Source organism: Caulobacter sp. LARHSG274, from assembly GCF_052871235.1.
On sequence record NZ_JBIXJO010000015.1, the window covers coordinates 1 to 56,445 of the forward strand.

The window sequence follows — 56,445 nt, forward strand, 5'->3', positions numbered from 1 at the left end:
GCCATGCAACCCGTCTACTCAAACAATGGCGGCACGCCCGTCAGCGTCCTCTCACGCCGAAAATCTCAAGACCCGAGTCAAATCAGCAACATCCCGACCGCTCCACAGCCCCAACCGGACAGCCGTGCCCTTGTGGCGGGACCCCCTCTCGCAGCCGCACGGGCGGAGGGGTGGCGCGCCAGCGCGCCAGGGCGTCTCACCGTCAGCTGAACCAGGGGTTCCCGCCACAAGGGCGGGAATGACGGAGGAGAAGGAGTGCGGCAGGGCGAATCGACCGTGCTTCAACCCCAAGCCTACACCCTGAACGTCCACCCCATCCACACCTCCCCGCCCCTCATCCCCAGCCAAACCGCGCCACGCCCTCGCCCTGCGCGGTGACGCTCCCTATATCTCCGGTCACAGAACAACCCCGTCCGGACGCTCGCCCTTGGCCCGTCAGCTTCGATTGTCGCTGCACACCCCGCCCTGCTGGGACCGGGAGGCCTTTGCGCCGTCGCCGACCAACGTCCAGGCGCTGGCGGCGCTGGACGCCTGGCCGGCCTGGCCCGAGGGGCGGCTGGCCCTGGTCGGGCCGGCGGGGACCGGCAAGACCCACCTGGCCCGCGACTGGGCCCGGCGGCATGGGGCGGTGGAGATCAAGGCCACCCGCCGCGGCGGTCCGCCGCTGGACCTGGCCAGCCTGCGCGGCCTGCCGCTGCTGGTCGAGGACGCCGACCGCCGGGCCGAGGGCGACCTGGTCGACGACGAGGCGCTGTTCCACCTGATCAACATGGCCGGGGTCGACGGCGGCAGCCTGCTGCTGACCGGGCGACTGGCTCCCGTGGCCTGGGAGGCGGCGGTGCCCGACCTGCGCTCGCGGCTCAACGCCCTGAGCGTGGCCCGCATCGAGGAACCCGACGACATCGTGCTGGAGGCGGTGCTGCGGCGCGGCTTCGAGGCCGCCGGCATCCGCCCGTCCGCCGACCTCTATCCCTACCTGCTGGCCCGCATGCCCCGCTCGGCCCCGGCCGCCCTGGCGGCGGTGGCGGCCCTCGACGAGGCGGCGATCGAGCAGGGCCGCGAGGTCACCCGCGCCCTGGCCGTGGCGGTGCTGGATTTCGGGGAGGATGGGGAGGAGGAGGAATAACTCCCTTCCCCCTTGATGGGGGAAGGGTCGGGGATGGGGGTGACGCGGCGTCGGCCGCCTCCACCGTTCCTTGGGGCTTCATCCGCCGTATCACCCCCATCCGACCCCTTCGGGGCCACCTTCCCCCATCAAGGGGGAAGGAAGTACAAGAGCCTATGTCTTGCTCCTGTCACCACCGTCCGTCACCATAGGGCCCGTCCACGGAGCACCTCATGACCGACGCCGCCACCCTGCCCCTGCCCGCCGCGCCGTCGCCGGCCGCGCCGGACCCGGCGGGCCTGCGGCTGGACCATGAGCTGCTGGGCGCGCCCGAGCGGTTCTTCAACCGGGAAACCTCGTGGCTGGCCTTCAACCAGCGGGTGCTGGAGGAGAGCGCCAATCCCCGCCATCCGCTGCTGGAGCGGCTGCGGTTCCTGTCGATCAGCGCCAACAACCTCGACGAATTCTACATGGTCCGGGTGGCCGGCCTGAAGGGCCAGGTGCGCGAGGGCGTGCGGGTGGTCAGCCAGGACGGCCTGACCCCGGGCGAGCAGCTGGCCAAGATCAACGCCTCGGCCGCCGAGCTGATGGCCGAGCAGCAGCGGATCTGGCGCGAGGTGCGGGTGGAGCTGTGGGGCGAGGGGCTGAAGCTGCTCGACGCCAAGGACATCGTCGGCCCCGACCGCGAGCGGGCCGAGGAGCTGTTCCTGACCCGGATGTTCCCGGTGCTGACGCCGCTGGCCATCGACCCGGCCCACCCGTTCCCGTTCATTCCGAACCTGGGCTTCTGCCTGGCCCTGAAGCTGCGCCGCATCGCCGACGACAAGCACCTCTACGCCCTGGTGCCGGTGCCCAGCCAGGTGCAGCGGTTCTGGGAGCTCAGCCAGGCCCCGGCCCGCGCCAACCGCAAGCGCGAGCGGCGGATCGTGGCGCTGGAAAGCTTCATCATCCTGTTCCTGGGCCACCTGTTCCCCGGCTACGAGGTCGAGGGCCGCGGGCTGTTCCGCCTGATCCGCGACAGCGACCTGGAGATCGAGGAAGAGGCCGAAGACCTGGTGCGCGAGTTCGAGGCCCGGCTGAAGAAGCGTCGGCTGGGCCGCGTCGTGCGGGTCAAGATCCAGACCACCATGCCCGACGACCTGCGCGAGTTCATCATCGAGGGCCTGCGCGCCGCCCCCGAGGACGTGATCATGGTCGACGGCAAGCTGGGCCTGGCCCAGATGGCCGAGCTGATTCCGCCCGACCGCCCGGACCTGAAGTTCAAGCCGTTCAACGCCCGCTTCCCCGAGCGCATCCGCGACCATGGCGGCGACTGCTTCGCGGCGATCCGCGAGAAGGACATCCTGGTCCACCACCCGTTCGAGAGCTTCGACGTGGTGGTGCAGTTCATCCGCCAGGCGGCCCGCGACCCCAATGTGCTGGCCATCAAGCAGACGCTGTACCGGACCAGCAAGGACAGCCCGATCGTCGCGGCCCTGATCGAGGCGGCCGACAACGGCAAGAACGTCACCGCCCTGGTCGAGATCAAGGCGAGATTTGACGAAGAAAATAACTTGAAGTGGGCTCGAGACCTGGAGCGGGCCGGGGTCCACGTGGTGTTCGGCTTCGTCGACTGGAAGACCCACGCCAAGCTGTCGGTGGTGGTGCGGCGCGAGGGCGAGGCCCTGCGGACCTATTGCCACTTCGGCACCGGCAACTATCACCCGCAGACGGCGCGGGTTTACACCGACCTGAGCCTGTTCACCTGCGACGGGGCCCTGGGCCGCGACGGCGGCAAGCTGTTCAACTTCATCACCGGCTACGCCCAGCCGCACGGGCTGGAGAAGCTGTCGTTCAGCCCCGAGACGCTGAAACCCGACCTCCTGACCATGATCGCCCTGGAGGCGGCCAACGCCCGGGCCGGGCGGCCGGCCGGGATCTGGGCCAAGATGAACGCCGTGGTCGACCCGCAGATCATCGACGCCCTCTACGCCGCCAGCCAGGACGGGGTGCAGATCGACCTGGTGGTGCGCGGCATCTGTTGCCTGCGACCGGGCATCCCCGGCCTGTCGGAGAACGTCCGCGTCAAGAGCATCGTCGGCCGCTTCCTCGAGCACGCCCGCATCGTCGCCTTCGCCAACGGCGCCAACATGCCCAGCAGCCAGAGCCGGGTGTTCATCAGCTCGGCCGACTGGATGCCGCGCAACCTCGACCGCCGGGTCGAGAGCCTGGTGCCGGTCGAGAACCCCACCGTCCACGAGCAGATCCTCAACCAGATCATGGTCGCCAACCTCAATGACGAGGCCCAGAGCTGGACGCTGGACGCCGACGGCCACTACGCCCGCGACCCGGCCTGGGACCGCAAGGGCGCCTTCTCGGCCCACGAATATTTCATGACCAATCCCAGCCTGTCGGGCCGCGGCCACAAGGTGAAGGACCTGCCCCAGGCGTTCGACCATGTGGGACCGCGGCGGGCCTGATCGGCCTTTCCACGGTTTCCAGGCTTCCCCTCCCCGCCCAATAGGCTAAACCAGCCCCATGCCTTTTGCGGCGCCGCGCGACGCGGCCGTCATCGATATCGGCTCCAACTCGGTGCGCCTGGTGGTGTACCGGCTGGAAGGCCGCGCCATCTGGACCGTCTTCAACGAGAAGGTGCTGGCGGGGCTGGGCCGTGACTTGGGCGACGGCGGACGCCTGAACCCGGAGGGCGTCGCCCAGACCCTGGCGGCGCTCAAGCGCTTCCGCGCCGTGCTGGAGGCGGTCAAGCCGGCCGAGACCTTCGTCGCCGCCACCGCGGCCGTCCGCGAGGCCCGGGACGGGCCGGCCTTCGTCGAGCAGATCCGGGCCGAGACCGGCCTGGTCACCCGGGTGCTGTCGGGCGAGGAGGAGGCCCGCTACGCCGCGGTCGGCGTGCTGGCCGGCACCCCCGACGCCACCGGCGTGGTCGGCGACCTGGGCGGGGCCAGCCTGGAGCTGATCCGGCTGGAGGCGACCGGGGCGGGCCTGGGCGTCACCCTGCCGCTGGGCCCGTTCAGCCTGGGCCTGTCGGACGGCTTCGACCTGGAGAAGGTGCGCCGCCTGGCCGCCCAGCGCCTGGCCCCGGTCGCGGAGGCCTTCAAGACCGACACCTTCCATGCGGTCGGCGGCGCCTGGCGCAACCTGGCCCTGCTGCACATGCGCCTGAGCGACTATCCGCTGCACGTCGTCCACCAGTACAGCATCAGCCGCGGCGAGGCCCTGGACGCCGCCCGCCTGGTGGCCCACCAGTCGCGCAGCTCGCTGGACCGCATCCAGGGCATGAGCCGCAAGCGCTCGGAGACCCTGCCCTACGCCGCCGTGGTGCTGGAGGCGCTGATCGAGAGCCTCGACCTCAAGCGCATCGAGATCTCGGCCTATGGCGTGCGCGAGGGCCTGCTGTTCGAGGCCATGCCGCCGCGGGTGCGGCGGCTGGACCCGCTGATCGAGGGCTGCTCGTCCCTGGGGGCCCGGCAGGGGGTGGCCGACGAGCTGGGCGAGGCGCTGGACGCCTGGCTGGCCCCGGCCCTGTCGGCCCTGCCGCCCTGCTTCAGCCCCGAGCGCGACCCGGTGCTGATCTCGGCCGCCTGCCGCCTGGCCGACCTCGGCGCGCGGCTGCACCCCGACCACCGCGCCGACCTGGTGTTCGAGCAGGTGCTGCGCGCCCCGATCGCCGGCCAGACCCATGCCGAGCGGGCCTTCCTGGCCGCCGCCGCCTTCGCCCGCCACGCCACCGCCTTCGACCCGCCGGAGATGGACGTGCTGGAGCGGCTGCTGTCGCCCGGCCGGCTGAAGCGGGCCCGGGTGCTGGGCGCCGCCATCCGCCTGGGCTGCGACCTGTCGGGCCGCAGCGCCCCCCTGCTGGCCCGCTCGCGCCTGGCCATCGACAAGGGTGACCTGCTGCTGGCCGCCGAGCCCGGCTACGCCGACCTGCTGCTGGGCGAGCAGACCGGCAAGCGCGCGGCGACCCTGGCCCAGCTGCTGGGCCTGAAGCTGAAGGTCACGGCGCTGTAGGTTCGACCGCGACAGTGCGCCGCGCGCGGCCTTCGCCCGGCGCGCACGGTTTGTTATCCACAGGCCCCGCAAGCTCCCCCGATCAACAAGGGGGAGCGACCATGCAGAAGCAACGGATCGTCGAATATATCGAAGACGCCCACGAAATCTCCGCGCCCGCGGCCCAGCCGGCCCTGAGGCTGGCGACCGGCGACGAGGTGGACGTGGTCAGCCCCGCCCGCCGGCTGCAGGACGACCTGGCCAACGCCTTCAGCGCCGAGGCCGCCTGGTCGGTGAAGCGCACGGTGATCGCCGGCGCGGCCTTCCATGTCGTGGTGCTGGGCTCGCTGGGCCTGGCCGCCGGCAGCCTGATCCTGCACCTTACCCGTTAGTACTTGTAATCCTTGCCGCCCGGATAGCCGCCGCCGCCATAGGCCGCGTCGAGGGCGGCGTAGTCGGTGGGGCCAGCCGGCGTGCGGGGGATGGCGGCGGCGAACTCCACCCAGCGCGGCTTCTTGTAGGAGGCGATCCGCGCCCGGCAGTGCTCGATCAGGTCGGCGTCGGTGACCTCGGCCCCCGGCTTGCGGACGATGATCGCCTTGACGCTCTGGATCCAGCGCGGGTCGGGCACGCCGATCACCGCCGCGTCGGCCACGGCCGGATGGCTGCGCAGGCAGCCCTCGACCTCGGCGGGATAGATGTTCTCGACCCCGGACTTGATCATCTGCACCTTGGGCCCGACGAAATTGATCGAGCCGTCGGGCTCGCGCTTGCCCAGGTCGTTGGTCAGCCACCAGCCGAAGCGCGTGCGGCGGGCGTTGATCTCCGGGCGGTTCCAGTAGCCCAGGCCGACGGTCGGGCCGCGCACCCCCAGCTCGCCGACCTCGCCGTCGGGAACCTCCTGGCCGTCCTCGTCGAAGATGCGGACGGCGGCGATCGGGCTGGTGCGGCCGAAGATGCTCGCGGCCTTGCGGTCGTAATGGGCCCAGGTCACCAGGCCGCCGACCTCGGTCTGGCCGTAGCCCATCATCGAATAGTCCTCGGTCGGCAGGGCGGCCGAGCGGAAATGGGCCAGGTCGTAGCGGCCATCGGCGTTGAAGGCGTGCAGCTCGTCGATGGTCTTGGGCACCAGGAAGGCCAGGCTGCATTTCTCGGCGTGCAGGGCCTCGGCGATCACCGCCACCTCGGTCCGGCGGATCATCACATTGGCCCCGCCGGCATGGAACACGCCCAGGGTCACCATCAGCGTGCCGATGTGGAAATGCGGCCCGGAATTGAGGAAGATCGTCCCCGAGGTCAGGCTCTGGACCAGCATGATGTTGACGTTCTGGGCCATCACCCCGGCCTGGCTGAGGATCGCCCCGTTGGGACGCCCCCCGAAGGCGGCGGTGTAGATGATCACGCAGCCGGCGTGGACGTCGATCGGCCGCGAACGGCGCTCGCCGTCGGCGGCCTGCAGCCGGCCCTCGTAGCCGTCGGGCCCGGCCTCGTCGAAATGGATCCAGGTCCCCTGCTTCCACTGGGCGAGGCCGCGGGCGGCCTTGACCGCCTCGCCGATCTCGCCCTCGTGCCACAGAAGCACCTTGGGCTGCAGGTCGTCGATGACGAAGGCGATCTCCTCGGGCGACTGGCGCCAGTTGAGCGGGCAGAACATCGCCCCCAGCATGGCGCAGGCGAGGATGCCCTCCAGCACCGCCAGCGAGTTCTGGCCCAGCCACAGCACCCGCTCGCCGGGGCCGACGCCCAGCGATTCCCACAGGTTGGCCAGGCGGTTCACGCGGTCGTCGAGGTCGGCATAGGTGTAGCGGCGGCCCTCCTGCACCAGGGCGGTGCGGGCGGGATAGGAACGCCGGTGCTCCTGCAGCACGTCCAGCAAGGTCAGGGTATGCAGGGGATCGGACATGGGGGCTCTACATCAGGCGCTGGGTTTGCGGGGCTTGAACACGGGGGCGATCCGCCCGTCGTGCAGCGGACGGAAGTCCACCTCGACTGGCAGGCCGCAGGCCAGGGCCTCCGGCGGGCAGTCGACGAGGTGGGCGAACATCGAAAAGCCCTCGGGCAGTTCGACGGCGGCCAGAACATAGGGCGTGGCCATGCCTGGAACCGGGGCTCGGTGGATGGTCGTGTAGCTGTAGACCTCGCCCTGGCCGCCGACCTCGACCCAGCTCCAGTCGATGGAGAAGCAATGGGTGCAGGCCACCTCGGGCGCGAAGAAGAACCGCTGGCAGGCGTTGCAGCGCGGGGCGATCAGCCGGCCCTTGGCGGCGGCCTCCCAATAGGGCCGCGACAGGCTGGTGACGGGAAAGTCGAACGCGGCTTCGGCCATGGCTCAGCTCCCGGTCAGGATCAGGGTTTCGATATGCTGGGCGCCGGAGCCCGCATTGGTGACCAGGGCCACCTCCGCGTCGGCGACCTGGCGGTCGCCCAGCCCGCCGCGGATCTGGCGCACGCCCTCGATCACCTTGCCGGTCAGCTGGCTGGTGCCGGTCCAGCTGCCGGCCAGCATGCCGCCGTCCAGGTTGGTCGGGCAGTCGCCGGCCAGGGTCAGCCGGTCGCCGGCGACGAAATCGCCGCCCTCCCCCTCGCCGCAGAGGCCCAGCATCTCGAACTGGCGCAGCACCTCGAACGAGCACGGGTCGTACATGCAGAACACGTCGACATCGGCCACGCTCAGCCCGGCCTGGCCGAAGGCCCGCTTGACCGCGACCTCGCCCAGGGTGCGCACGTCGCGATAGAGGGGCGGATTGATGTAGTTGCCCTGGGCGAACTCCATGGCCCCGCCGGCCACCCGCACGCCCTTGACGTTGAGGTCGCGGGCCCGCTCGGCCGTGGTCATGATCAGGGCCGCGCCCCCCTCGTTCATCAGGCAGCAGTCGAGCCGGTGCAGCGGGTCGGCGATCATCGGCGAGGCCAGGATGTCGTCGACCGTCACCGGCTCGCCGCCGAACAGGGTGGCTTCGGGATTGGTCCGGCCATGGTTGCGGATCACCGCCGCGACATGGGCGATCTGCTCGGAGGTGGTGCCGAACTGGTGCATGTGACGGCGGGCGACCAGGGCGAAATAGGCCATGGTCGAGGCGCCGTAGGCGTCGATCCATTCCAGCCCCATGCCGGAGCCGACCGCCGCGCCGGTGGTGTTGAACGGCCCGGCCCGGGCGCTGCCGATCACCACGGTGTCGCACAGCCCGGCCGAGATCGCCGCCCCGGCCTTGAGCACGCCGCGCACGCCGGTGGTGTCCATGTAGTGGCTGTCGACCCACTTCAGCGGCGCGCCGAAATAGGGAGCCCAGCTGGCGGAGTCGCCGGGCGCGCCGCCGGGGCCGGGCCATTCCAGGGCCACGCCGTCGATGTCGCGCCGGTCGATGCCGGCGTCGGCGATCGCGCCCTTCACGGCCTCTATCAGCAGTTCCTGCGAGGCCCGGCCCGGCAGGGTCCGCGCCTGCCGGGTCAGATAGACCCCCACCACCACCGGATCGCGCGCCGAAGCCATTTGTCAGTCCTGACCGAACGGGCGCCGGGCGGACGCCATCGGCGGGGATTGTCTGTCTGCGGCTGGCCGGGTCAATGCGCCGACGCCGATCGGGGCCACAGGATCAAGCATGCGATGAGGCATGGATCGCCCGCAGCGCCACCTTGTTCACCTTGCCGCTGGGCAGGGTCGGGAAGGCGTCGAGAAACAGCACCTGCTTGGGCTTCTTGTAGCTGGCGATCAATCCGGCCGTATGGGCGATCAGCGCCGCGGCGTCGACCTGGGCCCCCGGATGCAGGATGACCGCCGCCACCACCGCCTCGCCCCACTTCTCGTCGGGTGCCCCGATCACCGCCACCTGGGCCACGGCCGGATGCTCGGCGATCGCCCGCTCCACCTCCTGCGAATAGATGTTCTCGCCGCCGGAGATGATCATGTCCTTCTTGCGATCGACCAGGAAGATCCGCTCGCAGGCGTCGAACCGGCCCAGGTCGCCGGTCTTCAGCCAGTCGTCGTGGAAGGCCTCCAGCGTCGCGGCGGTGTTGTTCCAGTAGCCGCTCATCACCGCCTCGCCGCGGATCCACAGCTCGCCGACCTCGCCGACCGCACAGTCGCGGCCGTCGTCGCCGACGATCCGCACCTCGGTCAGCGGATAGGCGTTGCCGATCGAGCCGAGCAGCTCGACCAGGGGGCCGTCGACGGCGTGCAGGTGCTTGGGCAGGGCCGCGCCGGTGCCCTCGGTCTGGCCCCAGGCGTTGACGAACACCGGCCCGAAGCGGTCCAGGGCCCGGCGCAGCACCGGCACCGGCATCGGCGCGGCGGCGTAGAGGATGGTCTCGACGCTGGAGACGTCATGGGCGTCGAAGCCGGGATGGTCGACCAGGGCCTGGACCATCAGCGGCACCAGGTGCAGGTGGCTGATCTTCTCGTGTTCGATGGCGTTCAGCACCGCCTCGGGGTCGAAGGTGCGGTGCAGGTGGATCTCGCCGCCGCGCCACATCTGGGCCAGCATGCTGGACTGGGCGCCGGCGTGGAACATCGGCATCACCTCCAGCATCCGGCCGCGCGGCCGCACGTCCATGGCCAGGCAGACGCACTCGCCCATCGCCAGTTCGGCCCGGTGCGAGCGCATCACGCCCTTGGGCCGGCCGGTGGTGCCGGAGGTGTAGATGATATGGGCGATGTCGTCGGGCCGGGCCTGCAACGGCGCGCCCTCGGGATCGCCGGTCTGGAGGAAATCCTCGTAGGCGACGGCCCAGTCGGGGGCGTCGCCGATGCAGACGAAGGTCTCGATCGACGGCAGGGCGGCCTTCAGGCCGGCGACCACCTCGGCGTACTGGCTTTCGAACACCAGGGCCCGCGGCGCGGTGTCGCCCAGCACCCAGGCGATCTCCGGCGGGGCCAGGCGGAAGTTGACGGTGCTGAGGATGTAGCCCGACAGCCAGGCGGCGCTGAAGGCCTCGGCATATTCGGTGCAGTTCATCGCCAGCACCGCCACCCGGTCCTGGCGGCCGCAGCCGGCGCGGTGCAGGGCCGAGGCCAGGCGCCGGGCCCGCTCCAGGTGCTGGCGGTGGGTGAACCGCCGCTCGCCCTGGACCAGGGCGACGTCGTCGGGCGAGAACCGCGCGGCGCGGGTGATCAGGTCACTCAGCGTCCTCATGCCACGGCCTTTCGCGACCAGGCGGCGAAGCGTTCGAGATGCAGGTCGGTCGGGCCGAACAGGCCGCGGGCGAGGACGGCGCGCTTGTAGAAATGACCGACCACATATTCCTCCGTCACGCCGATGCCGCCGTGCATCTGGATGGCCTCGCCGGTCACCTTGACCGCCGCCTCGGCGATCTGGACCTTGGCGGCGGAGACGCCGGCCCGCCGCGCCTCGGGGTCCGGCTCGGACAGGGCGGCAATGCCGCGCAGCAGCATCGACCGGGCCAGCTCGGTCTCGACCAGCATGTCGGCCATCCGGTGCTGCAGGGCCTGGAAGGTGTTGAGGGTGACGCCGAACTGCTTGCGGGTCGACAGGTAGTCGCGGGTCAGCCACAGGGCCGCGTCCATGGCCCCGACGCACTCGGCCATCAGGCCGATGACGCCGTGGTCGACCGCCAGCTCGATCCCGGCCAGCGCCCCGCCCTCCGGCCCGATCCGCGCCGCATCGCTCAGCGCCAGATCGGTCAGCACCAGGTCGGCGACCCGGCGGCCATCGACCGCGTGATAGGCGATGACCTCCAGCCCGTCCGCGTCGGCGGGAACCTCGAACAGGGTTACGCCGCGGGCGGTGCGGGCCGAGACCAGCAGGACGTCGGCGCTGGGACCGCCGAGCACGAAGGCCTTGCGTCCGTTCAGCCGCCAGCCGTCGGCGTCGGGTTCGGCGCGGGTGGTCACGGCCGAGTCGTCGCCGCGCAGGCCGGTCTCGTTGTGGGCCAGGGCGACCAGCGTCTCGCCGGCGACCAGGGCCGCCAGCAGCGTCTCCTTGCGCGCCGGCTCGGCCAGGGCGACCAGGGCCCGGGCGGCGATGATCGCGCAGGACAGGTAGGGCTCGACCACCAGAACCCGACCGAATTCCTCCTGCAGCAGCGCCGTCTCGACCGGCCCGCCGCCATAGCCGAAGTCGTCCTCGGCCAGGCCCGCGCCCAGCCAGCCGAGCTCGGCGAAGGTCTTCCACAGGTCGCGCGAAAAGCCGTCGGCGCCGCGCAGCTGATGGCGGCGGCGCTCGAAGCCGTAGTCGCGCTCGCACAGCCGTCGCGCGCTCTCCTTCAGGGCGGCCTGTTCCTCGGTCAGCGAGAAGTCCATCGTCCTATGCCCTCACAGACCCAGCACCGACTTGGCGATGATGGTGCGCTGGATCTCGTTGGCCCCGCCATAGATCGTGGTTGCGCGCCGGAACATCGCCCGCGACAGCCAGCCGGCGGCATAGTCCGGGGCCGGCGGCACGGGGGCCAGCACGTCCATGTTGTCCTGGCCCTCGACGTCCGGGAACACCGCCAGGCCGTGGTCGCCCAGCGCCTCGACGGCCAGGTCGGCGATCCGCTGGCGCAGCTCCGACCCGCGCAGCTTCAAGACCGAGGCGGTGGCGTTCAGGGCCGGATCGCCCTCGCGCATCTGCAGCACCCGCAGTACGGCGGTCTCCAGGGCCCGCAAGTCGATCTCGAACCGGGCCAGGCGGGCGGCGAACAGCGGATCCTCGATCAGCGGCCGCCCTCCCCGCCGCTCGACCGCGGCGATCTCCTTGACCATCGCCAGGTCGAAGGCCGTATGCGGCGTCTCCGCGCTCATCGTGCGCTCGTTGGTGAGCAGGAACTTGGCGTAGCCCCAGCCCCGGTTCTCGTCGCCGACCCGGTTCTCGACCGGCACGCGGACATTGTCGAAGAACACCTCGTTGACGCTGAGGCCCTCGTTGATCGTGTAGATCGGCCGCACGGAGACGCCCGGGCTGGTCATGTCGATCAGCAGGAACGAGATGCCGGCCTGGGGCCTCGCCTCGGCGTCGGTGCGGACCAGGGCGAACATCATGTCGGCCTTGTGGGCCTCGGAGGTCCAGGTCTTCTGGCCGTTGACGACATAATGGTCGCCGTCGCGCACGGCGCTGGTCTTCAGCGACGCTAGGTCCGAGCCCGAGTTCGGCTCCGAAAAGCCCTGGCACCAGAAGGTGTCGGCGTTGAGGATGGCCGGCAGGTAGCGGGCCTTCTGGACCTCGTCGCCGAAGGTGTAGATCACCGGTCCGACCAGTTCGAGCGCCGCCTGGTCGGGCACCGGCGCGCCAGCCGCCCGCAGCTCGACCTGGAACAGGTGCCGCCGCAGCGGCGACCAGTCCGTGCCGCCATATTGCTGAGGCCAATGCACCGCGGCCAGGCCGCGGGCGTTGAGAATGCGCATCCAGGTCTGGACGTCGTCATGGGTCGCGTGGAAGCCGCGGCGGCCGCGGCGGGCGATGTCCGCCGGCAGGGCCTGGCGGATGAAGGCGCGCATCTCCGCCTGGAACGCCGCGTCGGCCGGATCGAGATCGAAGTTCATGGCCCGACCTTACTCCAGCCGCGCGCGATGCCAGCCGTCGCCGCTGCGCCGATCGCATCCGCGATCCGATGGCCCTCGCGCCGGCTCACAGTTCGCCGACCCGCGGCGCGGCGTGCATCTCGCCGGGGAACATGTAGACCTCCTGCGCCACCGAGGCGATCAACTGGCCGGCCCGGTCATAGATCCGGCCCTGGGCCAGGCCGCGGCCCGAACCGGCCCAGGCGCTGCTCATCTCGTAGAGCAGCCAGTCCTGCGGATCGGCGGCCTGATGGAACCACATGGCGTGGTCCAGGCTGGTCAGGCGCTGGCGCACCGCGTCGGGATGCGGAACCTTGGCGACCCCGCCCAGCCAGAAGTCCGACAGATAGGCCAGGCCGCAGGCCCGCAGGTCGGCGCTGGCCAGGGCCGGCGGCCGGGCCCGCATCCACAGCTGGCGCTCGGCCTCGCGATTGCCGGCCCCCGACGGCACCAGCCGCCGCTCCACCAGCGGCAGCAGGGTCAGCGGCGGCGGCGCGTTGGGATCGCGCCCGGCGCACACCGCCCGTTCGAACGGGTCTTCCGCCGAGACCGCGTCCGGACCCTGGACGGCGGGGGCCGGCCGGGCGTGGGCGACGCCCTCGGTCCCCCCATGGAACGAGGCCTCCATGTGGAAGATCGGCACGCCCTTCTGCCGGGCCGTGACCCGCCGCGTGGTGAAGTTGCGGCCGTCGCGGGTGCGCTCGACCTGGTAGACGACCGGCTCGGTCTCGGCCCCGGGACGGATGAAATAGCCGTGCAGCGAATGGGCTGGCCGGTCCTCCACCGTCAGCAGGCCGGCCCGCAGGGCCTGGGCCAGGACCTGGCCGCCGAACAGGGCGCCGCTGAGGTTCGGCTCGGTCCGCCGCGAGCGGAAATAGTCCGAGCCGATGTCCTCCAGGTCGAGGAGGTCCAGCAGGGTCAGCCCTTGCGCCATCAGCCCGTCGCGCCGGTCTTGGCCTGGATCATGCGCCAGTAGTCGGTCGCGTCGACCGGCACGGTCAGGGTCGAGGGGTCGCGGATGGCGTCCCACTGAGCGGCGACGCCCTCGGGCGAGAAGTCGTCCAGCACCACGCCCTGGTTGACGGCGACGACGGCGCGGCTGATCCAGCCGCAGCCGGCGTTGAAGATCTCGCCCGAGGCCGGGCAGCTCTGGTGGGCCAGGGCCAGGACCAGCGGGGAGACCCGCCCGGTCGACATCGGATCCTCCTGCGGCGTCTTCGGCTCGGTCGCCTCGCCGGACATGCCGGCCGTGGCGGTCAGGCGGGTCGCCGCCGTCGGGGCCAGGGCGTTGACCTTGATCCCGGCCTTGGCGCCCTCGATGGCCATGACCCGCATCATGCCGACGATGCCCAGCTTGGCCGCGCAATAGTTGGCCTGGCCGAAGGCCCCGAACAGGCCCGACGGCGAGGCAGTCATCACGATGTTGCCGCCGCCGTTCTCGCGCATCCAGTTGAAGGCCGGCTGCACGGTGAACATCGTGCCGCGCAGGTGGACGTCGAGGATGATGTCCAGCTCCTCCTGGCTGAGCTTGGAGAAGCTGCGGTCGCGCAGGATGCCGGCGTTGGCGATCACCGCATCGACCCGGCCGTAGGCGTCCAGGGCCGTCCTGATGATGTTGGCGCCGCCGGCCTGGGTGGCGACGCTGTCGAAATTGGCCGTCGCCTCGCCGCCGGCGGCGCGGATCTCCTCGACCACCCGCGACGCGGCCGACTGGTCGTCGCCGCGGCCGTCGGTGGAGCCGCCCAAGTCGTTGACCACGACCTTGGCGCCGCGCTCGGCCAGCTGGAGCGCATAGGTGCGGCCCAGGCCGTTGCCGGCGCCCGTGACGACGACGACCTTGTCGTCGAAGCGGATGGTGTCAGCCATGAAAGGTTTCCTCGTTTGCGCCCGGGATCGGACGCGTCAGGTGTGCTTGAACTTGGGGCGGCGCTTCTCGATGGCCGAGGCGCGCTTTTCGGCCGCGTCGTCGGTGGACTGGCTGGCCAGCACCGCGCGGTTCTCCAGCTCGATCGCCGCCTCCAGGCTGCCGGCGCCCTGGTTGAACCACAGCGACTGCTTGGTCAGCCAGATGCCGACCGGGCTGTTGACGGCGACGGCGTCGGCCAGGGCCAGGGCCTCGTCCATCAGGGCGGCGTCCTCGACCGCGCGCAGCACCAGGCCGATGCGCTCGGCCTCGTCGGACTGCACGGCCCGGGCGGTCAGCAGCAGCTCGGCCGCCCGCTGGGCCCCGACGGCGCGCGGCAGCAGGTAGCTCATGCCGAGCTCCGCGCCGGTCCCGGCGTTGTGGATCACATTGACGAACTTGGCCGACTTGGCGGCGATCGTCAGGTCCGAGGCCAGGGCCAGCGAATAGCCGATGCCCGCCGCCGTGCCGTTGACCGCGCAGATGATCGGCTGCGGCATGGACCGCATCAGGATCGGGATCTGGCCCAGCACCCGCATCGTGTACTTGCCGGCCTGGATGCGCCCCAGGCCGGGCCGGACCCAGGCCGGCTTGCCGCCGACCCGCACGTCGTGCCCGGCGCAGAACGCCCGCCCCGCCCCCGTCAGGATGATCACCCGCACGTCGGGATCGTCGCGCAGGCCCTCGAAGGCCGCGATCAGCGCCTCGTACATCTCGAAGGTGAAGGCGTTCAGCGCCTCAGGCCGGTTCAGGGTGATGCGGGCGACACCCTCGGCGGGCGTGTCGACCAGAACCGCCGCGGAGGTTTGGGTGTCGGTCATCGGCGGCCCCTCAGCGCGGAAGGCCGAGCGCGCGCTCGGCGATCATGGTCTTCAGGATCTCGTTGGCCCCGCCCGAGATCGTCCAGGCGTAGCTGAGCAGGAAGTCGTGCATGACATTGCCGGTCTGGTGGCCGCCGCCCAGCACGATCGGCCGCCGCAGCTGCCCCGCCAGCCCGCCCAGCTTCAGGCGGAACTCGGTGTAGCGCCGCAGCAGCTCGGAGAAATGCACCTTGATGTAGGTCGGCATCGTGGTCGAGCCCATGTGCGGATCGGTCTCGATCTCCTGCATCAGGGCGCGGATCATCAGCCGCAGGGCGACCATGTCGCTATAGGCACGGGTGAAGGCGCGGCGGGCCTCGTCGTCCTTCAGCCAGGCCGCGTCGGTCCGCTTGGCCTCGGCCAGGTCGGCGTCCAGCGTCCGGGCCATGCGCTCGGACAGCTCGAAGATGATCAGGCCGCGTTCGGCCGACAGGGTCGACTGGGCGATGGCCCAGCCGGCGTTCTCCTCGCCGATCAGGTCGGCGACCGGGATCTCGACATTGTCGAGGAAGATCTCGCAGAACTCGGCCTGGCCGGTGGCCTGGCGGATCGGCCGCACGGTGACGCCCGGCGCCTTCATGTTCAGGATGAAATAGGAGATGCCGGCCTGCTTCTTCGGCGCGGTCGGGTCGGTGCGGGCCAGCAGCAGGCAGTAGTCGGCGAAGGCGCCGTAGGACGACCAGACCTTCTGACCGTTGATCACATAGACGTCGCCCTTGCGCTCGGCCCGGGTGCGCAGCGACGCCAGGTCCGATCCCGAACCCGGCTCGGAAAAGCCCTGGCACCAGACCTCGCCGCGCTCCTTGACGCCGGTCAGGTAGCGGTCCCGCTGCGCCTTCGACCCGTTGCCGAACAGCGTGGCCGGCAGGTGGTAGAGCGAGATCACGAACATGTCGGGATTGGGCGCCTGGGCCCGGGCGATCTCCTCGAAGATGATGACCTGGTGGCGGATGCCGATGTCGGCCCCGCCCCAGTCGCGCGGCCAGTGCGGGGTGGCCAGGCCGACCTTGCCCATCTCGGCGAACCACCAGCGCTGGAAGGCGACATAGTCGGCCTCGCTCGCCCCGGTCATCCGCGCGTGCCAGTCGGCCGGCACCACCGCCTCCAGCCAGGCCCGCACCTCGGCGCGGAAGGCGTCGAGGTCGTCCTTGCAGGCCAGGGGATCGAAGCGGCGGGTCGTCGGGCTGGTCGCGGTCTGGACGGACATGGTCATGCTTCCTCAGGCCGCCGCCAGCAGCAGGTCGGTGACCCGGTCGAGATAGGCCGCCGGCCCGCCGAACAGCTGCTCGTTCAGCTTGGCGCGCTTCAGATAGAGATGGCAGGGATGCTCCCAGGTGTAGCCGATGCCGCCGTGCAGCTGCACCGCGTCCTGGGCCACCCGGGCGTAGACCTCGCTGGCCAGGGCCTTGGCCGCCAGGGCGTAGCGCCCCGCCGCCGGATCGCCGATCGCCATCTTCGCCACGGCCTCGGCGACCAGCGCGCCCGAGGCGACCAGGGCGATCTTGTGGTCGGCGCAGCGGTGCTTGAGGGCCTGGAACGAGCCGATCGGCTTGCCGAACTGCTCGCGGGTCTTCAGGTAGTCGAGGGTGATCTCGAACACGGCGTTGGCTCCGCCCCGGGCGTCGCTGGCCAGGGCTATGGCCGCGTGGTGCAGCAGGGCCTGGGCGATCTGGCCAGCGTCGCCAGGCAGCACCCGGCCGGCCGGCAGGGCCAGGCCCTCGAAACGGACCACGCCCAGGTGCCGGGTGCGATCGACCGTGGCGGCCTTCTCGACCCTCACGCCGTCGACGGCGGGTTCGACCAGCACCCAGCGCAGGGCCTCGCCTTCCCGGGCCAGCAGCAGCAGGACGTCGGCCGCCGCGCCGTCCAGCAGGTCCACGGCCTCGCCGTCCAGCACCACGCCGCCGTGGGGGCCGGCCGACAACGTCAGGGTCGGCGTCAGGGCGCCGGGCGTCAGCATCGACACGGCCCCGGCCAGCTCACCGGCCGCCAGGCGCGGCGTCCAGGCCGCCTGCTGGGCCGCATCACCGCCCAGGGCCAGGGCTTCGACGACCAACATGGTCCCCAGCACCGGCAGCGGCGCGACCGATCGACCCAGCTCCTCATAGAGCACCGCCAACTCGGCCGGTCCCAGGCCGAGGCCGCCGTGGTCCTCGGCCGCCGACAGGGCCAGCCAGCCCAGCTCGGCCGCCTGCGACCACAGCGGCTGGTCGCGCACGCTCTCGGCGTTGGTGAAGGCGGCCACCTTCTCGTGCGAGGCCTGCTCCGCCAGCACCGCGCGGACGCCATCACGCAGCGCCTCCAGGTCCATGCCGTCCGAATTTCCGTCGCTCATCGCGGGCCTCTCAGAACAGCACGTCGGTGGTGAAGTCGGGCGGACGCTTTTCTTCCATGGCCTTCAGCGCCTCCTTGGCTTCGGCGCCGGAGAAGTTGACCATCTCGAAAGCCGCCGACAGGTCGAAGATAGCCTCGTTCTGGCGCAGCCAGTGGTTCAGCACGTACTTGGTCATCCGGACCGCGGTGGGGGCCGCCGCCGCCAGTTCCAGCGCGACCTCGATCGAGGTGGCCTCCAGCGCCTCGGCGTCCACCGCCAGGGCGACCAGATTGTTGCGCTCGGCCTCCTCGCCGGTCATCGGGCGATTGGTCAGCAGGTAATACTTGGCCTTGGCCATGCCGCACAGCAGCGGCCAGACGATCGCCGCGTGGTCGCCTGCTGCGACGCCGATGCGGACGTGGCCGTCCAACAGCTTGGCCGTCTTGGCCGCGATCGGCACGTCGGCCAGCAGGGCCAGGGCCAGGCCCGCCCCGACGGCTGCGCCATTGATGGCCGAGACGATCGGCTTGCGGGAGGCGATGATGTTGCGGACCAGCCGGGTGGCGTTGTTGAAGTCCTGCGAGAACTGCTGGTTGGGGTCCAGGGCCCCGGCCACCGGCATGTCGTCCAGCGCCCCGCCGGCGCAGAAGGCGCGACCCTCGCCGGTGATGATCGTCACCCGGGTGTCGGGGTCGGCGTCGATCACGGCCCAGACTGCTTCCAGCTGGCGGTGCATGGTCGGCGTCACCGCATTGGCCTTGCCCGGATTGCTCAGGGTCAGCCGCAGCACCTGCGGCGCGGGGCGGTCGAACTTCAGGCGGTCGAAGGCGGCGTAGCGGTCGGTCATTGGTCGCTCTCGAACAGGCCGGCGGCGCCCGTGCCGCCGCCGATGCGCAGGGGAACGACGACACGCCAGGCGCCTCGCCGCCCCGCCTGGATAGGCCGATGTCCGGCCGGACGCGAGGACGGCGTCGCAGCGCCGGCCGGCGGGTCGAAGAGATGGGCGTGGAAGCTTTGCACGGGGGTCAATTTGCGCGCCGCGCCGGGTGTCGCAAGAACGGCGGGGCCGCTATCACAACCGCGATATGGCGGTGGCCAGTGGCCCTGGGCGGGTCGTCACCCCGTCCGGCGCGATGCTATGCCTTGGCCTCAAAGCAGGAGACCACCGACATGGCCATCGATCTGAGCATCGACAACGGCGTCGCGACCGTGACCATCAACCGGCCCGAGCGCAAGAACGCCATCCTCCTGGCCATGCGCACCGAGATCGAGACCGCCTTCCTCAAATGCCAGGACGACGACGCCGTGCGGGTCATCATCCTGACCGGGGCCGGCTCGGACTTCAGCGCCGGGGCCGATGTCGGTGAGATGGGCGGCGGCGGCGTGGCCGGCTCGCTCTATCGCATGCGCCACCTGCACCGGATGGCGCGGGCGGTGGCCAACACCAACAAGCCGGTGATCGCCGCGGTCGAGGGGGTGTGCATCGGCATGTCCTGGGCCCTGGCCCTCGCGGCCGACATCACCGTGGCGGCCGAGAACGCCCGCTTCCAGTTCGCCTTCCGCCACATCGGCCTGGCCCCGGACGGCGGCGCGGCCTTCCTGCTGACCCGCTATGTGCCGATCCAGCGGGCCAAGGAGATCATGTATTCCGGCCGCTTCGTCAGCGGGACCGAGGCCCAGCAGCTGGGCCTGGCCCTGCACGCCACGCCGCCCGGCGAAGCCCTGGCCAAGGCCCGCGAAGTCGCCGCCGGCTTCGTCAACGCCCCGACCATCGCCCTGGCCATGGCCAAGCGCCAGTTCGACGCCGCCCCGGCCCAGACCTACGACCAGGCCCTGGATTTCGAGGCCAACATCCAGCCGCTGATGGTGCAGACCGAGGACTTCCGCGAAGGCACCAACTCCTTCAAGGAAAAGCGCAAAGCCCAGTTCGTCGGCAACTGAGCGATGGACGTCACCCATCCCGACGCCGAGTTCCGCGCCTTCCTCGCGCAGGGCCGGTTCATGATCCAGCGCTCCAAGGGCGACGGCGTCCATGTCTTCTATCCCCGCGTCCTCGCCCCCGGCACCGGCGCGCGGGACCTGGAGTGGGTCCAGGCCAGCGGGCGCGGCGTGGTCTATTCGACCACCGTGGTGCGCAAGAAGCCGCCCGAGCCCAGCTACAACGTCGCCCTGATCGACCTGGCCGAAGGGCCGCGGATGATGAGCCGCGTCGAGGGACTGGATCCCGCCGCCCTCGCCATCGGCATGGCCGTCCAGGCCCGCATCGTCGACCAGGACGGCGAGCCGGTCGTGGTCTTCGACGTCGTGGGGCGGCCGGCATGAGCGACTTTCCGCGCGGCCGCACGGCCATCGTCGGCGCCGCCACCTTCGGCCAGGGCAAGGCTCCCGGCTACGAGGCCTCCGACCTCGCCGCCATCGCCAGCGCCATGGCCCTGGAGGACGCGGGCCTGTCGCTGGCCGATGTCGACGGCCTGTTCTTCTGCCATCCCACCGACACCATGGGCGGGCTGTCCTTCGCCCAGTACCTGGGGATCCGCCCCAAGGTTACCGACAACAACCGCACCGGCGGCTCGGCCTTCCAGACCTATGTCGAGCACGCCGCCTATCTGCTCGACGCCGGGGCCATCGACTGCGCCCTGATCGCCTATGGCTCCAATCAGGCGACGGCGACCGGCAAGCTGGTCTCGACCGTGCAGCCAATGCGCTACGAGGCCCCCTATCGCCCCCTCAACCCGGTCAGTTCCTACGCCCTGGCCGCCGCCCGCTACCTGCACCAGTACGGCGCCCGGCGGGAGCAGCTGGGCGAAGTGGCCCTGGCGGCCCGCAAGTGGGCGGCGCTGAACCCCGAGGCCTTCAAGCGCGACCCGCTGACGATGGACGACTACCTGGCCTCGCGGATGGTCTCTGATCCGCTGTCGGTGCTCGACTGCTGCCTGGTGACCGACGGGGCCGCGGCGGTGGTGATGACCCGCGCCGACCGGGCCCGCGACCTTAGGCGCCCGCCGGTGCCGGTGATGGGCGCCGCCGCCGAGACCCACCACCGCGAGATCGGCTGGCTGGAGGACCTGACCGTCACCGCCGCCGCCCGTTCCGGCGCGCGGGCCTATCAGCGCGCCGGCCTGACGCCGGCCGACATCGATCTGGTCCAGGTCTATGACGCCTTCACCATCAACACGATCCTGTTCCTCGAAGACCTCGGCTTCTGCCCGAAGGGCGAAGGCGCGCGGTTCGTCGAGGACGGCCGCATCGCGCCGGGCGGGGCCTTGCCGGTCAACACCAATGGCGGCGGCCTGTCCTGCTGCCATCCGGGCATGTATGGCCTGTTCCCGATCGTCGAGGCGGTGCGCCAGCTGCGCGGCGAGGCCGGCGAGCGCCAGGTCGCCGACGCCCGCTTCGCCATCGCCCACGGCAATGGCGGCGTGCTGTCCAGCCAGGCGACGGTGATCCTCGGCGCCGACGGGGCGTAACTCAACGAAAAAAGGCCGCGCCCGAGGGCGCGGCCAATGATCGCGAGTCCGGGGGAGGATCAGGCGAAACGACGTTCCGGCTGGGCGATCTCGACCTCCAGCGGGCGGCCCAGGGCCGGGTTGTTCAGGCGGGCCACCGCGCCGCGCACCATCTGCAGCAGCCAGTCGCGATTGACTTCGAAGAAGGCGGTGGGGCCGTGGATGCTCAGCGCCAGGGCATAGGTCTCGCGCAGCGGCGAGACCAGCATCGACAGGCTGGTCTGGTCGCCGTCGACATGCAGGGCGTAGCCCTGGATGCGGACGCTGCGCAGCTCCTCGGCGAACGCCACGGCGCAGACCCGTTCGGCCCCCTCGGGCGCCTCGGCGTTGACCCGGTGGACCAGCTTGCGCACCAGCTCGGGATCGAAGGTCGCCAGCAGCGCCTTGCCGGCGGCCGAGGCGGCCAGGCCCGTGCTGGCGTCGATATCGATCGGCGGGCTGGCCCCGTGCACCACGTGGATGTGCTGGATCGCCATGCCGACCTTGTGGGCCAGGGTCACGGTGACGCCGGCCTCTTCGGCTAGGTGGTCGAGGATAGCCAGCAGCCGTCCCTTGCGGAACAGCTCAGGCTGGACCGACGAGCCGATCACCGCCACCCGCGCCGTCGGGCGATAGGTGCGCTGGTCGCGGTCGCGGTTGAGATAGCCCAGCGAAACCAGGCAATTGAGAAGCTCGGAGGTGCTCGACTGGGGATAGCCCATGGACCGGGCGATATCCATGACCGTGGCCGTCGGCCGCGTGTCGGAAAAATACTCAAGGACCTCCAGCGCGCGCTGGGCCGACTTGATCTTCTTCGGATCCAATGGCTTGGCCATCGTGGGCCTCCCTCGTTTTTATGACGTCATGTTGTCATTACAAGAGGAGTCGTGCAACAGGATTTTTTGATTTTTTGAACGATGTTCCGTTTTAGATAATTCTGACTAGAGCGCCCTCAGCCGTTGCGGCCGTCGGCGTTGAACTCGATGACATAGCTGTAGCGGCCGGGATGGTAGCGGACGAACACCGCCTCGATCGCCTGGCCGCTGGCCAGGTAATAGGCCCGGGTGACCAGCAGCACCGGATCGGCGGGCTTCAGGCCCAGATGCGCCGCGGCGACCTCGCCGGCCATGCCCGATTCGATCTTCTGCTGGGCGCGGCTGACGCGGACGTTCAGGCGGCGCTCCACGGCCCGGATGATCGGCATGCCGACGGTGATGAAGTCCTGTGGCTCCAACTGGCGGCCGACCTCGGGCGGAAAATAGATCTCCAGATAGGCGGTCGGCTCGCCGTCGACCCGGCTGATCAGCTCCAGCCGCGTCATCGCCGCATCGTCGGCCAGCTTGAGGATCGCGGCGGCCTCGGGGTTGCGGGCGTCGTGCTCGAGCGACAGGCGGTCGGGCTGCATCGCCCCGGCGCCGGCCAGGAACTCGTCCAGCGATCCCTTCAGGGCGATGGAGCGCGCGCCGACCTTGCGCTCGGCGACGAACGAGCCGACGCCGCGCCGTCGAACGATCAGCCCTTGCGCCATCAGCGCATCCAGGGCCCGCCGCACGGTGATGCGGCTGACGCCGTACTCGTCGCACATCCGCTCCTCGGACGGCAGGGCGTCGCCAGGCTCGAACTCGCCGCCGTGCAGGCGCGAGCGCAGGTCCTGTTCCATCTGGTGGTAGAGCGGAAGGGGGCCGGCCTGGAGCTGCATGGCGTATCCGAGCTTCGCGCGAACGCGATGACCTGGACCAGACTAGGCGCGCCCCGCTTCACCGGCAAAACGAAGACGCCGGCCGGCCGCGATGATCGCGTACCCGATCAAGTGCTTGAACCAGGCGGGCTCGGGCCGGCCGCCTCGCACGATTCACGCCGCGGCGGGCGTGCAGCCTCGACAGGGCCAGCGGCGCCTTGCGGCGTCAGCAATCTGGCGATCGTCCCGATCAGATCGCCGGCGTCGATCGGCTTGGTCAGGAAGGCGTCGGCGCCGGCCGCCAGCCCGGCCGTCTCGTGTTCCGGCAGGACGTTTGCGGTCAACATCACGATCGGCGTCGCGGCGGCCCCGGCGCTGCGTTCGGCCTTGCGAATGTGGGCGATGGCCTCCAGTCCGCCCATATTGGGCATCTGCATGTCCATCAGCACCAAGTCATACCCGCCGGGCTGGAAACAGGCCACGGCCTCACGCCCGTCGACGGCCATGGTCAGTTCCACGTCCAGGCCTTCCAGCATCAGGGCCACCACCCGCCGGTTGATGTCGTGATCCTCGGCCAACATAATCTTCAGCGTTCGCCCGGCGTCCAGACCGGGGCCGACCAGATCCGGCGACGAGGCGTCGTCGCTCGCCGCCGCCACGGCCAGGACCAGGCGCACGGTAAAGCGCGCGCCCTTCCCCGGCTTGGAGACGGCCTCGATGTCGCCGTTCATCAGTCGGGCCAGGGCCAGGGAAATCGACAGGCCAAGGCCGGTGCCGCCGAATCGCCGGGTGATCGAGCCGTCGGCCTGCGCAAACCGTCCGAACAGTCGCCGACCGGTCTCGGCGTCGAAGCCGATGCCGGTGTCGGTGACCGTCAGGTTGAGCGCCTGCTCCCCGTCGACCTCCGGACCGGCTTCGAGGTCCAGCGCCACCCGGCCGTTTTCCGTGAACTTGATGGCGTTCGAAATCAGGTTGCCGAGGATCTGCTTCAAGCGCAGAGGGTCGCCGATGTGCCGGTCGGCCACGGCCGGCGCGATCCGAAGATCCAGGGCCAGGCCCTTTTCCTCGGCCTTGGGCCGGAACAGTTCGATGATTGCGCTGCAGGTCGCCCGCAGATCGAAGCTTTCGGCCTGGATGACCAGTTCCCCCGCCTCGACCCGCGCCATGTCGAGAACGTCGTTGAGCAGGCCCTGCAGCGAATCGGCGCTGGTCTCGACCAGCCGGACCATCTCCCGCTGCCGCGGGGCCAGATCGGTGCGGGCCAGGGCGCTGACGACGCCCAGGACGCCGTTCATCGGGGTCCGGATCTCGTGGCTCATATTGGCCAGGAACTCCGACTTGGAGCGACTGGCCGCCTCGGCCTTTTCCTTGGCCTTGCGCACGGCCGCATAGGCGCGCTCCAGGCGCTGGGCGCTGCGGTTGCGCGCGCCGAGCGCGGCGGTGGCCGGCACGGCCGCGGCGAAGGCCGAGGCGATGAACAGCTGGATCATGAACTCCTGGCGATAGGGGTCCGCGGGGGCCATGAAGGCGATGGGTCCATGGCCGTTGGCCGTGAGCGCCATGGCCAGCACCCCGGTCGTCAGCACCGACGCATAGACCCAGCCCGGCCCGGCCCGAAACGCCAGCAGCACCAGGGTGGGCATGACCAGCGTCAGGGCGATGAACCGGTCGGCGGTGAAGGCGGCGATCGTCAGGGCGACCGTGAACGCGAGCAGCAAGAGGCGTTCCAGGCGCGCGCCGGCCGCCGCATGCGACAGCCGCCTCTGCTTGAAGGGCAGCAGCGCCGCCGGCGTCGCGATCAGCAGGCCAAGGCCGTCCTCCAGCGCCCATTGCAGCCAGGCATGGGAAAAGTCGCCGAACGATCCGTCGACCAACCCGACCAAGACCTGGCCGACCAGGGCCTCCAGTCCCGCGCTGACCCCGGCGATCAGGGTGAAGATGAACAGGCGCCGGGCGCGCGACAGATCGAGCGCGGCCCCGCAGAAGCTCCGTGTCAGCGCCGCCGCGCCGAAGGCCAGCGCCTGGTTGAGGCTGCTGAACAGCACGGCGTGCGGCAGGTCGATCCGACCGATCCAGTTGTGGGTGAGGTCGACGCCGTAGCAGGCGAGGCAGAAGGCAAGGCCGAGCCGCGGCGGCAGCACCAGGATCGCGGCCACCAGAATGCCGTTCGACGGGAAAAAGGCGACGGCGTCGCTGATGTCGCGGCAGAACAGCCAGACGCAGAGCTCAACGGCCACATAGGCCAGGAACAGCGCTGCGGCGGCGGGCAGGCCCTGCTGCGCATCGGCCGATCGGTAGAGGCGAAGGCGGACAGCCATGCAAAGGCCTCCTTGGGCCCGAAGGCGCGACGCTGGTGCGCGGAAATCCGCTCCACCGCGCCGGGCGTTCAGCCCCTCGCCAGAGTCAGGCGGCGGCGGAGCGATCCGACGTCGCTCGCGCATCGGCCAGCCGACGACTCAAACAATCTGCGCATGGTGATCCCCCTCCTCCAGCCAAGCGATGCGGCCAGGAAAACCGTAGTAAAATCAAGGAATGGTAAAATCCGAAGACGCGGTTTGTCGCATCTGCCGCGAGCTTCTCCAGTCAGCGCCTGCCATTTGGGGCAAATTTTCGCGGCCATCTGTGTTGTAGCGAAAGGCCGGCACGGGAAACTGACCGGAAATGCGCGAGGATGACGTGCTGAATCTGTATTCTATGACTTCTCCCTCAGCGACACCTTGCCGCATGACCGCCGGATGCGCTTGAGCAAGGTCATGGGCGATTTACCCGGGCGATTTCTCCGGATTGCAAGCACAGGACGAGCCCCCTTCAGAGGTCTCGACGTTGCAAAGATAAAGAACCTCCCCGTCGAACTTAAGCGAATGCCGCAAGGCCGTAGTCGAGATCGCCGATCAATCCTTGCGCAGGCGGATGACGCCATCCCCGAACGGCGCGTCGCGGTTGGTCAGGGCGGTCTTCAGGCCGTGCTCGGCCATGTCGGCCTTGAACTGGGTGCGGCGCGGCCCCCTGGACAGGTGGGCCCGGGCGTCGTTCTCGGCCGCCAGCCGCTGGATGGTCCGCGCGCCCATGGCCTCCAGGGCCAGGTTGACGATGCGCTTGTGGGCCGAGAGCAGTTCGTTGTCGACGAACGACAGCCGCCGGGCCAGTTCGTCGACCGCCGCGTCCAGCTGGTCGGCCGGCGCCGATTCCAGCGCCAGGCCGATGGTCACCGCGTCGCGGCCGCGGACGCTGTCGCCGGTCATCAGGATGCGTTTGGCCCACTGCGGGCCGCAGTGATAGATCCACATGTGGTTGGGCGGCGAGCCGTTGGCGCGGGCGGCCGGAAAACCGATCTTGGCCTCGTCGGCGACGATCACGAAGTCGCACATCAGCGCCAGGTCGGTGCCGCCGGCCAGGCAGTTGCCCTGCACCCGGGCGATGACCGGCTTGTGCAGGTCGAAGATCACCGTGGTCAGGGCCTGCTGGCGCTCCATGAACCAGGCGTCGTCGTCATAGCTGCCCGACGAGCTGCGATAGGCCGGCGCCTCGGCCGCGGCCGCCTCGCCCTCGGCCTTGCGGCCGGCATAGACCCCGCCCAGGTCGTAGCCGGCGCAGAAGTCCTTGCCCGCCCCCTGCAGGATGACGACGTTGACGTCGAGGCGGTCGTCGGCCTCCAGCAGGGCGTCGTGCAGCTCCTGCAGGGTCTGGGGCGACAGGGCGTTGCGCTTGTCGGGCTTGTTGAGGGTGATGCGCGCGACCCGCTCGGACACCTCGAACAGGATCTCTTCCGGCCGGTCCAGCCACTTGCCGCTGTAGGTCATGCGTCAGCTCCAAAGACACGGGTCCTGGCGACCATGTCACACGCGGCCGGCGACGGGCAGTCGGCTTGCGGTCGCCGCGGCCAAGCCTCATCGTCGCCATGGACCCTGGCCTGACAAGGCGGGGGGGGCGGCTCATCGTGTGGATGATATGTCGGCCCCGGCGACGCCATGGCGCTTGTCGCGGCGGGCGTTTGCGGATGCTTTTGGGCCAAATCCGCAGATGCAAGCCGCCCCTGTCGCCGGGCGCCGAGGCCCCTGATCCATGACCCAGACCCCCACCGACACGCTCGCGGCCCGCCCGGCCCTGCCCTGGATCCGCCTGGACGGACCCGAACCCTTCGTCGAGGGCCGCCTCTGCAAGGTTTGCGGCGCCCGCACGGCCGAGGCCCACCTGGCCTGCCCGGCCTGCGGGGCGCGGGACTCGATCGAGACCTATCGCGCGCCGACCACCGGCCGGCTGCACGCCTATTCGATCGTCCGCCGCTCCTATCCCGGCGTGCCCGTGCCGTTCATCTCGGCGATCGTCGACCTCGACGACGGCCTGACCCTGAAGGGCAACCTGATCCAGGTCGCGCCCGAGCCCGAGGCGATCACGATCGGCATGCCGGTCAGGATGGTGTTCGGCGACGCCCTGGGCCGCACCGACAAGGACGGCGCGTCCTATGTCGCCTTCTTCTTCGAACCTTCGGCCTGAGGTCCGCCATGAGCGAGAACATCTACATCCTCGGCATCGACATGCTGAAGTTCGGCAAGTATCCGGACCGCACCTTCGCCCAGCTCGGCGGCGAGGCGGCGCTGCTGGCGCTGGACGACGCTGGGCTCGGCGTCCACGACGTCCAGGCCATGTACTGCGGCTCGGTGTTCGGCGCCTATGACATGACCGGCCAGCGGGTCATGCGCGAGATCGGCCAGACCGGCATTCCGGTCACCAACATCTCCAACGCCTGCGCCACCGGTGCCTCGGCCTTCCGCGAGGCCTGGATCGCCGTCAAGTCGGGGCTCTACGACGTGGTGCTGGCGGTCGGCGTCGAGAAGACCCCGCGCGGCATGCTGGGCGGCCACCACGAGGGCGGCATCTCGCCCGAGGGCCTGTTCGGCTCGGCCTCGATGCCCGCGGTCTTCGCCGAGTCCGGCATGGAGCACGCCGGGATGTACGGCACCACCTTCGAGCAGTTCGCCAAGGTGTCGGTGAAGAACCACCACCATTCGACCATGAACCCCAAGGCCGTCTACCAGAAGGAGACGCCGCTGGAGGAGGTGATGGGCTCGGAGATGATCGCCTATCCCAACACCAAGCTGATGTGCTCGGTGAACGTCGACGGCGCCGCCGCCGCGGTGGTGGTGTCGGAGAAGAAGGCGCGGGAGATGGGCCTGGGCCGCGCCATCCGGGTCATGGCCTCGGCCCTGGCCTCCGACCCCTGGAACCCGCGCAACCCGATCATGCCCGACGTCAATGGCTGCACCCGGCTGGCGGCGGCCTCGGCCTATGAGCAGGCCGGGATCGACCCCGGCGACGTCAGCCTGGTCGAACTGCACGACTGCTTCGCCACCGCCGAGCTGCTGCACTACGAGAACCTGCGGCTGTGCGGCCTCGGCGAGGCCGGGCGGCTGATCGACGAGGGCGTCACCGCCCTGGGCGGCCGGGTGCCGGTCAATGTCTCCGGCGGCCTGCTGTCCAAGGGCCATCCCCTGGGCGCGACCGGCATCGCCAACATGTACGAGGTCGCCCTGCACCTGCGCGGCGAGGCCGGCTCGCGTCAGGTCCAGGGCGCCAAGGTCGGCCTGACCCACGTGGTCGGCCTGGGAACCGCCGCCGCCGTTCACCTGTTCGAGAAGGCATGAGCACGCTGCGATGACCAAGCCGCGACCGACCCAAGCCGAGGCCGAAGCCGCCGTCCGGGTGCTGCTGGAATGGGCGGGCGACGACCCCTCGCGCGAGGGCCTGCTGGACACGCCCGAACGGGTGGCCAAGTCCTATCGCGAGCTGTTCTCGGGCTACGAGACCGATCCCCATGGCTATCTGGAGCGGACCTTCCAGGAGGTGGCCGGCTACGACCAGCTGGTGGTGCTGAGCAATATCCGCGTGGTCAGCTTCTGCGAGCACCACATGCTGCCGGTGACCGGCGTGGCCCATGTCGGCTACCTGCCCACCAACAAGGTCGTGGGCATCTCCAAGCTGGCCCGGGTGGTCAACGGCTTCGCCCGCCGCCTGCAGATCCAGGAGAAGCTGACGGCCGAGATCGCCCAGGCCATCGAGGACGTCCTGCAGCCGCACGGGGTCGGGGTGGTGATCGAGGCCGAGCACAGCTGCATGACCCTGCGCGGGGTCAACACCCCCGGCTCGCGCTTGACGACCAGCAGCCTGCGCGGCGTGGTCCGCGACGATCCGCGCACCCGGGCGGAGTTCCTGCGCTTGGTCCGTCAGGGCTCGACGGCCTGACCCCCGGGGCGGGCAGATGGCCGGCGCGGATCGCATCCGCGATGGCCCGCGACGCTCCGCAAACTTGACACCTCGCCGGCTTCGGCAGAAAATTGAACATCATTCGATTTTCTGCAATCTCGGCCGCGGGCCGGCGAGGAGACACCATGACCGACACCGCGATCGCCAAGGACCCCGTGACGGGCTGGCGCTACAAGGGTCCGATCTTCGACGCTGACACCCACCTCTACGAAACCCCCGAGGCCTTCGACGTCTATGTCCCGGCCAAGTACAAGGAAGACTGGGGCCTGAACTACAAGCACGCCGACGACGGCCAGTTCGCCCTGCACGTGGGCAAGCGCAAGGTCGAGATCAGCGCCGACTACATGACGGAGGACTTCAAGATCCCGCCGCCCGGCAAGCTGCACGAGTGGCTGCGGGCCCAGAAGGAGGGCAAGGCCGAGGTCGACATGCGGGTGCCGATCACCCCGACCATGACCGACCCGGCCGAGCGCGTGAAGGTCCTCGACAAGTGGGACGTCCGCTCCTCGATGCTCTATTGCGGCAATTTCGTCAGCGCCATCAGCTACCTGGACGAGCCCGACCCGGCCTACGCCATCCTCAACGCCTATAACCGCTGGATGCTCGACCAGTGGAAGTTCAACTACAAGAACAAGATCTTCAGCTGCCCGGTCCTGACCCTGGCCGACCTGCCGCAGGCGATCGAGCAGGCCAAGTGGGCGGTGGCCAACGGCGCCAAGTTCGTGCTGATGCCGATGGGCCCCTACAACGGCAAGGCCCCGGCCCATCCCGACCATGACCCGTTCTGGGCCATCCTCAACGAGGCCGGCGTCGGCGTGGTCTTCCACGTCTCCGAGGCCATCTATCTGAAGGACCACATGGCCGTGTGGGGCGAGCCGATGCAGAAGTCGCGGCTGCGCCAGACCGCCTTCATGTGGATGCACGGCTATTCCGAACGGCCGGTGATCGAGACCCTGTCCAGCTTCGTGCTGCTGAACTTCTTCGAGCGCTTCCCCAACATCACCCTGATTTCGGCCGAGAACGGGGCCGAATGGGTGCCCTCGATGCTGGTCAAGATGGACAAGGTGCGGGGCATGGCCAAGAACGGCTACTGGCCGGCCGGCCAGCTGAAGGAGCGGCCCAGCAAGATCTTCAAGCGCCACGTCAAGGTCGTCGCCTATCCCGAGGACGACATCAAGGCCATCGTCGACCAGACCGGCGACGCCGATTGGCTGCTGATGGGCTCGGACTATCCCCACTCCGAGGGTGTCGAGGAGCCGCGGATCTTCGCCGACGAGGCCTGCAAGAACCTCTCCGACGCCGACACCGCCAAGGTGATGTACGAGAACGGCATGAAGCTGGCGGGCCTGCCGTTCTGACGGCCGGAACGGACGGCGTTCCTCGCGCCGTCCGCTAGCCCTTGTCGTGCTTGTCCTTGCGCCGCTTGCCCAGCAGCAGCCGCGACTCCAGGCGACCGCGCAAGGCCGCATAGTAGGCGGCCAGGAAGTCGCCGTCGGACTCGTCGGGGGCGGCCTTCCAGGCGATCTTCTGGCGGATGCGGGCGGCGACCAGGGCGATGGTCTTGGTCTCGTAGCGGCGCAGCACGTCCTCGAGCACGTGCAGTTCCTTGACCCCGTAGGCGTCCAGGTGGGCCTGGGTGAAGGCGAAACGGCCGTGCGAGGGGCGCGAGGACTGGACGAGGTCGGGGACCAGCTTGCGGGTCGGGGTCTTGACCACCCAGGTGCCGGCCACCAGGTCGCCGACCCGCAGCCGGTCGCGGTTGAACAGCGGAAACAGCAGGAACACCCCGCACCAGACCAGGCCCGCCAGGCTGATCCAGGCCCCGACCTGGCCGTTGTTGACGATCAGGAAGCCGATCGGCAGGTAGAGCTCGATCTCGCGCATGGCGTTGCGGGCGAAGATGGCGTCGGCGGTCAGCCGGCCGCCGTTGCGCGCCGCCACCCGCAGGCCCATGGCCCGCTTGCCCGGGGTCGCCGCCCCGGGGGTCAGTTCGAACAGGATGAAATAGAGGTTTCGCAGCACGAAGAACGCCAGCATCCAGATGGTGGCGATCACCTCGCCGCCCTTGCCCTTGGAGCCGAGGAAGGCCAGCAGGGTCAGCAGGGTGAAACCGACCAGCACCCCGACCATGATCGCCAGGTCGATCAGCAGGGCCGTGGCCCGCTCGCCGGCCTCTCCCAGGCGCAACTTCAGATCCACGCCTTCCGGCGTGACCAGCGAACGGGCCTGGCGGTCCTCGGCCGGCGGCGCGCCGCCCGCCGCGGCGACAGCGGCCGCTGCGGCGGCCTTCGCCTTCCGCTTGCGCCCGGCGATCATGGAACCGCCTTGGCGCGGCGCGGCAGGTAGAGATAGGCCGGCCACAGGACCAGAGTGACCAGGGCCACCCCATAGCGGGCGAAGTCGTTCTGGATCACCTGCCGCCCCACCCCTTCGAGGATGCCGGCGCAGAACAGCATCACCACCACCCCGGCCATCAGGGTCGCCGACTGGCGGCCGGCCTGGGCCATGGCCTCCGGCCGCGACAGGTCGCCGGGAAAGGCCAGGGTCCAGCCGATCCGCAGGCCCGCCGCCCCGGCCAGGATCACCGCCGAGATCTCGGTGACCCCATGGATGACCAGCCAGCCGCCGGCCTCGAAGGCCAGGCCGCGCATGGCGAAGGTCGCCAGGAAGGCCCCCAGCATGCAGCCGTTATAGGCCATCAGCATGGCGGTCGGCAGGCAGAAGGCGAATCCCAGGGCGAAGGCGAAGATCGCCACGCCGGAATTGTGGGTGAACAGAAAGGCGGCGAAGATCGACAGGCCCGAGCGGTCGCCGCCCTTGTCGTAGAGGGTGGCGCGCAGGGCCTCGGCCGAGGCGGCCGGCCCGCGGCCGCCGGCCAGGCTGTCGGGAACGAAGGCGCCGAACCAGTCGGGGTCGTGCAGGGTCAGGAAATAGGCGGCCAGCACCCCGACCAGGGTCAGGGCGAAGCTGGCCAGGGTCTCGCGCCACAGCCCCTGGGCGGCGGCCGGCCATTCGCGGGCGAAGAAGCCGCCCACCCGCTCGGCCAGGCTGGAGCGGGCGCCGTAGACGAAGAAATAGGCCCGGGTGCTGAGGCTCTCCAGATAGTCGACCAGGCTCTGGTCCAGCGATGTGGCGCGGGCCACCGACAGCGACGACAGGGCCTGGCGATAGAGCACCGGCATGGCCAGCAGCTCCTCGTCGCTGAGGGCCCGGGCCGAGCCCTTGCCGGCCTTGGCCAGCAGGGTTTCCAGCCGCCGCCAGTCGTCCTCGCGCTCGGCGCGGAAGCGGTAGCTCTTCAGGTGCAGCTGCGCCATCACAACAGGTCCCGACGCTTGAGGTCCAGATAACGGGCCAGCAGGGCCGGCCCGACCTGGTCGGCGGCGGCCTCGACGATCTCGACCCCCATGCGGCGCAGGCGGGTCACCACCACTTCGCGCTCGCGCATCAGGGCGGCGGCGACCACGGCCCGCGAGACGTCGTCGGCGGTCTCCGGCGCCTTGCGCTCGATCGCCGCCAGCTCCTCGTCGTGCATCATCACGAACAGCACCAGGTGCTGGCGCAGCAGCCGGCCGACATTCTCCAGCATCAGCTCGGCGCTGGTGGAGTCGGCGACGTCGGTGAAGACCACCACCAGCGACCGGCGCGACAGCTGGCCCGCCAGCTGGGTCAGGCCCAGGGTGTAGTTGGTCTCCTCGGCCGAATAGTCGATCTTCGAGGCCAGGCGCTGCAGGGCCGGAAAGGCGTTGGGGCCCGAGGTCACGCCGCTGGCGATGTTGGGGCGGGCGTCGAAGCCGAACAGCCCGACCTTGTCGCCCATCTTCAGGCCGACATAGGCCAGCAGCAGGGTGGCGTTGAGGGCGTGGTCCAGGCGCGGCCGGCCCAGCAGCGGCTGGCCCATCAGCCGGCCCGTGTCGATGGCCGCGACGATGTGGTGGTTGCGCTCGACGTGGAATTCCTTGGCCAGCAGGGCCCCATGGCGGGCCGACTGCTTCCAGTCGATGGCCCGGCGGTTCATGCCGGGGCGAAAGTCGGTCAGGGCGTGGAAGTCGCTGCCGCCGCCGAGGTCCAGCTGCAGGCGATGGCCGACCGATGGGTCGCGCGAGAACAGGCGCAGGGCCTCGTCCTTGATGCCGGCGATGTCGAGGGTGACCGGGACCACCTGCTCAAGCCGGTCGTCGCGCTGGATCCACATCAGGCCCAGGGGGCCGCGCCAGCGGGCCGAGACCCGGTGGATCCGCCCCTCCCCGCGTCGCAGCGCCCTCAGGTCGATGCGCAGCCCGGCCCGCCGCTCGTGGACCCGCGCCCGTCCCGTGGCCGGCGCGGCCTCCAGCCGGTCGTTGAGGTCGACGGCGAACTCCACCGCCCCTGGCGCGACGCCGCGGGGGAAACCGGCCTCGATCAGCGCCCCCTGGACGGCGCCGCTGGCCAGCGAGCCGGGGCCGGCGAGGGTCAGCCGCATGCTGCGCCGGCCCGGGGCCAGCAGGACGTCGAGGAACAGCAGGGCCGCGACCAGGGCGATCCAGGCCGGGCCCAGCAGCCACAGCCGTGCGGCGACCAGGGCCAGGCCCAGGGCCAGGGGCGCGCCCAGGGCCATCAGCAGGATCGCGGCGGCGGTGGGATAGATGCGCAAGGCCCTAGTCCGAGGTCTTCATCGCGGCGCCTCGACCTGGTCGATCAGGCCGCGCACCACCTCGTCGACCTTGCGGCCCTCGATCTCGGCGGCCGGCGACAGGATCACCCGGTGGCGCAGGGCCGGCAGGGCCAGGCGCTTGACGTCGTCGGGAATGACATAGTCGCGGCCTTCCAGCGCCGCGCGGGCCCGGGCGGCGACCGCCAGCATGGCCGCGCAGCGCGGCGAGGCCCCGCCCGACAGCTCGCCGGTGTCGCGGGTCGCGCGAACCACCCCGACGATGTAGCCGACGATCTCGTCGGTCAGCCGCACCCCGGCCACGGCCGCCACCGCCGCCCCGATCGTGGGGCTGTCGGCGGCGGCGGCGACCCCGAAGCCCTCCGGCGACGGCTGGCCGGTGCGGCCGCCGTGGCTGGCGACGATGGCGGTCTCCTCGGCCAGGCTCGGATAGGCCAGGACGTGCTTGAACAGGAAGCGGTCCAGCTGGGCCTCGGGCAGCGGATAGGTGCCCTGCTGCTCCAGCGGGTTCTGGGTGGCCACGACCATGAAGCGGTCGCTGAGCGGATGGCGCTCGCCGTCCAGGGTGACCTTGTGCTCCTGCATCGCCTCCAGCAGCGCCGCCTGGGTCTTGGGCGGGGTGCGGTTGATCTCGTCGGCCAGCAGCAGCTCGCAGAAGATCGGGCCCTTGACCAGGGTGAAGGCGCTGGTCTGGAAGTTGAACAGGTTGGCCCCCAGGATGTCGCCCGGCATCAGGTCGGGCGTGAACTGGATGCGGCCGAACTGCAGGTTCACCGCCTGGGCGAAGCACTGGGCCAGGAAGGTCTTGGCCGTGCCCGGCGGCCCCTCCAGCAGCATGTGGCCGCCGGCGAACAGGGCCGTCAGCATCAGGTCGATGGTGTCGTCCTGACCGATCACGGCCTTGGCGGTCTCGGTCCGGATCCGGCCGGCGAGCGCCTGCACCTCAGCGACGTTCACGGGTCATCTCCAGTCTCCACTGATGCCAACGGTGGGCGAGCCTGATCAGCTCGCCCGGGGAACGGACCGCCCGGGTCGCCTCGTCGAGGGTCGAGGCGCGGTCGGCGGCGCCGAAGCGCTCGCCCTGGCGGTCCAGAAAATCGGTCAGGGCCTGGCCGTCCAGCCGAGGCCCGCCCAGGGCCCGGGCCGCCGCCGCGCGCTGCAGCTCGGCATAGCGCGGGGCCATGGCCGGCTCGCGCCTGGCCATGCGGATCAGGCCGGCGGAATTGTCGACCAGGGCGTCCTTGCCCAGGGCCAGGGCCCGCTCGCCCCGGCGCACCGCCCGGAAGCGGGCGGCGGCATGCAGCCCCATCAGCAGGGCCGCCCCGACCAGGCACAGGGTCGCCCCGACGAACGGCGGCTCAAAGGCCAGCTTCAGCACGCTGCGCGACCGGGAAAAGCCGTTCAGGGTCACGTCGAAGACGATCGCCCGGCTGACCCGCCGCTCGACGGCCCCATCGCGCAGCGCCTGGACCATCCGCACGCCCGTCCGCGCCGTGCGCACGTCCTTCAGGCCCATAGTGTTCAACAGATCGGGGTCGGAGAGCACATAGGCCTTCATGTCGCCGCGCCGGGCCAGCACCACCCGGCCGTGCTCGTCGGTGAGAACCGGGATCAGACCGGGCCCCGACAGCGTCCGGAGGTTCCGGATCGGACCGGTCTCGAACGTCAAGCCGGCCATCACGCTGCCCGGCGCGCCCGTCAGGCGCCGCGTAGCGGTCGTCGCGTCGCTGGTCGTGACCGTCTGAGACAGGTTCATCGTCTTGAGAAGCGTCGTCAGATCGTCGGCCGCTACGGGCTGCAGCCCGCCGATCCAACCCTGGTGACGCGGATCGGGACCGCCGCGCCACTTGGGCAGCACCACCAACGTCGTCGAAAACACCAGGACGGCGGTGTCGAGATAGGCCTGGGGGGCGACGCCGGTGTCCGGGGTCAGGATCACCAGGGCGGGCGTCTCAAACCGCTGGGAACGCCGCGCCACCAGCACCGGCTCGCCCAGTCCCCGCAGCAGCTGGACCGCGCCGCCATAGCCGACCGCCGAACGCGACAGGGCGTGGGCCCGGCCGTCATCGCCCGACTGCAGGTCCGGCGCATAGGTCGACAGCACCACAAAGGCCGAGAAGGCGAACACCCCGGCCAGGATCATGCCCAGCACGACCTTGGGCGAGAACAGCAGGCCGTCTCCCCACTTGGCGTCCGACATGGCCTCGCTCATCGCCAAGCCTCGGCGAAGGCGAAGCCCTCATAGGCGGCGCGGCAGGCGGCGAACTCGTCGGCCCCGACCGGGCGGCCGCCGAAGAAGCTGTGCTCGACCACCCCGGCGATCTGGCTGAAGGTGCGGCGCACCGTCTGCGGCACCCCGTCCAGAGCGGCGATGTCGCGGCTGGTCAGGGCCGGCGAGATCAGGTCCGGGCGCTTGCCCTCGATGTCCTCGATGCTGCGGAACAGGATCAGGTGGACGGCTTCGGCGAAGCGGCCGGCGGCGGCCAGGCGGTCGGCGTCCTCCAGCAGGGTGCGAGCCTTGGCGACGTTGGGCCGCCAGGCGTCGTCGCCGAGCACCGGACCTTTGCCCGGCCGCAACGACGGCCAGCGCGTGGCGATCAGCTCGCGGGTCAGGAAGAACAGGATGACCGCCGCCCCGACGATCAGGAATCCCCAGAACACATAGGTCAGAAAGGGCGCGGCCGAATCGAGCAGCCTGCCGAAGGCCCGCAGCCAGGCCGGAACGTGCGGCGTCGGCTGCACGGTCGGCTCGAACTGCAGGCTGCGGTCGCGCAGCACGGCCGCATGGACCCGCGCAAAGCCGTCCGCCGCCCCGTCCACGACCGGACCGGACGCGTGCCGCTCGCCCCCAACGCCTCCCGCCAAACGCTCGCTCCCGACTGCCCCGCCGCTCACGCTAGACGATTCAACTCTCGGTGTCGCCTTGAACTCGGAGCGCGAACGATTCGTCCGAGACCAGACCGATCGTCCGGGTCGCGCGCGCCTGCCCCGCCGGCCGCCTCGACGACGGACGGTCCGAGGGGCCGCCGAAGCGGTGATTTTATGCAATCATTTCAGGGCGGAGTTGGTGGGCCGGCTGGGATTCGAACCCAGGACCATTCGATTAAAAGTCGAATGCTCTACCACTGAGCTACCGGCCCGCTATCGACGCGGCGGGCGCCGGTGGAAGCGGCGCGGAACATAGTCGGGGCCCGGCTGAGCCGCAAGCGCGCTTTCGCGCCGAGAGGGAGATGACGAACGCGGCTTCCTCGCGCTAGGGTTCGGCCATGCGCAGCCCGTTGCTTATCGCCGTCCTCCTCCCGGTCCTGGCCGCCTGCGCCACCAAGGCCGAGCCGCCGCCCCAGAAGATCCAGACGACGTCGGACGCCAACAAGGAAGGCATCACCGGCGCCGCCGCCGCGCCGCTGCGCGACATGAACCTGGTGCGCACCAAGATCCCGCCGGTGCTGCTGGAGGCCATGGCCGACCCCTACGCCCGGCCGCCGGGCAAGAAGATCAGCTGCGACGTCCTGATCACCCTGGTCGCGCCCCTCGACGTCGCCCTGGGCGAGGACGTCGACCGCCATCCGCCGGAGGAGAACGAGGACCTGATGGACCGCGGCAAGCGCATGGCCGCCTCGTCCGCCTTCGGGGCCATGGCCAGCGCCGCCCAGGACCTGATCCCGATGCGCGGCTGGGTGCGCAGGCTCAGCGGGGCCGAAAAGCACGACAAGCTGGTGCAGAGCGCCATGGCCTCCGGGGCCATCCGCCGGGCCTATCTGAAGGGCCTGGGCGAGGCGCGCGGCTGCAACCCGCCGGCCACGCCGCAGCACCTGGCCAAGCCCGCCGCCGCGATCGTCGAGAAGCGCTTCCCCTGGCAATCGGACAAGCCGGCCGAGGAGGCCCCCGTCGTGCCAACCGCCGACGCGCCGGCCGTCCAGCCCGCCCCGGCCGACGCCACGACCGTCGAAGCCCCGCCGGCCCAGCCCGAGCCCGCGCCGCCGCCGGCCAAGAAGAAAAAGAAGCCGTTCTACAAGATCTGGTAAGGACGCCCCCGCCTCAGCCCCCGCTCGCGTCCACGACGATGGCGACGGTCTTGCCGCGCGACTGCGGCTCCCATCCGGCCGCGACGGCGGAGGCGATGGCCCTGGCCACCAGCTCCGGCGCGATCTGGGCGGGCTTCAGCAGCGGCGCGCCGTAGCGGGGCTGCGGGCCGGGCGGAAACTCCACCACCGCCTCGCGCTGCCCCTCCTGGTGGCGCACGGCGATCGCCATGCCGTGCCGCTCCGCACCGTCGCTGGACCAGCCCGGCTGGCGATGCAGCCGCCAGACATAGGGCTCTCCGCCGACCTCGATCTGAAATTCAGGACTTTGCTTGGTTCGCGCCATGCGAGGGTGTTAGCCCGGCCAGCCTGCCCAGGCCAGCCCGCCCGTTACAATCCGATTGCGAGAATTCAGGCCCAAGGGCTGATCGGAATGAGGACATGCTCGGGAGATATGGCCTCGTTGACACGCAAGGCCTTACCTCATAAGAATACAACCTGTGATCGCGCCCCGCCGATAAATCCGGACGGATGGCGCGGGCAAGGCTTGACTGAAACCCGCGGCGTCGATGCTGCGCGCAGATTCCCCGAGCGGGGTTGGTCCATGGGATCGGCGACCGCGGTCGGCTCCAGACTGACGCGATCTCCTTCTTCGCGTTCCCCAGCGGCGTGTCTTCGGACACGCCGTTTTTTTAGTCGGGCATGGTCTCGAAGGCCGTCAGATCCGGCGGCAGCGGGGCCCAGGCCGGGCGGTCGCGGACGAAGATCGCGACCGCGGGCCGAAACAGCGACGGATCGTCCAGCGAGCCGGCATAGATCGTGTGCGACTGGTCCTTGCCGACCTCGCCGCCGAACACCAGGCCGCCGCAGACGCGGCAGGCGTTGCGCACCGCCTCGCCGCCCCGGAAGGCCGGCGACCGGTACTGCAGCGTCCGACCGCTGATCCGCAGGGCGGCGCTGGCGAAGCCCATGAACGGAATGAAGCCCGAGCCGGACGCCTTGCGGCAATCCGCGCAGTAGCAATGGCCGGCGAACAGCGGCGCGCTGGTCGCCTCGTACCGCACGGCCCCGCAGAGACAGCCGCCCGTGCACCAGGTCCCGGTCTGGGTCATGCCCAAGGCTTAGCCAGGGCCCGGCGCGCGTGCAAGCGCCGCTAGATCCCCGGCGCGTAGGGGAACTGCAGGCTCTGGTAATAGTCCAGCGAACGGGCCGGCGGCGGCTCGCCGGGCGGCAGAGGCCGCTGCGACAGGGTCTGGAAATAGGCGATCGAGGCGTCGCGCCACCACCGCGCCTCCCGGGCCTGGATGGCCAGGAAGCTGGCGACCTGCCCATGGCGCTCGCGATCGACATAGGGCGCCAGATCCGCCCAGGTGCGGCCCATGCCGTCGACCGCCGCCACGCCCTGCGAATAGCAGCCGACCAGGCCGTCCCACAGGGTCGCGCCCGACCTCAGGCGATAGTCCCACGGCAGGTGGTGGAACCACAGCAGGTCCTTCTCGTCGACGGTCTTCAGGTCGGAGAACCTGCGGGCGACCTCGGGGGCGTACTGGGCCACGGCGTTGCTGCCGGCGGCGGTGCGGTCGAAGCCGATCCCGTCCCTGGACGCCTTGTTATAATAGACGCTGGTCCAGTCGGCGCGGGCCCCGCCGCTGTACCAGGGCGCGGGGCCGTAATGGTGGCCATTGCCCATCTGGTGGTGCAGGCCCAGCGGGGTCATGTAGTCCACCGCGGCCTCGCGCGAACCCATCATCATCGCCACCACGGGGGTGACGAAGCGCGGATCGGTCGAGAAGGTCATCTTCGCCCAGTCGGCGGCGATGTCGCGGCTGGAGGCCTCGGGGTCCCAGGCCAGCCGGCCGAAGACGTACCAGTTGGCCTGGTCGAACGGCGAGCCCGACCAGTTCCTGTCGGTCCCGATATTGGCCACGCCCGCCACCAGGGTCTCGCGCCGCCCGTCCAGCGCGCCGTCGACCACCTTGGCCACGGTCGAGCCGGGGCCCCTGGCATAGGTGTCGGACTTCAGGACCTCTTCGTAGAGCGGGCCCAGATAGACCAGGTGGGTGGCGAAGCCGAGATATTCCTTGGTGATCTGGAACTCCATGCCCAGGTTCGACTTCGGCATGGCCCCGAACAGCGGATGGAACGGCTCGCGCGGCTGGAAGTCGATCGGGCCGTTCTTGACCTGGATGACGACATTGTCGCGGAACTGGCCGTCGAACGGCTTGAACTCGCTGTAGCCCTGCTTGGCGCGGTCGTCGGGCTGCTCGTGCGAATAGACGAAGGCCCGCCACATCACGATCCCGCCGTGCGGTCCCACCGCGTCGGCCAGCATGTTGGCCCCGTCGACATGGGTGCGGCCATAGTCCTGCGGTCCCGGCTGGCCTTCGGAATTGGCCTTGACCAGGAAGCCGCCGAAATCGGGAATGGCCCGGTATATTTCGTCGGCCTTCGCCGTCCAGAAGGCGCGGACGGCCGGGTCCAGCGGGTCGGCGGTCTTCAGCCCGCCGATCTCGATCGGAGCCGAGAACCGGGCCGACAGATAGACCTTGATCCCGTAGGGTCGGAAGACGTCGGCCAGGGCGGCGGCCTTGGCGATGTAGGGCGCGGTCAGGCTGTCGGCCTTGGCGTTGACGTTGTTGAGCACCGCGCCGTTGATCCCGATCGAGGCGTTGGCCCGGGCGTAGTCGACATAGCGGGGGTCCCTGTAGTCCGGCAGCTTCCACCAGTCCCACAGCGAGGCCCCGGCATAGCCGCGCTCCACCGAACCATCCAGGTTGTCCCAGTGGTTCAGCAGTCGCCGCCGGACCTTGGGAGCCGAAGCGATGTCGAGCCGGTCGACGCCGGCGCCGGTCTGGACCAGGCGCAAATAGTGGAAGACGCCGTAGAGCACGCCGATGTCGCGATTGGCGGCGATCACCGTGGTCGCGCCCACCGTTCGGATCACATAGCCCTCCTCACCCGCCGCCTGCAGCGGCAGGTGCAGGGCGGCGACGGCGGACGAGCCTGTGGGCGTGCCCAGCAGGATCGTCCCCGCCCCTGCCCCTGCCTGAGCTCGCGCCGCGCCGGTCAGGCCCTGGAGGCCGCGCTCCAGCTCGGCGCGGGCGACCTTCAGGGTCGGAGTGTCGGCGCTCGGCGCGATCGTCCGCGGGGCCGGACGCTGGGCGGCCGGCAGCGGCCGGTAACGCAGCCACAGGTCATAGCCGTCCTCGGCCCGAACCGGCGAAGCCAGCGCCGCCGACAGCAGGGCCAGGAGCGGCCAGAGGCCGCGGATCAGGGTCAAGGGCCGCAATGTTCTCTCCCGCGGGCGACGCCGTTCGACGCCGAGGGCGCGAAGGTCTTGAGCTTGTGATACCGCTACCTTGATCAAAGGTCGAGACACTGCGACACCATTGGCCTGACCAATCGATTGACAACCGCCACGCCTGATTTAGACCCTGACGCTACCATCCGATGCCGCCGTCGGGTCAAGGAAAGCCCCCTCATGCCCAAGATCACCGCCGCCAAGGTCATCGTCACCAGCCCGGGACGCAACTTCGTCACGCTGAAGATCGAGACCGACGACGGCGTTCACGGGGTCGGCGACGCCACCCTCAACGGCCGCGAGCTTTCGGTCGCCAGCTACCTGACCGACCACGTCATCCCCTGCCTGATCGGCCGCGACGCCCACCAGATCGAGGACATCTGGCAGTACCTGTACAAGGGCGCCTATTGGCGTCGGGGGCCGGTGACGATGTCGGCCATCGCCGCGGTCGACATGGCCCTGTGGGACATCAAGGCCAAGATCGCCGGCCTGCCGCTCTATCAGCTCTTGGGCGGGGCCTGCCGGACCGGAGTGATGGTCTATGGCCACGCCAATGGTTCGACCATCGAGGAGACCCTCGACAACGCCGCCATCTATGCCGAGCAGGGCTACAAGGCGATCCGCCTGCAATCGGGCGTGCCGGGGCTGAAGACCGTCTACGGCGTCTCCAAGGACCGGTTCTTCTACGAGCCGGCCGACGCCGACCTGCCCAGCGAAAGCCTGTGGTCGACCGAGAAGTACCTGCGCAGCGCGCCCGGCCTGTTCGAGGCCGCCCGCGACAAGCTGGGCTGGGATGTCCACCTGCTGCATGACGTGCACCACCGCCTGACCCCGATCGAGGCCGGCCGCCTGGGCAAGGACCTGGAGCCCTACCGCCCGTTCTGGATGGAGGACGCGGTTCCCGCCGAGAACCAGGCCAGCTTCCGCATCATCCGCCAGCACACCACCACGCCTCTGGCGGTCGGCGAGGTGTTCAACACCATCTGGGACTGCAAGCAGCTGATCGAGGAACAGCTGATCGACTATATCCGCGCCACGGTCGTCCACGCTGGCGGGATCACCCACCTGCGCAAGATCGCCAGCTTCGCCGACCTGCACCATGTGCGCACCGGCTGCCACGGCGCCACCGACCTGTCGCCGGTCGCCATGGCCGCGGCCCTGCATTTCGACCTGTCGATCCCCAATTTCGGCGTCCAGGAATATATGCGCCACACCGAGGCGACCGACGCGGTGTTCCCCCACGCCTACAGCTTCGCCGACGGCATGCTGCATCCCGGCGAGGCCCCCGGCCTGGGAGTCGATATCGACGAGGCCCTGGCCGCCCGCTATCCGTACAAGCGCGCCTATCTGCCGATCGCCCGCCGCGAAGATGGTTCGATGCATGACTGGTAAGACGGTTTCGGCCTCGCCCCTGGGCTAAGGCCGGCGGTTTTGGCGCAGGGGGTTGAAATAGCCCACCTTCGACAAGGTGGTATGCTATCGCGAGTCCAAGGGCCTGATCCGCCCGCCACTGGGGAACCGACGAAAGCACATGGCCGGGAACGTCAAGCTCTACCGCAGAATCGCCGACTCGATCGCCGACGCCATCGAGGGCGGCCAGTACAAGCTTGGCGACCGGCTGCCGACCGAGCGCGAACTGGCCGAGCAGTTCGGGGTCAGCCGCCCCACCCTGCGCGAGGCGATGATCGCGCTTGAGATGCTGGGCATGATCGAGGCCCGCCACGGCCTGGGCATCTATGTCACAGGCAGCGTCCGCCCCGCCGCCCCGACCAACGCCGAACTCGACACCGAGATCGGGGCCTTCGAGCTGATCGAGGCCCGCCGGCTGTTCGAGGGCGAGGCCGCCGCACTGGCCGCCACGGTCATCGACGACGAGCAGATCGCCCAGCTCGAGGCGCTGATGGTGCGCATGGCCCAGGAGGAAGAGCTGCAGGGCGAGGACGCCGACCGCGAGTTCCACATGGTCATCGCCCGGGCCTCGGGCAACGGCGCGATCATCGCCACGATCGAGAACCTGTGGGACTGGCGCAACCGCTCGCCCCTGGCCCGCAACATCCTGACCCGGGCCCGCGGCATGGGCCTGGAGCCGCGCATCGCCGAGCATCGGCGGGTGTTCGACGCCCTGAAGGCCCGCGACCCCGCCGCCGCCCGCCAGGCCATGCGCGATCACCTGGAACGGGTCATCGACCACCTGCTGCACGCCACCGAGACCGAGGCGGTCCAACGCGCCCAGCAGGAAACCACGGCCCGCCGCAACGCCATCGCCAAGCGGGTGGCGATCTGACGGCGATGCTCGACCGGCGCCGTTGACATTGAAGTTACAAGTGTAGTTTTCTTCGGCGGACGCCGTCCCGTGCGTCGGCGGGAAGACCCTCGATGACCATCCGAAACTGGGGTCCGCTTACCCTGGCCCTGCTGCTCGCGCCCCTGCCCGCCATCGCGGCCGACGCCCCGTCCCTCAAAATCGTCTCCGAAGGCCCCGCTCCGCAAAGGCGGGCCATACAACTGATCGTGCATTCCGAGCGGGTTGGCCGCGACTTCGCGATCCAGGTCACCGCGCCTGGCACCCCGCCGATCCTGCCGGGCCAGATGGCGCCGGCGGTGTACGTGCTGGACGGCGGCTACGATGTCGCCGGCCCGACCGGATGGCTGCTGGGCGGCGCAGGGACGATGGCGCCGGCCTATATCATCACCGTCGGCTATCCGCCCGGCGGCCCCTATACCCGCGAGCGCGACCTGCTGTTCGGGCCCGGAACCCGGCCCGACGGCACGGTCGCCAAAGGCGGCGGCGGCGCGGCGTTCCGCGCCTTTCTGCTGGAAGAACTGAAGCCCCTGATGGAGGCGCGCTATCCCCTGGATCCCAAGGCCGCCGTGCTGTTTGGTCATTCGCTGTCGGGGATATTCACCGCCAACATGCTGGCCGACCGGCCCGAGGCCTTCAGGGGTTATCTGATCGCCAGCCCGTCGGTCTGGGCCGATCCCAGCGTGATCGACCGCCTGAAGGCCGTGCGGGCCAGAGCTGGCGGCCGCAAGGTGTTCGTCGGCTATGGCGCCGACGAGGAGCCCTATATGGTCCAGGGCGGTCGCGGGGTCGCCGAAGCCCTGTCGGGCGACCCCGAGCACCTGACGCTGAAGGTCCAGGCCTTCGCCGGCGAGCAGCACATCTCCTACTATCCGGTCCTGATGTCGGCGGCGTTCCCCTTTCTGCTGCCTCGCGCCGCCCCGATCCGCCGGCCCTCGCCGATCACGCTGACGCCGCAGCAGAGCCATCGCTATTTCGGGACCTATGTCCTCTCCGACGGTCGCCAGATGACCATCGGCGAGGACGAGGACGGCATGCTGCTGCAAGTCCCCGGCATGCCGCCGACCAACATCTACGCCGAGGCGCTGGACCGCTTCTATGTCCACGGCGTCGACGCCCGACTGACCTTCGAGCCCGGCGATCAGCCGCCGTCGGCGGTGAGATTCTACGTCAACGGCGCCGAGGCCGTGGCGCGGCGAGTCCAGTAACCCGCCGTCCGCAGCGCTGACCGCTAGGCCGTCACCGTCAGCGTCGCCGGCTTCAGCTCCGCCGAGTTCGGGCCGGCCAGCAGGGTGAACTTGCCCGGCTCGACCACGCGCTTCATCTCCAGGTTCCACAGCGACAGGTCCAGCGGCGAGACCTCGAAGGTCACGGTCTGCCTGGCGCCCGGGGCCAGGGTGACGCGCTTGAAGTGCTTGAGCTCCAGCAGCGGACGGGTCACCGAGGCGGCCTCGTCGTGGATGTAGAGCTGCACCACCTCGTCGCCGGCCACCTTGCCGGTGTTGGTCACGTCGATCTCGACCTTGACGCTCTCGCCGGGGCCGATCGCCGCCTTGGCGGGGCGCGGGGCCGAGATCTCGAAGCTGGTGTAGGACAGGCCGAAGCCGAACGGATAGAGCGGCGAGGTGTCGCCCGCCAGGTAGCCGCGGCGGGCGGTGGGCTTGCGGTTGTAGTAGATCGGCAGCTGGCCGACGTCGCGAGCGATGCTGACCGGCAGCTTGCCGCCGGGATTGGCGCGGCCGAACAGGATGTCGGCGGCGGCGTTGCCGGTCTCCTGGCCCAGGTACCAGCCCTCGACGATGGCGTCGGCGCGCTCTGCCAGCAGGTTGATCGACAGCGGCCGGCCGTTGAGCAGGAACACCACGGTCGGCTTGCCCAGGTCGAAGATCGCCCTGGCCAGGTCGTTCTGCTGGCCGATCAGGTCGAGGCTGTCGCGGTCGCCCAGGTGGTTGTCGGCCCAGGCCTCGCGGCTGGTCTGCTCGTTGTCGCCCAGCACCATGACCACGACGTCGGCCTTCCTGGCGACCTCGACCGCCTCGGCGATCAGCTTGGCGTTCACGGCCGGGTCGATCAGCTTGACCTCGTCCTGGGCCCAGATCCGCTTTTCGGTGATCCGCACGGCCTCGGCGTAGTCGAGGGTGAAGCCGCTCTTCCTGGCCTCCGCCTCCAGGCCCTCATAGATCGACACCACATGGCGCGGCACGTCGCTGTAGCCGCCGATCGGGGTGTCCTTGGCGTGGGTGCCCAGCAGGGCCAGGCGCTTGAACTTCGAGGGATCGAGCGGCAGCACGCCCTTGTCGTTCTTCAGCAGCACCACGGCCTTGCGGGCCGCCTCGCGGGCCAGGGCGACGGCGTCGGGCGCGGCGGTCTTGGCGTCGGCGGTCTTCTCGTCGGCATAGGGGTTCTCGAACAGGCCGCCCTCGAACTTGACGGCCAGGACCCGGGCCACGGCCTCGTCGACCTGGCTCTGCCGGATGCGGCCCGACCTGACCAGTTCGGGCAGCAGGGCGTAGGCCTCGCCGTCGGGCAGCTCGATATCGACCGTGGCGTTCATCGCCATCACCGCGGTGTCGGCCAGGTTGTCGGTCAGCTTGTGGCGGGCGGCCAGTTCCTTGATGGCGAAATAGTCGCTCATCGTCGCGCCCTTGAAGCCCCACTCGCCGCGTAGCACGTCGTGCAGCAGCCAGCGGTTGGCGTGCGAGGGCACTCCGTCGATCTCGTTGTAGGACGGCATGACCGAGCGCACCGGCAGCTCCTTCACCGCCCGTTCGAACGGCGGGAAGAAGTTCTCGCGCAGGGTCCGCTCGGCGATCTGGGCCGGGCCGACATTGGTGCCGTTCTCGGGCTGGCCGTGGCCGGTCATGTGCTTGAGGGTGACGAACACCTTGTCCTTGGCCAGCGGCAGGGTCTTGCCCTGGAAGCCGCGGATCGCCGCCAGGCCGATCTCGGCGCACAGGTGCGGGTCCTCGCCATAGGTCTCCTCGATGCGGCCCCAGCGCGGGTCGCGGGCGACGTCAACCACCGGGGCCAGGGCGATGTTGGAGCCGCGGGCCCGCATCTCGCGGGCGGCGACGGCGAAGCTCTTCTCGACGATCTCCGGGTCGAAGGTCGAGGCCAGGGCGATGGCCTGCGGGAAGCTGGTGGCGTCGCGGGCGACATAGCCGTGCAGGGCCTCGTCGTGCATCAGCATCGGAACGCCCAGGCGGGTCTGCTCCATCGCCCACTTCTGGGCGGCGTTGATGTAGCGGGCGGTCTCCCTGGCGTTGCGGTTGACCGAGCCGTCGTCGGCCCCGGCGGCGGCGTCGACCACCGCGGCGGGCTTCAGGCCCTTGCGGTCGGACGGGCGCGAGATCTGGCCCAGGCCGTTGGGGAAGTTCTTGCTGGCTTCGGCGGGCGAGAACTCGCCCTCGGGGGTCTGGATCTTGGCCTTGGTCAGCCAGACGCCGATCAGCTGGGCGGCCTTCTCCTCCAGCGTCATGCGGCCCAGCAGGTCGCGCACCCGCAGTTCCACTGGCTGAGTCGGGTCCTTGTAGAGCGGCTTGCCGGCCGTGGCGGCGCGGACGGCGGGCGCGGAGGCGGCGGCCAGGGCGGCGAGACTGACGCCCAGGGTGCGGCGGGTGATGGCGGTGGGCTGGGTCATGATCCTGGATTTCCCCGCTATGGTTTCGGACCGTCGCGCGGTCTCTGGTTCGGCGTTGGCGGCACTATGAAAGCAGAGGTCTGACCACTCAAGCCTAAAATGGTACCGGTCTCATCAAACACCGATACGGCGAGCCGCCGGACGAACCGACCCGCCGCAAGTGGGGCGCGGGACATTTCCGTCGTGAAATGCGCCAGCAATGTCGCGCACCAAGAACAGGCTGCACCCGCCGTCACGCTTGGGCCAGGCATCCGCTTGGCCGTTGTGGCGTTGGTTGCTCCATATGGTCGCGGTTCCCGCCCGCCCGCCCTGCCGCCGCTCGCTCCGAGGCCCTCGATGACCGCGCCGCCCCCGCCCTCCGCCGTCCGCCCCGTCAGCCGCAAGGCCCAGATCATCGGCGGCGCGATCGCCCTGGCGGTGCTGGCCGGCGTGGTCTGGCTGGCCTGGAGCCTGATGCACGCCAGCCCTGGCGGGGCCCAGGGCGGACCCGGGGGGGGCGGCGGACCGGGCGGTCCCGGCGGCTTCGGCGGCGGCGGACGCCGCGGCCCCGCCAGCACCGTGGCGGTGGCCACCGCCGGCCAGGCCGACCTGCCGGTGGTCATCGAGGCCCTGGGCACGGTGACCCCCGCTGCGACGGTGACGGTCAGGCCGCAGGTGTCGGGCGTGATCACCCAGGTGCTGTTCCGCGAAGGCCAGATGGTCAGGGCCGGCCAGGTGCTGGTGCAGATCGATCCCCGCCCCTTCCAGATGGCGCTGATGGAGGCCCAGGGCAACCTGACCCGCGACCAGGCCCAGCTGGCCAGCGCCCGCGTCACCCTGGCCCGCTACCAGACCCTGCTGGCCCAGGACAGCATCGCCCGCCAGGACGTCGACACCCAGGCCGCCACCGTCAAGCAGCTGGAGGGCACGGTGATGTCCGACCGCGCCAGCGTCGGCACCGCCCAACTGAACCTCGGCTACGCCCGCATCGTCGCCCCGGTCAGCGGCCGGGTCGGCCTGCGGGTCGTCGACTCCGGCAACTACATCGCCGCCGGCGACGCGGCGGGGGTGGCGGTGATCACCACGGTGTCGCCGATCGACGTGGAGTTCACCGTTCCGCAGGACGACCTGCCGCGCATCGGGGCCCGCGCCGCGACCGGCGCCGTGCTGCCGGTCGTCGCCCTGGACCGGACCCGCACCGCCACCCTGGACACGGGGACCTTCTCGACCCTCGACAATGTCGTCGACACCGGCACCGGCACGGTTAAGGCCAAGGCCGGGTTCGCCAATGCCGGCGGGACCCTGTTCCCCAGCCAGTTCGTCAATGTCCGGCTGGAGCTGGACAATATCCGCGGCGCGGTCGTGGTGCCCGCCACCGCCCTGCGGCAGGGATCGGACGGGGCCTTCGTCTGGGTGCTGAACGCCGACCAGACGGTCAGCAAGCGCAAGGTCACGGCCGGCCCCTCGACCACCGCCCAGGCCTCGATCGCCACCGGCCTGAAGGTCGGCGAGAAGGTGATCACCGAGGGCGGCGATCGCCTGACCGAGGGCGGCAAGGTCCAGCTGCCGGGCCAGTCGGCCCAGCGCATGGGCCGCGGCCCGGGTCAAGGCGGGGGCAAAGGTGGCGAGCATCGCCGCCGGCGCCAGGCGCAGTAGCCCGGCCCGCGTCCCGATGAACCCCTCGCGCCCCTTCATCCAGCGGCCGGTCGCCACGGCCCTGTTCATGGCGGCCATCGTCCTGGCCGGCCTGGTCGGCTTCAGGCTGCTGCCGCTGTCGGCCCTGCCCCAGGTCGACTATCCGACCATCCAGATCCAGACCCTCTATCCCGGCGCCAGCCCTGAGGTGATGAGCCAGACGGTCACCGCCCCGCTGGAGCGCCAGCTGGGCGAGATGGCCGGCCTGGCGCGGATGAGCTCGGTCAGCACGGCCGGGGCCAGCGTCATCACCCTGCAGTTCAATCTCGGCGAGACCCTGGACGTCGCCGAGCAGGAGGTGCAGGCGGCGATCAACGCCTCCAACAGCCTGCTGCCGGCCGACCTGCCCGCTCCGCCGGTCTACGCCAAGGTCAATCCGGCCGACGCTCCGGTCCTGACCCTGGCCGTCACCTCCGACACCCTGCCGCTGACCGAGGTGCAGAACCTGGTCAACACCCGCCTGGCCCAGAAGATCAGCCAGGTCTCGGGCGTGGGCCTGGTCACCCTCAGCGGCGGCCAGCGCCCGGCCATCCGCATCCAGGCCGACACCCAGGCCCTGGCCTCCTACGGCGTCACCCTGGCCAACCTGCAGACCGCCATCAGCAACGCCAACGCCAACAGCGCCAAGGGCAGCTTCGACGGCCCGACCCGCAGCTATTCGATCAACGCCAACGACCAGCTGCTGACCGTCGACGACTATTCGAACCTGATCGTCTCCTACAAGAATGCCGCACCAGTGCGGTTGCGTGATATCGCCCAGGTGGTGCAGAGCGCCGAGAACACCCGCCTGGGGGCCTGGGCCGACGACACCCCGGCGATCATCGTCAACGTCCAGCGCCAGCCCGGCGCCAACGTCATCAAGACCGTCGACGCCATCAAGGCCAAGCTGCCGGAGCTGGAGGAGAGCCTGCCGGCCACCCTCAAGGTCCAGGTGCTGGCCGACCGCACCACCGGCATCCGCGGCTCGGTCCACCACGTGGAGATGGAGCTGCTGCTGGCCGTGGTGATGGTCGTGGTGGTGATCTTCTTCTTCCTGCACAGCCTGCGCGCCACCCTGATCGCCGGCCTGGCCGTGCCGATCTCGCTGATCGGCGCCTGCGGGGTGATGTACCTGCTGGGCTTCAGCCTCAACAATCTCAGCCTGATGGCCCTGACCATCGCCACCGGCTTCGTGGTCGACGACGCCATCGTCATGATCGAGAACATCGCCCGCCACCTGGAGCGCGGCGAAAGGCCGATGGCCGCGGCCCTGAAGGGCGCGCGCGAGATCGGCTTCACGATCATCTCGCTGACCATCTCGCTGATCGCCGTGCTGATCCCGCTGCTGTTCATGGGCGACGTGGTCGGGCGGCTGTTCCGCGAGTTCGCCATCAGCCTGGCCATCACCATCCTGATCTCGGCCGTGGTCTCCCTGACCCTGACGCCGATGCTGTCGGCCCGCTGGCTGAAGCCGCAGGGCGAGGAACACCAGGGCCGTGTCGCGCGCAAGTCGCAGGCGGTGTTTGAGCGCGTCGAGCGCCGCTACGAACAGGGCCTGGCCTGGGTGCTGGAGCGCCAGACCGCCACCCTGGTGGTCGCCGTCGCCACCTTCGCCCTGACCGCCCTGCTCTACCTGGTCATCCCCAAGGGCCTGTTCCCGACCCAGGACACCGGCCAGCTGCAGGCCCGCACCGAGGTCGAGCAGTCGGTGTCCTACGACCGCATGGCCGGGCTGCAGCGGCAGGCCGCCAACGCCATCCTCGCCGACCCGGCGGTGGAGAACCTCAGCTCGTTCATCGGCGTCGACGGCGCCAACAATTCGATGCTCCACACCGGCCAGATGCTGATCAACCTCAAGCCCGACCGGAAGGGCTCGCAGGAGAAGATCATGCAGCGGCTGCGCGACCGGGTCGCGGCCGTGCCGGGCGTCACCCTCTACCTGCAGCCGACCCAGGACCTGACCATCGACGCCGAGACCGGCCCCACCCTCTACCGGCTGTCGCTGGAGGGGGCCGACACCGCCACGGTGCGCGAATGGGCCGGCAAGCTGGCCGCGCGCCTGGCCAGCGTGAAGTCGGTGCGCAACGTCTATTCCGACGCCAGCGCCACCGGGGCGGCGGCCTTTGTCGACATCGACCGCGACACCGCCGCCCGACTGTCGATCACCGCCGCCGACGTCGACGACGCCCTCTACAGCGCTTTCGGCCAGCGGATCGTCTCGACCATCTTCACCGAGACCAACCAGTACCGGGTCATCCTGGAGGCCCGGCCGGGCCTGCTGACGGCCCCGCAGTCGCTGGGCCTGCTGAACCTGAAGACCGGCGGCGGCGCGCCCACCCCGCTGTCGGCGATCTCGACCATCCGCGAGCAGAGCGCCCCGCTGCAGGTGACCCACGTCGCCCAGTTCCCGGCCACCACGATCGGCTTCGACACCGCCCCGGGCGTCTCGCTGGGCCAGGCGGTCGGCGACATCCGCGCGGCGATGAAGGACATCGACATGCCGGTCGCCGTCACCCACACCTTCCTGGGCGCGGCCGGAGCCTACGAGAACTCGCTCAGCAACCAGCTGTGGCTGATCCTGGCCGCCGTGGTCTGCGTCTACATCGTGCTGGGGGTGCTCTATGAGAGCTACATCCACCCGCTGACCATCCTGTCGACCCTGCCGTCGGCGGGCGTGGGCGCGCTGCTGGCCCTGTGGATCACCGGCAACGACCTGGGCGTCATCGGCATCATCGGCATCATCCTGCTGATCGGTATCGTCAAGAAGAACGCGATCATGATGATCGACTTCGCGATCAGCGCCGAGCGCGACGAGGGCAAGAGCCCGCGCGACGCCATCTTCCAGGCCGCGGTGCTGCGCTTCCGGCCGATCCTGATGACCACCCTGGCGGCCCTGTTCGCCGCCGTGCCGCTGATGCTGAGCTTCGGCGAGGGCGGCGAGCTGCGCCGGCCGCTGGGCATCGCCATCTTCGGCGGCCTGCTGGTCAGCCAGCTGCTGACCATGTTCACCACCCCGGTGATCTACCTGGCCTTCGACCGCCTGGCGCCGGCCGCGCGCCGCGACCGTGAGCAGGCGCCGGCCGAGCCCGAGTCGGCCGGGCCCGAGCCGCTGCCGGGGGCGCCGTCATGAACCTCTCGGCGCCGTTCATCCGCCGGCCGGTGGCGACGGTCCTGCTGACCATCGGGGTGGCCCTGGCCGGGATCGCCGCCTTCTTCGTGCTGCCGGTCTCGCCCCTGCCGCAGGTGGACTATCCGACCATCTCGGTCTCGGCCAACCTGTCGGGGGCCAGCCCCGACACCATGGCCTCCAGCGTCGCCACCCCGCTGGAGCGGCGGCTGGGGGTGATCCCCGGCGTCACCGAGATGACCTCGCAGAGCAACACCGGCTCGGCCCGGGTGACCCTGCAGTTCGACCTCAACCGCAATATCGACGGGGCGGCGCGCGAGGTGCAGGCGGCGATCAACGCCACCCGCGGCGACCTGCCGGCCACGCTGCGCAGCAACCCCACCTATCGCAAGCAGAACCCCTCCGACGCGCCGGTGATCATCCTGGCGCTGACCAGCGACACCAAGACCCCGGGCCAGATCTACGACGCGGTCTCCAACATCGTCTCCCAGCGCCTGGCCCAGGTGACCGGGGTCGGCGACGTCGAGATCGGCGGCGGCTCGCTGCCGGCCGTGCGGGTCTCGGTCAATCCGTTCCTGCTCAACAAGTACGGCGTCTCGCTGGAGGACGTCCGCGCCGCCGTCCAGGCCGCCAACGCCAACCGGCCCAAGGGGGTGGTCGAGGGGAACGGCGAGCGCTTCCAGGTCTATACCAGCACCGGCGGGCGCAAGGCGGCCGACTATTCGGGCCTGGTGGTGGCCTGGCGCGGCGGCGCGGGGATCAAGCTGTCGGACGTCGCCAACGTCACCGACAGCGTCGCCGACACCCGCACCCTGGGCCTGTTCAACGGCAAGCCGGCGATCATCATCCTGGTCACTCGCCAGCCGGGGGCCAACATCATCCAGACCGTCGACAGCGTCCGCGCCGTCCTGCCAGAGCTGCGCGCCCAGCTGCCCGGCGACATCCAGGTGGCGGTGGCCTCCGACAGCACCAACTCCATCCGCGCCTCGCTGCACGAGATCGAGGTGACGCTGCTGATCTCGATCGTGCTGGTGGTGCTGGTGGTCAGCGCCTTCCTGCGCAGCGCCCGGGCCACCTTCATCCCGGCGGCGGCGACCATCGTCTCGCTGCTGGGCACCTTCGGGGTGATGTACCTGCTGGGCTTTTCGCTCAACAATCTCAGCCTGATGGCCATCACCGTGGCGACGGGCTTCGTGGTCGACGACGCCATCGTCGTGCTGGAGAACACCGCCCGCCACATCGAAAACGGCATGGGCCGCTTCGCCGCCGCCACCCTGGGGGCGCGGGAGGTCGGCTTCACGGTGCTGTCGATCAGCATCTCGCTGGTGGCGGTGTTCATCCCGCTGCTGTTCATGGGCGGCCAGGTCGGACGGCTGTTCCGCGAATTCGCCGTCACCCTGTCGGCGGCGGTGCTGATCTCGCTGGTCATCTCGCTGACCACCACGCCGATGATGTGCGCCTATCTGCTGCGCCCGCGGCCGGAGGGCGAGAGGGAGGGCCGGGTCGGCCGCTTCTTCGAGGCCGGCTTCGACCGCGTCCACCGGACCTATGCCCGCAGCCTCGACTGGGCCCTGGCGGCCAAGCCGGTGGTGCTGCTGATCCTGGTGGTGGTGCTGGGCCTGACCGCCTGGCTCTACATCGCCGTGCCCAAGGGTTTCTTCCCGCAGCAGGACAGCGGCCAGGTGATGGCCGGCCTGCGGGCCGACCAGAGCGTGTCCTTCCAGGCCATGCAGCAGAAGCTGCGGCAGGTGGTCGACATCATCCGCAAGGACCCGGCCGTCGACACCGTGGTCGGCTTCACCGGCGGGGCCCGGGCCGGCGGCGGCTTCATGTTCGTCAACCTCAAGCCGCTGGGCGACGGGCCCGGCGAGCGCAAGGAAAAGGGCTCGGCGGTGATCAACCGCCTGCGGCCCAAGCTGCAGCGGGTGACCGGGATCAGCGTCTTTCTCAACCCCGTGCAGGACGTGCGCATGGGCGGGCGGCAGAGCAACTCGACCTACCAGTACACCCTGACCAGCGACAACAGCGCCGCCCTCAAGCAGTGGGCGCCCAAGCTGGCCGAGGCGATGAAGGCCCACGCCGACGTGATGACCGACGTCGATTCCGACCAGTCGGAGAACGGCGTCGAGACCTTCGTCACCATCGACCGCGACAGCGCCGCGCGGATGGGCGTCACCCCGCGCGCCGTCGACAACGCCCTCTACGACGCCTTCGGCCAGCGGCAGGTGGCGACCATCTACGAGGACATCAACCAGTACAGCGTGATCCTGGAATGGCTGCCGGCCTTCGCCCAGGGACCCGAGGCGCTGGGCGACGTCTATGTGCCGACCACCGCCGGGACGACCGGCGGGACCACCAGCAGCGGCGCGGCAGTCAATCCGTCGCTGCGCGATCCCTCGACCGGCTCGGCCCTCAACACCACGGTGACGCCGATGACCCCGCTGCGGGCGATCGCCAGCGTCGCCCAGGCCGCCACCCCGACCTCGATCAACCACCAGAACGGCGAGCTGGCCACCACCGTGTCGTTCAACCTCGCCGACGGCGCCTCGCTCAGCGACGCCCAGGCGGCCATCAAGCAGGCCGAGGCCGACATCGGCCTGCCGACCAGCGTCCACGGCAGCTTCCAGGGCAGCGCCCGCAGCTACAACGACCAGATGAGCCAGCAGCCGTTCCTGATCCTGGCGGCTGTCGTCGCCATCTACATCGTGCTGGGCATCCTCTACGAGAGCTACGTCCACCCGCTGACAGTGCTGTCGACCCTGCCCGCCGCCGGGGTCGGGGCGGTGCTGGCCCTGCTGATCTTCAAGATGGAGTTCTCGATCATCGCCCTGATCGGGGTGTTCCTGCTGCTGGGCATCGTCAAGAAGAACGCCATCCTGATCATCGACTTCGCCCTGGAGGCTCAGCGCAGCCGCGGACTGACGGCGCTGGAGGCGGTGCGCGAGGCCAGCCTGCTGCGCTTCCGGCCGATCCTGATGACCACCCTGGCCGCCGCCCTGGGCGCCCTGCCCCTGGCCATCGGCTTCGGCGAGGGGGCCGAGCTGCGCCGCCCCCTGGGGATCACGATCATCGGCGGGCTGATCGCCAGCCAGCTGCTGACGCTGATCACCACCCCCGTCGTCTACGTCTATCTCGACCGCCTGCGGGGCAAGCGGCGCGACGAGCGCTACCTGACCCACAATCCCGCCACGCCCGACGCGCCGGAGCCCGCCTGATGTCCGTTCAACGTTCGGCCTGCGCCGCCTGCACCGTCCTGCTGCTGTCGGCCTGCGCGGTCGGCCCGGCCTATCAACGGCCGAGCATCGCCGCGCCGGCGGCCTACAAGGCCCTGGAGGGTTGGAAACCGGCGACGCCCGGCGACCTGCTGGACCGCGGCGACTGGTGGACCCTGCTGGGCGATCCCCAGCTCGACGCCCTGATCGCCCGGGTCAATGTCTCCAACCAGACCATCGCCGCCGCCGAGGCCAGCTATCGCCAGGCCCGCGCCCTGGTCCGCGAGCAGCGGGCCAGCCTGTTCCCGACCATCGACCTGACCGGCTCGGCGACCAAGTCGGGCGGCTCGGGCTCGACCAGTTCCGCTACAGGGAACTCGACGACCGGCCGGCGCTATCAGGCGGGGATCGGGGCCAGCTGGGAGCCGGACGTCTGGGGCCGCATCCGCCAGACCGTCAGCGGGGCCCGGGCCAGCGCCCAGGCCAGCGCCGCCGACCTCGCCGCCGCCCGCCTGTCGATGCAGGGCGAGCTGGCGACCAACTATCTGGGCCTGCGCCAGACCGACGCCGAGATCGCCCTGGTGAGCAGCACCGTCGAGGGCTACCAGCGCAGCCTGACCATCACCCAGAACCGCTACGCCGCCGCCATCGCCCCCAGATCGGACGTGCTGCAGGCCACCACCCAACTGGCCGGGGCCCAGGCCGACCTGGCCGAGCTGGAACAGACCCGCGCCACCTACGAGAACGCCATCGCCGTGCTGGTCGGCGAGCCCGCCAGCAGCTTCCGACTGGCGGCCGATCCCAACTGGCGGGTGCAAGCGCCGACGATCCCGGCCGGGGTGCCGTCGACCCTGCTGGAGCGCCGCCCCGACATCGCCGCCGCCGAGCGCCGGGCCGCCGCCGCCAACGCCGAAATCGGCGTGGCCCGCGCCGCCTTCTTCCCGACCTTTTCGCTCAGCGCCTCGGGCGACAGCAGCGCCAGCCGGCTTGGCGACCTGTTCTCAGCCTCGGCCAACACCTGGTCGCTGGGGCTGTCGGCGGCCCAGACCCTGTTCGACGCGGGGGCCCGCAAGGCCCAGGTGGAGCAGGCCCGCGCCGCCTACGACGCCTCGGTCGCCGACTACCGTCAGACGGCGCTGACCGCCTTCGAGGACGTCGAGAACCAGCTGACCGCGGCCCGCGTGCTGGAGCGTCGCTACGCCCTGCTGCGGACCGCGTCGGAGGCCGCCGACCAGACCGAGCAGATGCTGCTCAACCAGTATCGCGCCGGCCAGGTGGCCTATACCGACGTGGTGACCGCCCAGGCCTCGGCGCTGTCGGCCCGGCGCGCCCTGCTGACCGCCGGCGTGGCCCGCCAGACCGCCGCCGTGGCCTTGATCCAGGCGCTCGGCGGCGGCTGGACGGCGACGGACCTCTAGCGGCGGATCGGGCCGGTGGCCTTCCTGCGTCAGA

General features: G+C 70.2%; 47 protein-coding genes and 1 tRNA gene (1 of these 48 only partly in view). 20 read left to right on the forward strand and 28 right to left on the reverse strand.

The genetic code is table 11. From position 1 onward, the window contains the following. The first annotated feature begins 427 nt into the window (after positions 1 to 427). The 4 genes from hdaA to ACIPQB_RS19585 all read left to right on the forward strand — a co-directional run bounded on the left by hdaA (position 428) and on the right by ACIPQB_RS19585 (position 5,484). A complete protein-coding gene (gene hdaA, locus ACIPQB_RS19570) occupies positions 428 to 1,126 on the forward strand; it encodes a DnaA regulatory inactivator HdaA (protein WP_446486938.1) in 699 nt (232 codons plus the stop codon). 212 nt (positions 1,127 to 1,338) lie between these two features. Continuing rightward, positions 1,339 to 3,564 carry an RNA degradosome polyphosphate kinase gene (locus ACIPQB_RS19575; protein WP_446486939.1) on the forward strand — a complete coding sequence of 742 codons (2,226 nt, stop codon included), beginning with the start codon at positions 1,339 to 1,341 and terminating at the stop codon, positions 3,562 to 3,564. A 58-nt stretch (positions 3,565 to 3,622) separates the two neighbouring features. After that, positions 3,623 to 5,113: a Ppx/GppA phosphatase family protein gene (locus ACIPQB_RS19580; protein WP_446486940.1), complete on the forward strand. Its 1,491-nt coding sequence runs from the start codon at positions 3,623 to 3,625 to the stop codon at positions 5,111 to 5,113. 101 nt (positions 5,114 to 5,214) lie between these two features. After that, a complete protein-coding gene (locus tag ACIPQB_RS19585) occupies positions 5,215 to 5,484 on the forward strand; it encodes a hypothetical protein (RefSeq protein ID WP_446486941.1) in 270 nt (89 codons plus the stop codon). Here the strand turns inward: ACIPQB_RS19585 and ACIPQB_RS19590 are convergent. The 13 genes from ACIPQB_RS19590 to ACIPQB_RS19650 form a co-directional block, all read right to left on the reverse strand. Next, positions 5,481 to 6,995: an AMP-binding protein gene (locus ACIPQB_RS19590; protein WP_446486942.1), complete on the reverse strand. Its 1,515-nt coding sequence runs from the start codon at positions 6,993 to 6,995 to the stop codon at positions 5,481 to 5,483. The genes ACIPQB_RS19585 and ACIPQB_RS19590 overlap by 4 nt on opposite strands. Positions 6,996 to 7,007: 12 nt before the next feature. Continuing rightward, the gene (locus ACIPQB_RS19595) at positions 7,008 to 7,418 is read right to left on the reverse strand and encodes a Zn-ribbon domain-containing OB-fold protein (RefSeq protein ID WP_446486943.1); all 411 of its coding nucleotides are present in this window, start codon (positions 7,416 to 7,418) and stop codon (positions 7,008 to 7,010) included. A 3-nt stretch (positions 7,419 to 7,421) separates the two neighbouring features. Next, positions 7,422 to 8,582, reverse strand: coding sequence for a thiolase family protein (locus tag ACIPQB_RS19600; protein WP_446486944.1), 1,161 nt, complete (start codon positions 8,580 to 8,582; stop codon positions 7,422 to 7,424). 103 nt (positions 8,583 to 8,685) lie between these two features. After that, a complete protein-coding gene (locus tag ACIPQB_RS19605) occupies positions 8,686 to 10,221 on the reverse strand; it encodes a class I adenylate-forming enzyme family protein (protein ID WP_446486945.1) in 1,536 nt (511 codons plus the stop codon). Continuing rightward, positions 10,218 to 11,348: an acyl-CoA dehydrogenase family protein gene (locus tag ACIPQB_RS19610; protein WP_446486946.1), complete on the reverse strand. Its 1,131-nt coding sequence runs from the start codon at positions 11,346 to 11,348 to the stop codon at positions 10,218 to 10,220. The genes ACIPQB_RS19605 and ACIPQB_RS19610 overlap by 4 nt, the downstream gene beginning before the upstream one ends. Positions 11,349 to 11,360: 12 nt before the next feature. Next, the gene (locus tag ACIPQB_RS19615; protein WP_446486947.1) at positions 11,361 to 12,569 is read right to left on the reverse strand and encodes an acyl-CoA dehydrogenase family protein; all 1,209 of its coding nucleotides are present in this window, start codon (positions 12,567 to 12,569) and stop codon (positions 11,361 to 11,363) included. An 85-nt stretch (positions 12,570 to 12,654) separates the two neighbouring features. Continuing rightward, positions 12,655 to 13,521, reverse strand: a complete 867-nt coding sequence (locus tag ACIPQB_RS19620) for an acyl-CoA thioesterase (RefSeq protein ID WP_446486948.1) — start codon at positions 13,519 to 13,521, stop codon at positions 12,655 to 12,657. Next, a complete protein-coding gene (locus ACIPQB_RS19625; RefSeq protein WP_446486949.1) occupies positions 13,521 to 14,453 on the reverse strand; it encodes an SDR family NAD(P)-dependent oxidoreductase in 933 nt (310 codons plus the stop codon). Before ACIPQB_RS19625 ends, ACIPQB_RS19620 begins: the two co-directional genes overlap by 1 nt. Positions 14,454 to 14,489: 36 nt before the next feature. Continuing rightward, positions 14,490 to 15,311 (reverse strand): enoyl-CoA hydratase/isomerase family protein, encoded by an 822-nt coding sequence (locus ACIPQB_RS19630; protein ID WP_446486950.1) that lies wholly within the window; start codon positions 15,309 to 15,311, stop codon positions 14,490 to 14,492. 10 nt (positions 15,312 to 15,321) lie between these two features. After that, on the reverse strand, positions 15,322 to 16,557 hold the full coding sequence (locus tag ACIPQB_RS19635; protein WP_446486951.1) for an acyl-CoA dehydrogenase family protein: 1,236 nt from the start codon (positions 16,555 to 16,557) through the stop codon (positions 15,322 to 15,324). A 12-nt stretch (positions 16,558 to 16,569) separates the two neighbouring features. After that, complete coding sequence (locus ACIPQB_RS19640; RefSeq protein ID WP_446486952.1) at positions 16,570 to 17,685, reverse strand: acyl-CoA dehydrogenase family protein; 1,116 nt, start codon at positions 17,683 to 17,685, stop codon at positions 16,570 to 16,572. A 10-nt stretch (positions 17,686 to 17,695) separates the two neighbouring features. Beyond that, complete coding sequence (locus tag ACIPQB_RS19645) at positions 17,696 to 18,511, reverse strand: enoyl-CoA hydratase/isomerase family protein (protein WP_446486953.1); 816 nt, start codon at positions 18,509 to 18,511, stop codon at positions 17,696 to 17,698. After that, positions 18,508 to 18,693, reverse strand: coding sequence for a hypothetical protein (locus tag ACIPQB_RS19650; protein WP_446486954.1), 186 nt, complete (start codon positions 18,691 to 18,693; stop codon positions 18,508 to 18,510). The genes ACIPQB_RS19645 and ACIPQB_RS19650 overlap by 4 nt, the downstream gene beginning before the upstream one ends. A 141-nt stretch (positions 18,694 to 18,834) precedes the next feature. Between ACIPQB_RS19650 and ACIPQB_RS19655 the strand changes: the two genes are divergently transcribed. From ACIPQB_RS19655 to ACIPQB_RS19665, 3 genes are read left to right on the forward strand one after another with little or no spacing between them, the layout of a single operon-like run. Further along, on the forward strand, positions 18,835 to 19,605 hold the full coding sequence (locus tag ACIPQB_RS19655) for an enoyl-CoA hydratase/isomerase family protein (RefSeq protein ID WP_446486955.1): 771 nt from the start codon (positions 18,835 to 18,837) through the stop codon (positions 19,603 to 19,605). 3 nt (positions 19,606 to 19,608) lie between these two features. Further along, on the forward strand, positions 19,609 to 19,986 hold the full coding sequence (locus tag ACIPQB_RS19660) for a Zn-ribbon domain-containing OB-fold protein (protein ID WP_446486956.1): 378 nt from the start codon (positions 19,609 to 19,611) through the stop codon (positions 19,984 to 19,986). Then, positions 19,983 to 21,131 carry an acetyl-CoA acetyltransferase gene (locus ACIPQB_RS19665; protein ID WP_446486957.1) on the forward strand — a complete coding sequence of 383 codons (1,149 nt, stop codon included), beginning with the start codon at positions 19,983 to 19,985 and terminating at the stop codon, positions 21,129 to 21,131. Before ACIPQB_RS19660 ends, ACIPQB_RS19665 begins: the two co-directional genes overlap by 4 nt. Before the next feature lie 59 nt (positions 21,132 to 21,190). On the opposite strand, the gene ACIPQB_RS19670 is transcribed toward ACIPQB_RS19665, so the two are convergent. From ACIPQB_RS19670 to ACIPQB_RS19685, 4 genes are all read right to left on the reverse strand, one after another. Further along, positions 21,191 to 21,985, reverse strand: a complete 795-nt coding sequence (locus ACIPQB_RS19670; protein WP_446486958.1) for an IclR family transcriptional regulator — start codon at positions 21,983 to 21,985, stop codon at positions 21,191 to 21,193. A 116-nt stretch (positions 21,986 to 22,101) separates the two neighbouring features. Then, positions 22,102 to 22,848, reverse strand: coding sequence for a GntR family transcriptional regulator (locus tag ACIPQB_RS19675; protein ID WP_446486959.1), 747 nt, complete (start codon positions 22,846 to 22,848; stop codon positions 22,102 to 22,104). 107 nt (positions 22,849 to 22,955) lie between these two features. Continuing rightward, positions 22,956 to 25,145, reverse strand: coding sequence for an ATP-binding protein (locus tag ACIPQB_RS19680; RefSeq protein ID WP_446486960.1), 2,190 nt, complete (start codon positions 25,143 to 25,145; stop codon positions 22,956 to 22,958). Positions 25,146 to 25,718: 573 nt separating this feature from the next. Next, positions 25,719 to 26,627, reverse strand: coding sequence for a crotonase/enoyl-CoA hydratase family protein (locus ACIPQB_RS19685; RefSeq protein WP_446486961.1), 909 nt, complete (start codon positions 26,625 to 26,627; stop codon positions 25,719 to 25,721). A gap of 262 nt (positions 26,628 to 26,889) precedes the next feature. On the opposite strand from ACIPQB_RS19685, the gene ACIPQB_RS19690 reads away from it, so the two are divergent. From ACIPQB_RS19690 to ACIPQB_RS19705, 4 genes are all read left to right on the forward strand, one after another. Then, positions 26,890 to 27,321 (forward strand): Zn-ribbon domain-containing OB-fold protein, encoded by a 432-nt coding sequence (locus ACIPQB_RS19690; protein WP_446486962.1) that lies wholly within the window; start codon positions 26,890 to 26,892, stop codon positions 27,319 to 27,321. A gap of 8 nt (positions 27,322 to 27,329) precedes the next feature. Continuing rightward, entirely contained in the window at positions 27,330 to 28,469 is a 1,140-nt protein-coding gene (locus tag ACIPQB_RS19695; RefSeq protein WP_446486963.1) for a thiolase C-terminal domain-containing protein, read from the forward strand. 10 nt (positions 28,470 to 28,479) lie between these two features. Further along, on the forward strand, positions 28,480 to 29,067 hold the full coding sequence (folE, locus tag ACIPQB_RS19700) for a GTP cyclohydrolase I FolE (RefSeq protein ID WP_446486964.1): 588 nt from the start codon (positions 28,480 to 28,482) through the stop codon (positions 29,065 to 29,067). A 146-nt stretch (positions 29,068 to 29,213) separates the two neighbouring features. After that, positions 29,214 to 30,446 (forward strand): amidohydrolase family protein, encoded by a 1,233-nt coding sequence (locus ACIPQB_RS19705; RefSeq protein WP_446486965.1) that lies wholly within the window; start codon positions 29,214 to 29,216, stop codon positions 30,444 to 30,446. Between the two features lie 34 nt (positions 30,447 to 30,480). Here the strand turns inward: ACIPQB_RS19705 and ACIPQB_RS19710 are convergent, their stop codons facing one another. From ACIPQB_RS19710 to ACIPQB_RS19740, 7 genes are all read right to left on the reverse strand, one after another. Further along, positions 30,481 to 31,404 carry an RDD family protein gene (locus tag ACIPQB_RS19710; protein WP_446486966.1) on the reverse strand — a complete coding sequence of 308 codons (924 nt, stop codon included), beginning with the start codon at positions 31,402 to 31,404 and terminating at the stop codon, positions 30,481 to 30,483. Then, complete coding sequence (locus ACIPQB_RS19715) at positions 31,401 to 32,402, reverse strand: stage II sporulation protein M (RefSeq protein WP_446486967.1); 1,002 nt, start codon at positions 32,400 to 32,402, stop codon at positions 31,401 to 31,403. Before ACIPQB_RS19715 ends, ACIPQB_RS19710 begins: the two co-directional genes overlap by 4 nt. Then, positions 32,402 to 33,718, reverse strand: a complete 1,317-nt coding sequence (locus ACIPQB_RS19720) for a DUF58 domain-containing protein (RefSeq protein ID WP_446486968.1) — start codon at positions 33,716 to 33,718, stop codon at positions 32,402 to 32,404. The genes ACIPQB_RS19715 and ACIPQB_RS19720 overlap by 1 nt, the downstream gene beginning before the upstream one ends. Before the next feature lie 18 nt (positions 33,719 to 33,736). Next, a complete protein-coding gene (locus ACIPQB_RS19725) occupies positions 33,737 to 34,693 on the reverse strand; it encodes an AAA family ATPase (RefSeq protein WP_446486969.1) in 957 nt (318 codons plus the stop codon). Further along, a complete protein-coding gene (locus tag ACIPQB_RS19730) occupies positions 34,680 to 35,948 on the reverse strand; it encodes a hypothetical protein (protein WP_446486970.1) in 1,269 nt (422 codons plus the stop codon). The genes ACIPQB_RS19725 and ACIPQB_RS19730 overlap by 14 nt, the downstream gene beginning before the upstream one ends. Beyond that, positions 35,945 to 36,601, reverse strand: a complete 657-nt coding sequence (locus ACIPQB_RS19735) for a hypothetical protein (protein WP_446486971.1) — start codon at positions 36,599 to 36,601, stop codon at positions 35,945 to 35,947. Before ACIPQB_RS19735 ends, ACIPQB_RS19730 begins: the two co-directional genes overlap by 4 nt. A gap of 200 nt (positions 36,602 to 36,801) precedes the next feature. Then, positions 36,802 to 36,876 (reverse strand) — tRNA-Lys (locus ACIPQB_RS19740). Between the two features lie 126 nt (positions 36,877 to 37,002). Between ACIPQB_RS19740 and ACIPQB_RS19745 the strand changes: the two genes are divergently transcribed. After that, positions 37,003 to 37,761, forward strand: a complete 759-nt coding sequence (locus tag ACIPQB_RS19745; RefSeq protein WP_446486972.1) for a hypothetical protein — start codon at positions 37,003 to 37,005, stop codon at positions 37,759 to 37,761. A gap of 13 nt (positions 37,762 to 37,774) precedes the next feature. On the opposite strand, the gene ACIPQB_RS19750 is transcribed toward ACIPQB_RS19745, so the two are convergent. The 3 genes from ACIPQB_RS19750 to ACIPQB_RS19760 all read right to left on the reverse strand — a co-directional run bounded on the left by ACIPQB_RS19750 (position 37,775) and on the right by ACIPQB_RS19760 (position 41,029). After that, a complete protein-coding gene (locus tag ACIPQB_RS19750; protein WP_446486973.1) occupies positions 37,775 to 38,104 on the reverse strand; it encodes a hypothetical protein in 330 nt (109 codons plus the stop codon). 346 nt (positions 38,105 to 38,450) lie between these two features. Next, complete coding sequence (locus ACIPQB_RS19755) at positions 38,451 to 38,870, reverse strand: GFA family protein (RefSeq protein WP_446486974.1); 420 nt, start codon at positions 38,868 to 38,870, stop codon at positions 38,451 to 38,453. 41 nt (positions 38,871 to 38,911) lie between these two features. Beyond that, positions 38,912 to 41,029 carry an alpha-glucuronidase family glycosyl hydrolase gene (locus tag ACIPQB_RS19760; RefSeq protein ID WP_446487032.1) on the reverse strand — a complete coding sequence of 706 codons (2,118 nt, stop codon included), beginning with the start codon at positions 41,027 to 41,029 and terminating at the stop codon, positions 38,912 to 38,914. A gap of 210 nt (positions 41,030 to 41,239) precedes the next feature. On the opposite strand from ACIPQB_RS19760, the gene manD reads away from it, so the two are divergent. From manD to ACIPQB_RS19775, 3 genes are all read left to right on the forward strand, one after another. Next, a complete protein-coding gene (manD, locus tag ACIPQB_RS19765) occupies positions 41,240 to 42,451 on the forward strand; it encodes a D-mannonate dehydratase ManD (RefSeq protein WP_446486975.1) in 1,212 nt (403 codons plus the stop codon). A gap of 139 nt (positions 42,452 to 42,590) precedes the next feature. After that, the gene (locus tag ACIPQB_RS19770; protein WP_446486976.1) at positions 42,591 to 43,343 is read left to right on the forward strand and encodes a FadR/GntR family transcriptional regulator; all 753 of its coding nucleotides are present in this window, start codon (positions 42,591 to 42,593) and stop codon (positions 43,341 to 43,343) included. Between the two features lie 92 nt (positions 43,344 to 43,435). Further along, positions 43,436 to 44,569, forward strand: a complete 1,134-nt coding sequence (locus tag ACIPQB_RS19775; RefSeq protein ID WP_446486977.1) for an alpha/beta hydrolase — start codon at positions 43,436 to 43,438, stop codon at positions 44,567 to 44,569. Between the two features lie 23 nt (positions 44,570 to 44,592). Here the strand turns inward: ACIPQB_RS19775 and ACIPQB_RS19780 are convergent, their stop codons facing one another. After that, the gene (locus tag ACIPQB_RS19780; protein ID WP_446486978.1) at positions 44,593 to 47,001 is read right to left on the reverse strand and encodes a glycoside hydrolase family 3 N-terminal domain-containing protein; all 2,409 of its coding nucleotides are present in this window, start codon (positions 46,999 to 47,001) and stop codon (positions 44,593 to 44,595) included. A gap of 336 nt (positions 47,002 to 47,337) precedes the next feature. Between ACIPQB_RS19780 and ACIPQB_RS19785 the strand changes: the two genes are divergently transcribed. The 5 genes in view from ACIPQB_RS19785 to ACIPQB_RS19805 are tightly spaced (at most 15 nt apart) and all read left to right on the forward strand, a layout consistent with a single transcriptional unit that may run on beyond the window. Beyond that, positions 47,338 to 48,636, forward strand: coding sequence for an efflux RND transporter periplasmic adaptor subunit (locus ACIPQB_RS19785; RefSeq protein ID WP_446486979.1), 1,299 nt, complete (start codon positions 47,338 to 47,340; stop codon positions 48,634 to 48,636). Beyond that, a complete protein-coding gene (locus tag ACIPQB_RS19790; protein WP_446486980.1) occupies positions 48,602 to 51,784 on the forward strand; it encodes a multidrug efflux RND transporter permease subunit in 3,183 nt (1,060 codons plus the stop codon). The genes ACIPQB_RS19785 and ACIPQB_RS19790 overlap by 35 nt, the downstream gene beginning before the upstream one ends. Then, the gene (locus tag ACIPQB_RS19795) at positions 51,781 to 54,996 is read left to right on the forward strand and encodes an efflux RND transporter permease subunit (protein ID WP_446486981.1); all 3,216 of its coding nucleotides are present in this window, start codon (positions 51,781 to 51,783) and stop codon (positions 54,994 to 54,996) included. Before ACIPQB_RS19790 ends, ACIPQB_RS19795 begins: the two co-directional genes overlap by 4 nt. Beyond that, entirely contained in the window at positions 54,996 to 56,411 is a 1,416-nt protein-coding gene (locus ACIPQB_RS19800) for an efflux transporter outer membrane subunit (RefSeq protein ID WP_446486982.1), read from the forward strand. Before ACIPQB_RS19795 ends, ACIPQB_RS19800 begins: the two co-directional genes overlap by 1 nt. Before the next feature lie 15 nt (positions 56,412 to 56,426). Next, positions 56,427 to 56,445, forward strand: partial view of a hypothetical protein gene (locus tag ACIPQB_RS19805; protein ID WP_446486983.1) — the start only. Its footprint extends 113 nt past the window's final position; only the first 19 of its 132 coding nucleotides appear in the window; it begins with the start codon at positions 56,427 to 56,429; its stop codon lies beyond the right edge, outside the window.

What these genes read in the sequence shown, in the direction of transcription:
- ACIPQB_RS19575 (WP_446486939.1), top strand. Translation starts at nt 1,339, where the DNA reads ATGACCGACGCCGCCACCCTGCCCCTGCCCGCCGCGCCGTCGCCGGCC.
- ACIPQB_RS19580 (WP_446486940.1), top strand. Translation starts at nt 3,623, where the DNA reads ATGCCTTTTGCGGCGCCGCGCGACGCGGCCGTCATCGATATCGGCTCC.
- ACIPQB_RS19585 (WP_446486941.1), top strand. Translation starts at nt 5,215, where the DNA reads ATGCAGAAGCAACGGATCGTCGAATATATCGAAGACGCCCACGAAATC.
- ACIPQB_RS19590 (WP_446486942.1), bottom strand. Translation starts at nt 6,995, where the DNA reads ATGTCCGATCCCCTGCATACCCTGACCTTGCTGGACGTGCTGCAGGAG.
- ACIPQB_RS19595 (WP_446486943.1), bottom strand. Translation starts at nt 7,418, where the DNA reads ATGGCCGAAGCCGCGTTCGACTTTCCCGTCACCAGCCTGTCGCGGCCC.
- ACIPQB_RS19600 (WP_446486944.1), bottom strand. Translation starts at nt 8,582, where the DNA reads ATGGCTTCGGCGCGCGATCCGGTGGTGGTGGGGGTCTATCTGACCCGG.
- ACIPQB_RS19605 (WP_446486945.1), bottom strand. Translation starts at nt 10,221, where the DNA reads ATGAGGACGCTGAGTGACCTGATCACCCGCGCCGCGCGGTTCTCGCCC.
- ACIPQB_RS19610 (WP_446486946.1), bottom strand. Translation starts at nt 11,348, where the DNA reads ATGGACTTCTCGCTGACCGAGGAACAGGCCGCCCTGAAGGAGAGCGCG.
- ACIPQB_RS19615 (WP_446486947.1), bottom strand. Translation starts at nt 12,569, where the DNA reads ATGAACTTCGATCTCGATCCGGCCGACGCGGCGTTCCAGGCGGAGATG.
- ACIPQB_RS19620 (WP_446486948.1), bottom strand. Translation starts at nt 13,521, where the DNA reads ATGGCGCAAGGGCTGACCCTGCTGGACCTCCTCGACCTGGAGGACATC.
- ACIPQB_RS19625 (WP_446486949.1), bottom strand. Translation starts at nt 14,453, where the DNA reads ATGGCTGACACCATCCGCTTCGACGACAAGGTCGTCGTCGTCACGGGC.
- ACIPQB_RS19630 (WP_446486950.1), bottom strand. Translation starts at nt 15,311, where the DNA reads ATGACCGACACCCAAACCTCCGCGGCGGTTCTGGTCGACACGCCCGCC.
- ACIPQB_RS19635 (WP_446486951.1), bottom strand. Translation starts at nt 16,557, where the DNA reads ATGTCCGTCCAGACCGCGACCAGCCCGACGACCCGCCGCTTCGATCCC.
- ACIPQB_RS19640 (WP_446486952.1), bottom strand. Translation starts at nt 17,685, where the DNA reads ATGAGCGACGGAAATTCGGACGGCATGGACCTGGAGGCGCTGCGTGAT.
- ACIPQB_RS19645 (WP_446486953.1), bottom strand. Translation starts at nt 18,511, where the DNA reads ATGACCGACCGCTACGCCGCCTTCGACCGCCTGAAGTTCGACCGCCCC.
- ACIPQB_RS19655 (WP_446486955.1), top strand. Translation starts at nt 18,835, where the DNA reads ATGGCCATCGATCTGAGCATCGACAACGGCGTCGCGACCGTGACCATC.
- ACIPQB_RS19660 (WP_446486956.1), top strand. Translation starts at nt 19,609, where the DNA reads ATGGACGTCACCCATCCCGACGCCGAGTTCCGCGCCTTCCTCGCGCAG.
- ACIPQB_RS19665 (WP_446486957.1), top strand. Translation starts at nt 19,983, where the DNA reads ATGAGCGACTTTCCGCGCGGCCGCACGGCCATCGTCGGCGCCGCCACC.
- ACIPQB_RS19670 (WP_446486958.1), bottom strand. Translation starts at nt 21,985, where the DNA reads ATGGCCAAGCCATTGGATCCGAAGAAGATCAAGTCGGCCCAGCGCGCG.
- ACIPQB_RS19675 (WP_446486959.1), bottom strand. Translation starts at nt 22,848, where the DNA reads ATGCAGCTCCAGGCCGGCCCCCTTCCGCTCTACCACCAGATGGAACAG.
- ACIPQB_RS19680 (WP_446486960.1), bottom strand. Translation starts at nt 25,145, where the DNA reads ATGGCTGTCCGCCTTCGCCTCTACCGATCGGCCGATGCGCAGCAGGGC.
- ACIPQB_RS19685 (WP_446486961.1), bottom strand. Translation starts at nt 26,627, where the DNA reads ATGACCTACAGCGGCAAGTGGCTGGACCGGCCGGAAGAGATCCTGTTC.
- ACIPQB_RS19690 (WP_446486962.1), top strand. Translation starts at nt 26,890, where the DNA reads ATGACCCAGACCCCCACCGACACGCTCGCGGCCCGCCCGGCCCTGCCC.
- ACIPQB_RS19695 (WP_446486963.1), top strand. Translation starts at nt 27,330, where the DNA reads ATGAGCGAGAACATCTACATCCTCGGCATCGACATGCTGAAGTTCGGC.
- folE (WP_446486964.1), top strand. Translation starts at nt 28,480, where the DNA reads ATGACCAAGCCGCGACCGACCCAAGCCGAGGCCGAAGCCGCCGTCCGG.
- ACIPQB_RS19705 (WP_446486965.1), top strand. Translation starts at nt 29,214, where the DNA reads ATGACCGACACCGCGATCGCCAAGGACCCCGTGACGGGCTGGCGCTAC.
- ACIPQB_RS19710 (WP_446486966.1), bottom strand. Translation starts at nt 31,404, where the DNA reads ATGATCGCCGGGCGCAAGCGGAAGGCGAAGGCCGCCGCAGCGGCCGCT.
- ACIPQB_RS19715 (WP_446486967.1), bottom strand. Translation starts at nt 32,402, where the DNA reads ATGGCGCAGCTGCACCTGAAGAGCTACCGCTTCCGCGCCGAGCGCGAG.
- ACIPQB_RS19730 (WP_446486970.1), bottom strand. Translation starts at nt 35,948, where the DNA reads ATGAGCGAGGCCATGTCGGACGCCAAGTGGGGAGACGGCCTGCTGTTC.
- ACIPQB_RS19745 (WP_446486972.1), top strand. Translation starts at nt 37,003, where the DNA reads ATGCGCAGCCCGTTGCTTATCGCCGTCCTCCTCCCGGTCCTGGCCGCC.
- ACIPQB_RS19750 (WP_446486973.1), bottom strand. Translation starts at nt 38,104, where the DNA reads ATGGCGCGAACCAAGCAAAGTCCTGAATTTCAGATCGAGGTCGGCGGA.
- ACIPQB_RS19755 (WP_446486974.1), bottom strand. Translation starts at nt 38,870, where the DNA reads ATGACCCAGACCGGGACCTGGTGCACGGGCGGCTGTCTCTGCGGGGCC.
- manD (WP_446486975.1), top strand. Translation starts at nt 41,240, where the DNA reads ATGCCCAAGATCACCGCCGCCAAGGTCATCGTCACCAGCCCGGGACGC.
- ACIPQB_RS19770 (WP_446486976.1), top strand. Translation starts at nt 42,591, where the DNA reads ATGGCCGGGAACGTCAAGCTCTACCGCAGAATCGCCGACTCGATCGCC.
- ACIPQB_RS19775 (WP_446486977.1), top strand. Translation starts at nt 43,436, where the DNA reads ATGACCATCCGAAACTGGGGTCCGCTTACCCTGGCCCTGCTGCTCGCG.
- ACIPQB_RS19780 (WP_446486978.1), bottom strand. Translation starts at nt 47,001, where the DNA reads ATGACCCAGCCCACCGCCATCACCCGCCGCACCCTGGGCGTCAGTCTC.
- ACIPQB_RS19785 (WP_446486979.1), top strand. Translation starts at nt 47,338, where the DNA reads ATGACCGCGCCGCCCCCGCCCTCCGCCGTCCGCCCCGTCAGCCGCAAG.
- ACIPQB_RS19795 (WP_446486981.1), top strand. Translation starts at nt 51,781, where the DNA reads ATGAACCTCTCGGCGCCGTTCATCCGCCGGCCGGTGGCGACGGTCCTG.
- ACIPQB_RS19800 (WP_446486982.1), top strand. Translation starts at nt 54,996, where the DNA reads ATGTCCGTTCAACGTTCGGCCTGCGCCGCCTGCACCGTCCTGCTGCTG.